The organism is Sphingobacterium sp. GQ94, from assembly GCF_059758715.1.
This window is the reverse complement of the sequence record NZ_JCAXEC010000002.1, coordinates 346,027-394,074: the sequence shown is the minus strand read 5'-3', so window position 1 is coordinate 394,074 and position 48,048 is coordinate 346,027. Positions and strand designations below refer to the sequence as shown.

The window sequence follows — 48,048 nt, the reverse complement described above, 5'->3', positions numbered from 1 at the left end:
TGTTCTTTTTTAAATAAAAATCGCCTTTATCTCTTTTTTTTTGTAAGCATCTAGCTGTTATTATCGTTTAATTTTTATAAAAAACAATGAAAACACAAATCATGAAGAGATTATTATTGTTAATTTTGGGTATAGTACCCAGTTTGACGACTTATTGTCAAGAAGAAAAATCTAGTTTAGAAATTTCTGGTTATGCTGATGCTTATTGGAAATTCGATTTTGCCGAAAAGGAAAACATTACTACGTATTTTGCAAATGATCAAAATTCAATTTCTTTAGGGATGTTAGGTTTAGGATTAAAAAAAACTACAGGGAAAGCTACTTTTGTGGGAGAGCTTGCTTTTGGTCCAAGAGGTCAATATCAAAGCATACCAAATGGAGATGGCACGATGGCCAATGGAGAAAATTCTTTTCACATCCAAAATTTATATGCCAGTTATAGCTTTACCGAGGCCCTCAGTGTCACAGCCGGATACATGGGAACTTTTATAGGTTATGAAGTTATTTCCCCTGTTGCCAATTTTCATTATTCAACCTCTTATTTATTTGGAGCAGGACCATTCCAAAACGCAGGACTTAAGGCAAGCTATAATTTTTCAGATAAAGTGTCCTTGATGGTGGGGTTATTTAATGACTGGAATACATATAAAGACTTTAATGGTGTATCGCATATAGGGGCTCAATTGAAACTCGTTCCAATACAAGGTTTAACGACCTACATAAACTTTTTATCAGGTTCTTCGGTTGGAGGAGATGAGAATTACAGTTCAGGAACATTGTTAGATTTAGTTGCTACTTATGATCTTTCAAGCAAAATAAACTTAGCACTAAATGCAGCTGATTATACGTCTAGTTCTGAAGGAGGATATTCCGGGGTCGCTTTATACCCTCGTTACAACATCAATGAAAATATTGCTTTAGGGTTGAGAGGTGAATATTTTAAATTAAAAGAAATTGATGAGTTAGAGAATTCCGAGTTTACATCCTTCACGATGTCAGCAAGGATTAAACATAAGGGACTTTCGTTGATCCCCGAAATTCGACTTGATCAAGATAATCAATCTAGTTTCCTGAAAAAAGACGGCATAAGCCCATCCAAGGTAGCATCACAGGCCTCTGTGGCATTAGTATATCAGTTCTAAACGAGTTTCAAATCAATAAACGTATTTTATTTACGTTTATTGATTTCTAAATAGTTTTATCTTCAATCGTCAAATTGACCTATTATTTTAAATATCATATCATTTTCAAATCCTTTAGACTGTAAATACCTAATTAGCTTAGCCTTTTCATTTATATTTAGTAGTGAAATTGGTTTATTTACCTTCTTAAAGATAGTCTGTTTAATCTTTTCTTCATATTCCTCTAAATCAATTTCGCGTAAAGCGATTTGAATAAGCGGTTTTGATATCCTTTTCAACTTCAGTTGTTGTATTATTTTTATTTTTCCCCAACCTTTTATTCTAAATTTTCCTATAACATATGCTTTTGCGAATCTTTCTTCATTTAAAAAATTTTCTTCCACCAAAGTTGAAATTATATTCTCTACCTCTAACTGATGTAAGCCCCATAAATATAATTTGTCTCGGACTTCCTGCTGAGACCTATCTTGGTAAGCACAATAGCTTTCTGCCTTTAGTTTGGCTTGATGAGCTGTTAATATTTTTTCTTTTTTTTTATCGTCGTACATGCTATATAAACTACAATGATATCATCTAATAAATTAGTAGTTGTTTTCAATCAATAAAATTAAGGTTTCTTTTGTCAAATGGAGAACAGAAAATGAAGCCTAAATATACATATAGCACCTACGATTCTAATGCGGAACAATTCGGGATTAAAAGTACGATAAACATGAATCCTTTAAAGAAGGGTGTATCAAAATTGTCCAAATTATGATAAACTTTTAAAAAAAATGATGAACTTCGTTTCATAATTTATTGATGATGTATACGATCGAATTTATCTGCGAAATTCTAGATATAAAACCTTTAAAATCGAATAATACGAACCAAAATATTAGCGAATTAGTGTATGATAGCCGTAAGGTAAATCAACCAGATCAAAGTTTGTTTTTTGCTCTTAAGAATTTACGTGACGGTCATGACTTCCTTATGGACGCTTATAATAAAGGGATTCGTAGTTTTGTTGTCTCAAGGGATGTTCAATTTTTGAAAGATAAAATGGATATCAATCTTTTAGTTGTTAATAATGTATTAGCTACCTTACAGCAACTTGCAAGTTACCATCGCAGTCAATTTAAAAATCCCGTAATAGGAATCACAGGAAGTAATGGTAAATCTATTGTTAAAGCATGGTTGAGCCAGTTAATTTCTCCTGAGAAGAACGTATACCAAAGTCCAAAAAGCTACAACTCTCAATTGGGTGTTGCCTTATCATTGTGGAATTTGAATTCACAATATGATATTGCGTTAATAGAAGCGGGGATTAGTGAACCTGGAGAAATGGTTCGTTTGCAGAGAATGATTAAACCTACTATAGGTGTCTTAACAAACATTGGAATAGCCCACGCTCAATATTTTAAGACTAAACAAGATAAGCTTAAAGAAAAATTGATACTGTTTAATCAATCAGAGATCGTAATTTCTGGCTCCGATTACCTTCAAAATTCTGAACAGTTAGCTTTCCCTAATATTTTGAAATGGGGTAAAGGCGATCACAATGAAATTCAAATATTATCCTTTGAGAAATTAAATCAATTTACCAAAATACATCTTCGTCTAGGTGATATAAACAGTTTCTGTATTGTACCATTCATAGATAAGGCTTCTCTAGAGAACATTATTACATGTATTTCAGTCATGTATTATTTAGGTTATAAAATTCAAGTCATACTAGAAAGAGTCCAAAACTTAAAGGCGCTTGAAATGCGTCTTCAGTTAAAGAAGGGGGTAAACCATTGCTCAATTATTGATGATTCTTATTCAAATGATTTAGGTTCATTAAAAATATCGTTAGATTTTCTTCAACAACAAAATCAACATTCAAAAAAAACCTTGGTACTATCGGACATGGAAGGTTTGAGAATGGACCAGAAGATTCAAAAGAAATTGGTTGATCTGTTAAACTCGCAATCATTGTTCCGATTAATTTGGGTAGGAGAGTCTTACAATTGGCTGAAAGATATAGGTATACCAAAAATCATTACTTTTGAGTCTACAGATAAATTAATCTCAAATTTGACTGAATTAAGCTTCGAATCTGAGAGTGTATTGATTAAAGGAGCTCGTATTTATCAGTTCGAAAAACTGGTCCAAGTGTTGACTTTAAAATCTCACGGAACCACGCTGGAAATTAATATGAATGCATTATCAAACAACTTAATGATTTATCGATCTTTAATACCATCTGGAGTTAAAATCATGGCGATGGTGAAAGCATTTTCATATGGAAGCGGTAGTTATGAGGTCGCCAACTTATTACAATTCAACAAAGTTGATTATCTCACTGTGGCATTTGCAGATGAAGGAGTTGAATTGCGTTCAGCTGGTATTACCTTACCCATCATGGTCTTATGTCCGGATAATGATACTTTTGAATCATTAGTTCAATACAACCTAGAACCGGAAGTTTATAGTATGAGATTTTTGGAAGATTTTATTGGATTTTTAGGTCAAAAAAAACTTAAGAATTATAAGATTCATCTCAAATTAGATACTGGGATGCATAGGCTTGGTTTTTTTGAAAATGAAATTGATCTATTAATCAACCGATTGAAAAATCAACAAGAGGTCAAAATACAATCCTTTTTCACCCATTTGGTTGCATCTGGGGACATTAAAAAGGATAATTTCACTAAATATCAAATAAGTACTTATAAAAGATGTGCCGATAAACTGGAAAGAAATTTAGGATATAATTTTATTAAACATGTGGCTAATACTTCTGCAATAGCCCGTCATCCAGAAGCTCATTTTGATATGGTCCGTCTTGGTATAGGACTCTACGGCGTTAATATAGACAAAAATGTAACAAATCTTGAACTGGTGAGTAACCTAAAAACAACGGTTACACAAATCAAAAATCTTTCTAAAAATGAGACCATAGGTTATGATCAAGCAGGAGTTTTAACTCGTGATAGTAAAATAGCTACTGTAAAAATTGGATATGCGGATGGGTATAATCGTAGGTTTGGTAATTCAATAGGAAAAATGAAAATTAATAACCAACTTGTACCTACAATCGGTAATATTTGCATGGATATGTGCATGTTGGATGTCACTGACATAGATGTACAAGAGGGAGACCAGGTAATTGTTTTTCCTGATATTATGGAAGCAGCAAAGCAAATTGGAACGATTCCTTATGAGTTGTTAGTAAATATTTCAAGTCGAGTAAAAAGGATTTATTATTTCGAATAAAATGATTAGAAAAGTTTTTCAACAGTTCTTCTATTACCTAATCAAAGGTACGTTGGTGGTCGCACCTGTTGCTGGTGCAATATTTGTTATTGTTTGGTTGGTCGCAACATTAGACGGAGCATTAAATATTACAGAACATTTTTTGCAAGATGAAAGCGGGCATCCATTGTATATTCCTGGTATAGGCATATTATCGGTTTTATTACTTCTGGCATTAATTGGTTTTATTTTTACAACATTTGTGACAGCCCCTATTCGAAGTTGGTTAAACAGAACAATCAATAAAATACCTTTGTTTAATACGTTGTATTCCTCCATAAAGGATTTTACTGAAGCTTTTGTCGGAGATGCAAAAAAATTCAACGAACCAGTTTTGGTTGAAGTTAATGAATATGGCCTAAAAAAAGTCGGATTCTTAACCCAGAAGGACTTATCATTAATGGGTTTGCCAGGGGAGGTGGTAGTCTATTTTCCATATTCTTATTCTGTTGCTGGTCAGGTTGTCGTGATTTCCTCTGAAAAAGTACACAAGTTAAACCTATCGGCTACCGATGCCATGAAATTAGTTGTTTCTGGGGGAGTTAGTGGACTAGAAGCCAAAAAATAGTATGGCAATTTTTAAAAATAAACAGAAAGAACTAATAAAGGAATTAAAACGGGACTTGTTGTTTGCAAAATATAAAAGTTCATTTGAAAATGCACAGCTAGATCCCCAGTTGGGCCTTAAGTACTATATGCTTCCCGAAATTAAAGATACACAATCGGTAAGCTTTTTTAATTTTCAAAAATTAATCCTCAAGATCAATATCAATGAAATCTGGACACTTGAAAATGAGGTGAATATAATTACTAAATATATTGATTTATGGCATTTATTAGATTCTAAATCATCAACGGTAAAATTTGAAATTAAATCTATTAATAAAGAAGTAATAATTCATCCATTAGTTCTTTTACCGCTAATACAGAACGCTTTTCAGCACGGATATAATAGTATGGAAAATTACCCCATTAAAATTAAATTAGAGGTCACTGAATGCAATATAGCACTTACCGTTAGCAACCATGTAAATCATTATTTAGAAAATCAGGCACAAACCAGGATTATGGATAATTTAAAGGGAAGATTAATGTACCACTATCCTGATACGCATCAAATTTTGACCAATAGTAATAGTATACTTTTTAAGGTTAATCTGATACTTTCGGTAAAATCTACGGACTAAAAAAGGAGTTACCTTATTGGGGACAACTCCGTTTAATTAAATTAATTGGATAATTTATCTACTACAATCTGCGCTCCAGCTTTTCTGATCAGAAGTGTAAAGTATATGCAGAGTAGATTCTGAAATTGTAATTGTACCTAAAGAGCCATCTCCAAAGAAAATAGTATTATTATCACCTTTTTCCATTTTAATATTATTCAAATCAGGGATATCATTGTCAAATTTAAATGAATAGTTATCTCCACCTACTTTGGTAACGATTACTTTTCCAGGTCCCTGCTGAACACTGTTTGAGTTATCTGAAAAGTCAGAATATCCAATTTCGCCAGTGTAAGTTCCAACAAATAAATCATTATCTACCGGATCATCATCTTTAGAACATGCGGTTATTGTAAATAAAACCACAAATAATAGACTTAATAGTTTCATCGCGTTTTTCATAGCTTAATATTTATTTCTAATTGTTTACTACACTATGTATTACCAAATGAGATGCCAATCTGGTTGTAACAGAGTAGTTACATGACTAGTTTAACATAAGTTAACGTCCTTCTTAATAAAATAAATATCAACCTTCGAGTTATTTATGGAATAGAGGCTTTATAGACAATAAAGCAATTGAGAAATTAGTTCAATGATTAAAATCAAACCATGAGCTTAAGATTAATGATTTGGAATTTCAGTTTTAGACTTCAAATAGGTATAAATTTCGATTTGAGATCTAATTAATTCTTCATTATTCTGTACATAATTATTGCTTTGCGTATTATTCAGAATTCTAGCTTTAACATTGTCTTTAAGCTGTATAATGAGCATATCTTTAAGTTCATTTTTGAGTTTTTTATTGGTAATTTTTACAGCAACTTCTATGCGATAATCTAGATTTCTAGTCATCAGGTCCGCCGAAGATATATAAATTGTTTCATGACCAGTATTATAGAAATAGAATACTCTTGCATGTTCTAAGTATTCATCGACAATACTTATCGCGTTTATTGGTTGTAGAAACTTATTTTGATTTACTGCACAATAAATTCCCCGTACGATCAAATCTATTTTAACTCCAGCGTTGGCGGCGTCATAAAGTTTTTTAATTATCTCCTTATCACTTAAAGCATTAATTTTTAAAATTATTCTTGCTTGATTTCCGGCAATTGCCTCACCGATTTCTTGATCAATTAATGAACATATATTTTGCCTCATGTCGGTAGGGCAGCACATAAGGCTTTTATTATTTGTAATACTTTCATTTAGGGGAATTTTTGGCTTTTGTAACGCTTTAAAGACTTTATTAATGTCGGCCATGATTCCTTTATCACTTGTCATTAGGCAATAATCAGCATAAAGTTTAGCAGTTTGTTCATTGATATTCCCTGTGCTGATAAAACCGTATTGTATTGTTTTATTATCAACTCTTTTTTTTATGATGCATATTTTTGCATGCACCTTTGTTTCATTAAAACCAGTTAACACTTTAATTCCCTCAGCCTCAAATCTTTCTTTCCAATCCAAATTATGTTCTTCATCAAACCTAGCTCTTAATTCGAGCATGACAGTAACAATTTTTCCGTTTCGAGCTGCATTAACAAGTGCATTTGCAATCTTAGAATTCTTAGCCATCCGATAGATGGTTATCTTTATGGTTTGAACCTCGTCATCCATTGCGGCTTCTCTAAGAAGGTCGATAACAGGTCTAAATTCATGGTAAGGAAACGATAATAAAATATCTTTCTTTAGAATAACATTTGTAACACGTTGATCTCCAGAAAAACTTGGGTGTTCAAATGAATTTCTTTCAATTGGTTTATGATATGTCTTAAAGACGTCGGGGAAATCCATGAAATGTTTGAAATTATGGATTTTCTGTCCTGGAATTATACTATCTTTTTTTCCAATTTTAAGCTTTTGAATCAATAATCCTAATAATTCTGGATTCATCTCTCGGTCAAAGACAAAACGAGTAGGTTTTCCTTTCCTGCGATCTTTAACCGCCTTGCTAATTTTTTCTACTATAGTTGTATTAACATCATTATCTAGATCAAATTCAGCATCTTTGGTAATTTTAAATGTATGAGCTTTGAACTCATCAAATTCAAAATAAGAGAAAATATATGATAAATTAACTTTTATGATATCTTCTATTAATATTATATGTTTTTCATTTTTTGGAGAAGGAAGGATGGTAAATCTGCTTAACTGGCTTGATGGTAATTCAATAATTGCGAATTTGATATCATTTTCCTGGTTCTTTTTATACATAGCAATACCCAGGTAAAGGCTTTTGTCACGCAGATAAGGCATAGGTTTATGTGGGTCTAATAAGAGAGGAATAATGCTACTCTCAACCTCTTGATCAAAATATTCCTGGACAAATTTTAGTTGATCTTGCGTTAAATCCTCGGCGAATTTTATTAAAATCTTTTGGTTGGCCATTTCTTTTTGTACCAATTCCCATGCATTATCAAATTGTTCCTGTTGCTGTATGACAATATCTGTAATCTGATCCAAAATTAAGCTTGGACTTTCGTAGTAAAATCCTTTAGTTTCTTTACTGTCTAGTTGTGTCGCTCTTTTGAGTGCGGCGACTCTTACTCTAAAGAACTCGTCTAAATTATTCGAAAAAATACCTAAGAACTTAATTCGCATAGGTAGAGGGACCGTTGGATCAATTGCCTCTTGTAAGACCCTGCTATTAAAGCTTAACCAACTTATATCTCTAGGGATAAATTTATTTGCCATTTTCTAATACATATAACCCAAAAGTCAATCTTTTTCTAAGCAAACCCAATCTTATGGATTGATGGTCGAAATGATTTATTTATTAGATCCTCTTCGTTTTAAGATATTTATAGCCTTGTATTTAGAAACATCATAATGAGGTTCCTGAATACTCATTTTTTTAGGAAATGGTTCTTTTGAATCAAAAAAGAAAATTTTGGTAACACTCGCATAATCATTAACGGGAAACATATCGGCACACTGATCGAATGCCGCATTGACAGGGTCTTCTACAGTGACGGCATAAATCCTAACGATTCCACCTTTATTTTGTTCGTTTCTCACAAACGCAACCTCTTTAAAGCCACCCGGTAATTCCTCAATAGATTTTTGATTAAATGTCTCATACAGGAAATATCCTACGATTAAAACTAGTGGAATTAGTAAGAACCACTTTTTGTTTTTTTTCATATGTATATTTATGAAATATTAATAGCCAACAATTTAAAAAACTCTTTTAAAATTGCTTGATGACCTGGCCACGCTGGAGAAGTAACTAGATTCCCATCTAATACCGCTTGATCTGCAGGGACATCTTTCCATGTTCCACCAGCTAGCTCAATATCGGGACCGACTGCTACATAAGCTGTTAAAATCCTGTCTTGCAATACTTTTGCTGTGGTTAGCACTTGTATCCCATGACATATAGCTGCAACTGGCTTGTTTTTATCAAAAAAATATTTTGTGATTTCGATCACACGTTTATTTAACCGGATATACTCTGCAGATCTACCTCCTGCAATATAAAGCCCATCATATTCTTCTGGATTTACTTGGTCAAAGTCCTTATTAATAGCAAAATTATGACCACGTAATTCTTTATAAGTTTGGTCTCCTGTAAAATCATGAACTGCAGTTGGTACCACATCACCTTTCTTGCGATCTGGTGCGATTGCATCTACTTGAATTCCCACTGCGCCCATTGCTTGAAAAGGAACCATTGCTTCATAATCTTCTACGTAATCTCCAACGAGTAATAATACTTTCTTTGTCATGTATATCTATTTATATATGGATGTTTATATTAATCTAAGTTTCATTTCCCTTTTTGTTTTGCGAATTTTTGCTTCAAGTTCACTCCTATAGAGTGATGTTATGATTCCTTTTCCTTCTACAAAATTTTTAGTAAATTCTGGCAATGCAAATGTTCCTAAAATATCTGCCCCACCTTTTAACATTTTTTCTTCAGCCTGTAATAAAATTGATCTGGATTCATCTATAGTATCGCTTGTTGTCAGTAAGAAAACAGCTTTTTTAGTAAATAGTTTTTCCTCGTTTACAGGTATTATCCAATCGATATTATCTTCAAATGAAATTAAGATCAAATTAGCCCAATCTAATTGATCCACAAAATTTACAACTGGGATAGAAGAATCGATCTTATCAAAACTAGCTCTTGAAATAAGAGGTAGTTCAAACTCGTTTAAATCTAAGATTTTTATTTTATCATCAACTTCTTTATAATATTTAGAAACACTTTGAATGATTTTCCTGTTAATAGAATTCGATTTAAAACTACCTGCAATTGCTAGAATATTCATAGACTTAAATTTACGAATTCAAAGCGAGAAGTGGATATTATGTTTATATAAACTTTTTCCGAAAGTTCAAATTTTATAATTTACTTATCGTAATTGTCGTTTCTAATAGCCTGAAAATTTGTTAGAAAAAATTACTTGGCTTTTATTATAGCTTTTCCTTCTTTCCCGGGAGATCCGGAATAAATTTGTCCTTGAGGCAGACCTCTCAATCCAGGTGATGACATAGATATTCTGTCATAAATTTGACGAATTTCGCTATTCGGATTTACGCGTAAGCCGCCTGGTTGTACGTCGATAAATAGATAATGTTGAGATTTTTTATCTTTAGATTGAGGTACTACAGAAAGACTGTCATAGGTTATGTTTACATTTCCGCCATTGCCATTCGGGAATGTTTTGGTTCCGTTAAGGGCATCGATACCCCGTGCTAAAATAAAGAGTGATCCTAGTTTTTTGAAATTTACAGAGATATCAAAGTTGGTAGCATTGTTTTTACCGTCTTGCCCTACAATGACAACGTTATCACCGATTACTGCATAGCCTATTTCGATCTTTACATCTTTCTTTCCAAAAAAATCTAATTTAGATTTGTCGTTCATGATTAATGTATCAATCTTTAATACCAGGGAAGAATCTCTATTGTTAAATACCTTCTTTTTTTTCTTTTTAAGTTCCAGTTTTTCAATATGTTCAACATGTTGACTGAAACATACTGTTGAGCTAAAAAGAATGAATAAACTTAGTAAATATTTCATAATTATGTTCTTTAAGTTTAGTAAAGACAAATGAAAACATTAAAAGTTTAATTTTTAGAACCTAAATAATTAATTATTAATTGTGCCGTTTTTTGAGACGCACCGGGGGAGCCCATTTTTTCCCTTAGAATATCATAATTTTCTATTACACTTGCCCTATGTTCTTGATTATTAATCAGTTTGTCAACTTCATGAGCAATCTCTCTGGCATTACAATTTTTCTGAATAAGTTCAATTACAGATAGATAATTATTGATGAGGTTTACTAATGAAATCCATTGAATTTTGATTAAGGATCTGGCAAGCATTACAGAAATAGGATTGGCCTTATACACAACCACTTCAGGGACTCTTAGCAAGGCTGTTTCCAGGGTTGCTGTTCCACTAGTGACTACTGCAGCAATGGAGTTGTTAAGTAAGTCATAGGTTTGGTCAAACACGACCGGAAATTTATCTTGGTCAAAATAATTTTCATAATATTCTAAGTCAAAATTTGGAGCACCAGCAATAATAAATTGATGTCCAGGAAAATATCCTTGAAGTTTAATCATTTCAGGGAGAATATTTTCAATTTCCATTTTTCTACTTCCAGGAAGCAATGCAATAATAGGTCGTTGATCAAATCCGTTATTCTCTTTAAAATGTTCATTAAATTTATAACTCGAAATGGCATCTAATAATGGATTTCCTACATAATCAACTTCGAATTGAAACTGTTTATAAAAATCCACTTCAAAAGGTAGAATACAAAACATATGGTCAACGACCTTCTTAATTTTATACACTCTCTTTTGATTCCAAGCCCAAATTTTTGGTGAAATGTAATAGCAAACTTTTATCCCTAACTTCTTTGCAAATGAAGCAATTTTTAAATTAAATCCAGGAAAATCAATTAAAATAACAGTATCCGGCTTTTCTTTGAGGATATCTTGTTTTACTTTGTTGAGATTTTTATATATGCTTCTAAGGTTTCTAATAACTTCGATAAAGCCCATAAAGGCCATTTCAGAAGTGTGAATTAAGACCGGTTGACCTGCAGCTTTTTGCATCAAATCCCCTCCAACAACTCTGAATTCTGATTGTTGGTCCTTTTCCTTTAAAGAACTTATGAGATTTGCTCCGTGCAAATCTCCTGAAGATTCACCTGCAATAATATAATACTTCATTACCGAAAACTAATATTTATGATTCTATAATCTTAATTGTAAGATGCATTTAACCTTAATTTTACATAATTTTTTTTTTAAAATTAGATTCCGAGTTCAATTTGAAAAACACTACCCCATGAACTTTTATTGGTTTGATTGTTAAAATAACCATTTTTAAAAGTATATGATCCGTTAATTTGGAATTTCAATCGATGTGCTTTTATATATCGTGTTAATCCCAACTCAATGACTTCTGTCTGAGCTTCAAATTTTCTGATATCCTGGTGTGGCATAACATAAGTATATCGAGCCGCTATTTCATATCCGTGGTTCATTAAATAGGATGTTTGTTGATTAATACCCCATCCTTTAAATCCAAAAGTTTCCTCAGGGTCATCTGCCACAGTCATATTCAACGGATTATCTATGTCTCTACGCATGTATTCCGCTTGGTATGCAAACCCCATATATTTGAAGATTGCATCAGCAAAACTGGTTTTTAATGTAAAAGGATTTTGAACATATCTTCCTAATTGTCCTCCCTCTCTAATGGTATTATCATTGTAGCTATATCCACCGCCAATTGATAATTTAGGAGTAGGTTCTCTTTCTAAATCTCCTTCTGAATAATCTCCGGCATTGATAAAATCTCCAAGTGGTAAAAATTCGATTCTACCGGTATACGATAGACCTCCATCGGTCGAATTAGCCGGTCTACCTTCACCAGTAGAAATTGCCGCCTTAACATTAATGGGTATATTGCCCATTTTTTTACTTAAGTTAAAAGAGATTCCAAAGTCTCGATCCATCGTAAAATGACCATTAACAAGGGAACGATCAGCAAATTGTAAAGAACCTGAGGAGTTCACGCGTTGACGATTTCCTGGTAATTTATTTTGACCAAGAGACACATAAAAATCGTCTGTGAAATTGTAAAAAACTACAGCATCTCTAATAATGTTAGGAATACCTGTGTCGTCAAAATCTTGATCACTTCTTGTGAAAGCTAATTGGACCGAGTACGAAATTTTGGGTGTATAGATATAACCATCCATTCGCATCCGTAAGCGTCTAATTCTAGCGTCAAACTTACCGTTATCAATTTCATCTAGTCTATTGTTATATCCAATTCTATTTTGCATTCGAAATCGAAAATTTGCATAGAACAAAGAGTCATCCGATTTGTATTGAATTCCTTTAAAATTCAATATCGTGGCACGGTCATCTCGCTCTTGGGCAAAACCAATGGGAATGATACAAAAAAGTCCAAAAAGAGTTATAAAAAATTTAATATGTACGTTCATTTGGTGTAATTTAGATTGCTGGTTCTTGTTGGCTTAAACAATGAAAACTTCCTAATCCCCAAATAATATCTACAGAGTTTATTCCAATTACTTTTCTATCTGGAAAACATCTTTGTATAATACTAATTGCTTTTTCGTCATTGGCATCATCGAATGTTGGAACGACAACAACTTTATTCGCTATGTAGAAATTGGCGTAAGAAGCTGGTAGTCGTTGGTCTTCATGTATAACTGCAGAGGGCATAGGCAGTTCAATAACTTTTAAAGGGGTTCCATCCAGTAGAGTCATCTTTTTTAATGCCTCTAAATTTTCATTTAAAATATGATAATTAGCATCATTTGGGTCTTCTTCAACAACGGTTAACACGGTATCATGGCTAACAAACCTTGTGATGTCATCTATATGTCCATCGGTATCATCTCCAACGATTCCCTCCCTTAGCCATAAAACTTGTTCCTGACCATAATAATCCAACAAATACTTTTCGATTTCTTGTTTGGATAAATGTGGATTACGATTGTTATTTAATAGACAGGCTGAAGTGGTTAAAACAGTTCCTCGTCCGTTAAATTCTACCGATCCGCCTTCCATTACAATAGGAGGGTTAAACAATTGCAATTGAAATTCTTTAGCAATGAGCGTTGGTATCACATCATCCAAGTCATACGGCGGGTATTTTCCTCCCCAAGCGTTATACCCCCAATCAATTACAGCCTTTTTTTTAGTCTGATTATTGATCACAAAGGCAGGACCGTGATCTCGGCACCAGGCATCATTGGTTGGGTTATTGTAAAAACTTATATTCTCTAAATTTGCCCCACTTTCGATCAAATATTTTAGGGCAAATGTTTTCATTTGATCGTTTGCTACATTTATACGTACTTTTTGGTCTACGGAAACGTGCTTTATAAACTCAGAATAAGGCGTGTATATAGTGTCCATTTTCCCAGGCCAGGATTCCTCTTTATGGGGCCAACTAAGCCATAGAGCTTCTTGTTTTTCCCATTCTGCAGGGAAATAAAACCCCTGTGCTTTAGGTGTATCTTTTAAGCTGTAGTATTTTGAATTTATTAATGTCATTGAGAAATAAGCATAAAAAACCATACTCCATAAAAGTACAGTTTGAATAGGTTATATTTTAAAAATTAATTTTCGTCTATAAATCTTTTCGTGATTGGAGAGTAAGAATCTATTCTTCTGTCTCGAAGAAATGGCCAATGTTTTCGAATATAATCTGATTGCTTTAAATCTAATTCAACAACCTCAACCTCTTCAACTTCGTGGGATGCTAGATACAGTAATTTACCTTGGGCATCAGCGACAAAACTACCTCCCCAAAATTTCATGGCACCGTCTTGTTCATAGCCAACACGATTAACAGAAACAACAGGTACGCCATTTGCCACAGCATGAGAACGTTGGATTGTTTGCCAAGCATTGTATTGATCGGAATTGGTTTGTTCATCTTGATCGGTTGCCCATCCAATAGCTGTTGGATAAAACATAATTTCAGCACCCATTAATGTCGTAATTCTTGATGCTTCTGGATACCACTGGTCCCAACAAATTAATACACCGATTTTACCAAATTTTGTATTGAAAACTTTATATCCTAAATCGCCTGGTGTGAAGTAAAACTTTTCATAAAATCCTGGATCATCTGGAATATGCATTTTGCGGTACTTACCAAGATAGGATCCGTCAGCATCTAAAACAGCTGTTGTATTGTGGTATAATCCATGCGTTCTTTTTTCAAAAAGGGAAGCAACGATTACAATACCCAATTCTTTAGCAACCTCAGAAAGAGTTTCTGTGGATGGTCCGGGGATTGCTTCGGCCAAATCGAAATTTTCGTAATCTTCAACATCACAAAAATACAGGGAAGTAAAAAGTTCTTGCAAACAAACAATTTGGGCGCCTTTCCCAGCAGCCTCACGAATCTTCTCAATCGCTTTGTTCAGGTTTGCATGCTTGTTTTTAACACAGGACATTTGGACTAATCCAACTTTAACTTTGTTCATCTCAGAAATTATATGTTATCAAAACAAAGATACTATTATTTCGCAAAAGTGTCGTTGGAGACAAAAATTGGATTTTTTAAAAAACTGCATTTCATCTTATTTTTCATATGTTTTACGTTTAAAACTGATGTAAGATGAAATTCGTTTTTTTAAATTTTTGTTGAGAACATGAACCTCCTAGATTGTATTTAAACGTAAGACATTAACATTTTTTATTAAATATACCTGTTTTGTAAAGGAAAATATATATCCTAAATTAGCATATGCGAAAAATCATTCATATAGATATGGATGCCTTCTATGCTTCAGTTGAACAAAGAGATTTCCCTGACTTCAAGGGGAAGGCATTGGCTGTAGGTGGTTCACCAGATGGGAGAGGGGTTGTGGCTACCGCGAGCTATGAGGCTCGCAAATTTGGTGTTAAATCAGCCATGTCTTCTAGGATGGCTTTGCAATTATGCCCTCATATCATTTTTACAAGTCCGCGATTTGATGTTTACAAAGAAGTTTCTAATCACATCCGTGCAATATTTAAAAGATATACAGATTTAATTGAACCACTATCCTTGGATGAAGCTTATCTGGACGTTACAGAAGATAAATTACAAATTGGTTCCGCAATTGAAATAGCCAAACAAATAAAACAGGCTATATCCGATGAATTGAATCTTACCGCTTCGGCGGGAATTTCTGTTAACAAATTTGTTGCTAAAATTGCATCTGATTTCCAAAAGCCAAATGGATTAACTTTTATTGGTCCTTCAAAAATAATCAACTTTTTAGAAAGCTTACCAATCGAAAAATTCTTTGGTGTCGGAAAAGTTACTGCTAAAAAAATGAACCAAATGGGGATACATTTTGGCATCGACCTGAAACGATTTTCAGAACATGAAATGATTCAACATTTTGGAAAAACTGGGAAATTCTTTTTTCATATAGTCCGTGGTGAGGATGACAGACCGGTTAGAAATAACAGAGTGTCCAAATCTGTTGGTGTTGAGGATACGTTTAGCGCTGACTTAATTTTAATAGAAGATATGCAAATGGAGCTTAAATTACTCTGTGAAAAACTATCCAAGCGTCTTCGGACCAGTAATAAATTAGCGAGAACACTTGTTCTAAAAATCAAATTTTCAGATTTTTCCATACTTAGTCGAAGTAAAACACAAAACCAATATTTTAATAATACAGAAGATCTTTATTGTGTAGTAATTGAGGTCCTCGGTAAGTTGGATTTACAAGATAAGCGAGTAAGATTGCTTGGTGTAACGGCCACCAATTTTTATGATTTCGATTTAGATAGTGAGCAAAAAAAACAATTACGCCTTTTCTAATTGAAATGGATTTAGATGTTGAACTTTATCGGGGTTTAATCGAGCATAATTTTCTACCAATCTATTCATATAAAAGTTATTAATAACCAGTTGATCTTGTTGAACTAAATCATCTATTTCGGTTGCTGAATTATCATTGTCTATAAAGCCAATTGCATATACTTTATTCTCCTTATAATAAATAAAACTTTTTTCATTTGAGTTCCTCCCTTTTTCAACAATGACAAATGACCTCTTATGCTTATAAATAGAATCAATTGCAGCCTGAGCATGTTGATTATAATGGTTCACTTCTGGAAAATTAAAATCTTCATTTTGATGTTTATATTCTTTTGATTGCTTATTGGTGATTAGAAAACTACATAATCTAAAATCAAGAGAATTGTCCTGAATAAACTGCATCAAAAATTGAGTAGACTCAAGTACTGAATTAAAATAATATATAGGTTTTATGTTCTTTTTAAGTTGGCATACAGCTAGTCGGATATATCCTCTTTGATCTTCAAATGATATTAACCCATATTTTGGTTCGAATTTTTTTAATGCACTGTTATAAATAGGCCAGAGTCTCTTAATAAAATTGCATTCCATTAACAAGGCCATTAACTCTGTACCCGTTTCAAAATAACTGATATCACAAATTTCATTAATAAAATTTTGCCTTCGTTGATCTCCTTTATTCCCGGTGAGATGGGCGATGACTCTTTTCTTTAAATCTTTTGCTTTACCAACGTAAATAACCTTATCGGAGGTGCTTTTAAACAAATATACTCCAGTAGAATTCGGTAATTTTTCAATGAGTGTAGACGGAACATTTGTTGGTAATCTTTGCTCCTTTGTTTTTGCTAATTCAAGACTTTGGTTAAATAATTCTATATCTTGTTCCATCATCCTTTTGAGCAATTCGAGAGTTGCTTTAGCATCCCCATAAGCTCTGTGCCTATCCGTAATGTTTATACCCAAGAAATGACATAATTTCCCAAGACTATATGATGGTAAGTTCTTGAAAAACTTTCTTGATAGCCGTACAGTACATAATCTTTGCGATTTCCAGTCGAAACCAGCCCTTTTCAATCCTTCAAGGATGAATGAATAATCAAAATGTACATTGTGGGCTACAAATATTCTACCCTGTAGCAGTTGATGTACCTGATTAGCAATATCTGAAAATTTAGGGGCATTATTAACCATTTCATTGGTAATACCAGTAAGTGCTTGGATATGTAAAGGAATTTGTTGTTCAGGTTTCACCAGGGTTTTGTACTCCTGTGTTATACCTTGGCCATCAAAAATAATAATGGCTATTTCGGTTATATTGCTGGCTTCTGCATTACCGCCTGTGGTTTCTATATCGACTATGGCAAATTCAGGACTATTCATTAAACAAAAATAGAACTAATTATTTGATTGCTAAAATAATTAGTTCTATTTCTATAAGATTTTTAGTCAGCTCAGAAAATTGAGATTAATTTATAAGAGCTCAATTCCTTTGGATAGTAATTCTTCTTTTTTATTCGGATCCCAAATACTTACTTGAACTTGTCCAATATGTTGTAATTTCAACATAAACATACAAATTCGTGATTGTCCAATTCCACCTCCTATAGATTCAGGTAATTGATCACTTAATAGCATTTGGTGGAAAGTGAGATTCTGACGATCTAGGCTCTTACGGATCTCCAATTGTGAAAGTAAAGCTTTTTTATCTACACGAATTCCCATTGAGGATAGTTCAAAAGCTGTCTCTAATAATGGATTCCAAACTAAAATATCTCCATTTAACCCTCTATAGCCTAAAGAATTTTCGGTACTCCAATCATCATAATCTGCTGCACGACCATCATGTGAGAACCCATTTGAAAGTTCAGCGCCAATGCCATAGATAAAGACAGCCCCAAATTCCTTTGCAATTGCATTTTCTCGTTCTTTTGGCGTAAAATTTGGATATTTCATCAATAATTCTTCTGAAGATATAAAGTGTATTTCAGCAGGTAAAACGGCCTCGACCGATGGATACTGTTCAGAGACAGCTTGTTCGGTCCCGTATATTACAGAATAGATATCATTTACAATCTTTTTTAGGTAGTCTAAATTGCGCTCCTGAGCAGTAATGCATTTTTCCCAATCCCATTGATCGACATAGATCGAATGAATTGGAGAATAGTCCTCATCAGGTCTTAATGCACGCATATCAGTTAAGATGCCCTCGCCAGGTTCCATATCCAATTCTTTGAGACGAATACGTTTCCATTTCGCCAAAGAATGAACCACAACGGCACGTTGATCTGACAGAGATTTTATGGGAAAGGATACAGGACGTTCTATTCCATTTAAATCATCATTTATACCTGTGCCATCCAATACCACTATAGGAGAGGATACAGGTGTTAAGTGCAACACTTGTTTCAAGCGAGTTGCAAATGTTTCCTTTACAAACGTAATCGCTTGTTCTCTTTTTAAAATATGTCGTCCCATTAAATTTTACAACAAAATATATATTTTGTGATTTTATTAAGAAAAATCACGAATTCACAATCGAGTACAAAAATAGTAAAATGTTAATGATTTGAAGGTTTTATTAAGAAAATAATCTTAAAATTCGGTGTGTTTAATGAATTTGATCAATGCTTGTCTCTAATGCCTTTAAAATTGCACTCCCTTTTGTTAAACATTCAGCATACTCAAAATCTGCTTGAGCTTCGATTGTAATTGCACTTCCCGTATGGAAGGAGAGGTAGTTTCTACTTTTATTATAGAGTAAAGTCCTGATTACTACATTGAAGTCAAAATTTCCATTAGGAGCAAAATAACCAATTGCGCCGGAATATATCCCTCTTCTTGAGCTTTCATACTGCTCACAAAGTCGCATAGCAGATAATTTAGGAGCTCCTGTCATCGATCCAGCCGGAAAGGTATTTTTTATCACTTGAGTATCCGTCAAATTTTTGTCTTTTTGGCAACATACGGTAGAAATCATTTGATGTACGTGTTTGAATGTATAGACCCCTAGTTTTTCCCGAACTTCCACCGTTCCAGGTACTGCACTACGTGTTAGGTCGTTTCGGACAAGGTCCACAATCATTACGTTTTCTGAAATTTCCTTTATATTTTGTGATAAATGCCGTTTAAACAACTCATCCTCTTTTTGATTTAAACCTCTGGGTGCTGTTCCTTTAATCGGTTGAGAAATTAAGGTATTGCCTCTTTTTGCTAAGAATCGCTCCGGTGAAGCGCTTAATATATACTTGTCTTTTACTTTAAAAAATGAAGAAAATGGAGTAGGAGATAGTTCATTTAATGTTTCAAATAAATCTTCCGGATTGGTTATTTGGGCCGAATCATCATAGAATTCTTGACATAAATTAGCCTCATAAATATCCCCCAGCTTAATGTGTTCAATGAGTTTATTGAAGGCCTTGGTATACATATCTTTAGTCATTCGACTCTTTATATTTCCTGTATACTTGTTTTTGGCCCAAGAATCTGAAGTGTTTAGAATCGATTGATAAATATCGTGTGGATTGTCAGCTGAGATTTGAAGGTTCTCCGGGGTAAATTCTAAAAGAATTTCTGGAAGAAAAAAATAAGCGGCTGGAAACCCCAATAGATTTGGGTGCTGGCTTTGCAAATCCTCAATTTCGTTCTTTAAATCATAACTTAAAAATCCCGGTATCCATTGATCGGGATACTGGGATTTAAATTTTTCGATATCATGGAAAACATCACCGTTTTTTAAAGAGCCAAATTCATCCTTAGCACCAATGGCTAAAACAGCAGATAAGCTAGAATATTGATCTTGAAATCCATTTGATTGAAACAAGCATACATTGTCAAAATCTTTTGACCAGTTTAATGCTTTATGCAAGAAATCCTTACTATCAATCTCAAATATGGCTTTTGCCATGGCTGTTTATAATACTATAGTCTGAGTACGGTCAGGTCCTACTGAAAGATATTTAATAGGAACATTTAACTCTTTTTCTAAAAATGAGATATAATTCGCCAGTGCAACAGGAATTTCTTCTTTACTACGAATTCCAGTCAAATCTTGATTCCATCCGGTTATCTCCTGAAGAATTGGTTCAGGTTTATTGGTGATGATCTCATAAGGCATGTAATCTATTTTTTCTCCTAAATAATTATAATGAGTACAAACATAAATCTTCTCAAATGTATCCAATACATCCGCTTTCATCATGATTAATTCAGTTACTCCGTTAATCATGATCGCATATTTTAGTGCTGGAAGATCAATCCAGCCGGTACGACGAGCACGTCCTGTTGTGGCGCCAAACTCATGACCTAATTGACGTAGCTGCTCACCAACCTCATCTTCTAGTTCTGTAGGAAAAGGACCACTTCCAACTCTTGTCGCATAAGCCTTAAAAATACCATAGACTTCTCCAACTTTATTTGGGGCAATCCCTAATCCTGTACATGCACCTGCTGTGGTTGTATTTGAGGAAGTAACAAAAGGATATGAACCAAAATCAACATCCAATAAGGTTCCTTGAGCACCTTCCGCAAGAACGCGCTTTCCGTCTTTTAGGTATTGGTTGACTAAATGTTCAGAATCTACATGCGGAATAGATTTTAGGAATTCTATAGCATCCAAAAAGGCCTTTTCTTTTTCAGTGAAATCTGGAATTTCACCATAATGAGAAAGCATAGAAAGATGCTTTTGTTTTAATTTTTCATAACGCTCGTTAAAATCAGACAGTGTTGTATCACCAACCCGCAACCCATTTCGGCCAGTTTTGTCCATATAAGTTGGGCCTATTCCTTTCAGAGTAGATCCGATTTTACCTGCACCCATATTAGTTTCAGAAGCTGCATCTAACAATTGGTGAGTTGGTAAAATTAAATGGGCTTTACGAGCAATAACCAACTTTCCTTTTCCAACAGGATCAAATCCAGCTGATTTCAGGTTATCAAGCTCCCTTTTTAAAATAATTGGATCAATTACAACACCATTACCAATCAGGTTTAACGTATCTTCATTAAAGATACCAGAAGGGATTGTGTTTAAAACAAATTTCTTGTTATCAAACTCCAATGTATGACCTGCGTTCGGCCCACCTTGAAAGCGAGCAATTAAATCATATTTAGGACAAAAAACATCAACGATTTTTCCTTTTCCTTCATCGCCCCATTGCAAACCCAAAAGCACATCAACTTGCATATTATTTATTGAATTTTATTAGTTAAAATTTAATTTGTCTATTACCGAATGAAAATAAATGTTCGGAAAAAGGAATGACGTATGCCCTTTTCCGAACAAAGGTATATATTAATTTATCGAATGTTAAATTAATTTGAAATTACTGCTTCTTGAGAGGAAACATCCGAATTGAGTTTGCTTTTTCTGCAATCAGCGCAAATACCATATAAATTCAAGGAATGATGTTTAATGTCAAAATTCAATAAGTCACCAATCATCGATTGAATTTGATGTATACGAGGATCACAAAATTCGACAACCTTATTACACTCTATACAAATCACGTGGTCATGTTGCTTGTAGCCATAGGATTTTTCGAATTGTGCCATGTTCCGGCCAAATTGATGCTTTGTTACCAAATCACAAGAAACCAATAATTCTAATGTATTGTAAACTGTCGCACGGCTAACGCGGTATTTTTTATTCTTCATGTGTATATACAATGATTCCACGTCAAAGTGATCTGACCGAGAGTATATCTCTTCCAGGATTGCATACCGTTCTGGTGTTTTTCTCAGATTTTTGTTTTCTAAATACGCTTCAAAAATCTTCTTAACAGTTTCGTAATTTTCTCCCTGTTTCATGTGAATTATAGTGATTAAAGATTCAAATTTACCAATTTAGTATCGGATTCACTTCATTATTATGTCAGCATCTTGTAAGTCTTTAGTTTTCCGATTCATAGCGAGTTACACCGGTAATACCAGGGATTTGTTTCATATGAAGGATTAACTTATCAAGTTGTTCTGTATCATTTATAAATACCATTATATCTCCTTCGAAAATTCCTTCATTGCTTGAAATAGACAACGAGCGAATATTCACATTGAAATCATGAGAAATAACAGTAGTTATTTTATTGACCAATCCAACATCATCGATCCCAACAATTTTTAATCCTGTTAAAAAGGACAAATTGCTTGGTGAGGATGCCCATTTCGCTTTCAAAATTCTGTAACCATAATTTGCCATTAATTTAGAGGCATTTGGACAACTCGTACGATGAATTTTTATACCGTCATTTACTGTTAAAAATCCAAAAATATCGTCCCCAGGAATTGGGTTACAACACGGTGCAAGCGTGTAGTCGATTTTTTGAAAGTCGTCGCCAATTAGAATGGTATCATCCTTTTTATTGATTTTCTCAACTAACCCATTAATATGAGCTTGAAACTGATTTTGATTTGCATCTTCAGATCGTACATTTGCAACAAATTCTCTTAAATTTTTAATATCTAGAGTTCCTTTGGCAACATTATAAAATAAATCCTGGGAGCTGGGATATTTAAAGAAATTCGAAATTTTGTTAATATTATCTGTGTTATAGGTGATTTTAAGCGATTTTAGCTTTCGTTCAAGAATCTCCTTTCCATCCTCAGCAATTCGTCGTTTTTCTTCCTTTAGTGAAGATTTTATTTTGGACTTGGCCTTTGCCGTAACGACAAAATTTAGCCAATCTTCTTTAGGTGTTTGTTTGCTGGAGGTTATAATCTCGACCTGATCTCCATTTGATAAAGCATGACTTAAGGGTACAAGTTTATGGTTCACTTTAGCGCCAATACAAGTTGCCCCAATATCCGAATGAATTTCAAAAGCAAAGTCTAACGCAGTCGCACCATTAGGCAGTTGAACTAATGTCCCTTTTGGCGTGAAAATATATATTTCATCAGAGAACAAATTCATTTTGAAATCGTCAATGAAATCCATCGCGTTAGATTCAGGGTTACTTAAAATATCCCTAACCTTCTGAATCCACTGGTCAAGACCATTATCAGAATTAGATTCCTTGTATTTCCAGTGGGCTGCAAATCCTTTTTCTGCAATTTCATTCATGCGTCTAGTTCGAATCTGGACTTCCACCCACTGTCCTCTTGGTCCCATCACTGTAGTATGTAATGATTCATAGCCATTCGCTTTTGGTGAAGATATCCAATCACGCAATCTGTCCGGATTTGGCCTGTATAAATCTGTGACTATAGAATACACTTTCCAGCATTCGGTTTTTTCTTTTTCATCATCAGTATCAATGATTATTCGAATGGCAAATAAATCATATACCTCTTCAAAAGGAATCGATTTTTTTCGCATCTTATTCCAAATTGAGTGAATAGATTTAGGCCTTCCTAAAACCGAGGCGTGTATCCCTTCCTCTGTCAATATTTCTTGAATCGGACCAACAAAGCCCTTTACAAACTTTTCCCTTTCCGCCTTTTTTTCATTTAATTTTTTAGCGATAAATTTATACGTATCAGGATCTGTAAATTTCATAGATAAATCTTCCAGTTCTGATTTGATCGCGTATAATCCCAATCTATGGGCTAGGGGGGCGTAGAGATAAATGGTTTCGGAGGCAATTTTTAATTGCTTATGGCGGGCCATAAATTCCATTGTCCTCATGTTATGAAGCCTATCAGCCAGTTTGATCAAAATGACGCGAACGTCATCGGCAAGTGTCAATAACATTTTACGGAAATTCTCAGCTTGCATGGAACTATTAGGATCAAAAATTCCAGAGATTTTTGTTAATCCGTCGATAATTCTGACCACCTTTTTTCCAAATTGCTCTTCAATCTCTTGAAGGGTAACACTGGTGTCTTCAACAACATCATGAAGCAACGCACAAACAATCGAGGTCGTTCCGAGTCCAATTTCTTCTGCGGCGATCTGAGCTACAGCAATAGGGTGATAAATGTAAGGTTCTCCAGATTTCCGACGCATGTCTTTATGACTCTCTAAAGCAAGATCAAAAGCCATTCTTATCTGTTGTTTATCACCTTTCTGTAGAGTGGGTTTACAAGCTCTTAATAGAGCGCGGTATCTTTTACGGATTTCCTTATTTTCAGCCTCAATATCAATCACATATTCTTCCATAAAACTTCCTGATTGTTGCTATGTAAATTACATTTTTATTTGCTATATTTATTGAGCAAAAAAATATATTGATTTTTATATTATTAGTGAAGTATAAATATAAGGAACATTTTTGATAAATAATCGAAAGAGAATAATAATTTGAGGATGTGTGGCGCTAAAATAAAGTGGGTTTTTTACTTATTTTTCGTGTTTACGAATCCAATTTTTGTGAAGGGTCAAACCTTAATAAAACCACAATATGGAGGAGGTAAACCTGAGGTTGTAGAACATTATGCAACAAGCACTTTGGACAATGGTGAAGTGGTTCCATGGTTTCCAATTGAAGAAGTAGTAATTCGTGCTGTGCGACCTTGGAAAAGTGAGACCGAGCGGCAAGAATATCTACGTTTAAAACGGAACGTTATTCGTGTTCTTCCTTATGCCATATATGCACAAAGAAGATATGATCAATTGGATAGAGATTTAGCATTAGTGAATAACCATAGAGAGGAAAAACGTCTAATTAAAGCTTGTGAAGAGGAAATTAAAGATAAAATTACCTCTGAGGTGAAAAATCTTAGTGTTTCACAAGGAAAAATTCTTATTAAATTAATTGAACGTCAAACTGGAAGTACCAGCTATGAATTAGTAAAAGATTTAAAAGGCGGAATTTCAGCTTTTGTTTACCAAGGTGTCGCTAAAATTTTTGGTCATGATTTGAAAAGCACCTATGATCCTAGGGAAGAATTTGTAATTGAAAATATTATCAGGGAATACGAACGTATTCGTCCAATGCCTAACCCCTAATCGCTTACAGGTAAAAGTAGCTACCCAAAGCACATGCAGATAGGTTAAGCTTTTACATTTTATAATCGATTTCAGGTTTATTTATAGAGGTCCTTACAAGTACATGTCATGATATGCGCATCATATGTAATGCCTCCCAATGGTCTAAAAGTGCGTTTGGTTTTCTTATCCAATTTATACGCATAGGCAACTTTTGTAAATGCGCGTACAAGCATTTGGGAAGAAAGATCAAACTCACCTATGTAGGAGTGGTAAAGTTGGTAATGGAGTTCGAATTTATTGAAAATACGCTTTTCCCATGCGACTTCAGAAATCGCATCGCAGCAAGGTGTGTTTCCAGAAGCAAGGCTGCTTGTTGAGCTGTTGGAAGCAATTTTACTTTCAATACCAATTTCACAATACGAATATACAAGTTAATTATATGTCTAAAAATAATAGCTAATTAAACTAAAAAATATAGTAATATTTCAATTTTAAAATTAGGGGGTAGCTGCTTTCCCTCCCACACACCCTTAGGCGATGAGTCGGTTTCCGCAGCATTTTTATGAATAAAACAGTTTATGATTTTGAAGCATTAGAATTTAGTGGACAAAAAAGGTCGCTTCGAGATTTTGAAGGTAAAGTGATCCTTATTGTTAATACAGCTAGTAAATGCTTTTTCACAAAGCAGTACAAAACATTAGAAAATTTATATAAAAAATATAAGGATTTAGGCTTCGAAATATTAGCATTCCCGTCCAATGATTTTCGCAATCAAGAACCCTTAACTGGTCGAAATCTGGAAACGTTTTGCCGTATAAATCAACAAGTGACCTTTCCTGTTTTTAAACGCATACATGTCATTGGCGAATTTAAGGATCCTCTTTATCAATATCTAACCAATAGCCAAGAAAATGGGAAAATTGATTCATCCCCAATGTGGAATTTTCACAAATATTTGATCAATAAACGCGGTGAAGTTGTTGACTATTTTTATTCCACCACCTCGCCAATGTCAAAGAAAATTCATAATAGGATAGAAGAACTACTAACCAAACCCATTTAATATCAATTTTTGTACTTTTAGAAAAAAAAACATGAAATTAGATCTATTGGTATTGACTGTTCATCCTGACGATGCTGAATTAGGGGCATCTGGCGTAATTGCGAAGTATGTAGCATTAGGAAAAAAAGTAGGGATCATTGATCTTACTCAAGGTGAATTAGGCACACGTGGATCTGCACAAACTAGGCACCAAGAAGCTCAAAAAGCAGCGCAAATATTAGGGGTGGCGGTTCGCGATAATCTAAAACTTCGAGATGGTTTTTTTCAAAATATAGAAGAATCTCAATTAATTATAATTCAAGCAATTCGTAAATATCAACCTGAAATTGTTATTACTAACGCTCTGCAGGACAGACATCCTGATCATGGACGAGCCAGTAAACTTGTTTATGATTCCTTATTTTTATCTGGTCTGAGAAAGATTGAGACCTATATTGATGGGGAATTACAAGAACCATTTAGACCAAGACTGCAATTGCAGCTTATTCAAGATCAATATATAAGTCCTGATATTGTTATAGATATAACTGATTATTGGGATATTAAAGAGCAATCCATTTTAGCCTATACTTCTCAGTTTAATGTTGAATCGAAGGATGATGAGCCAGAAACTTATATATCTAATCCAGATTTCATGAATTCAACACGTGCAAGAGCTATTGAGTTTGGTAGATCGATTCAAGTTAAGTATGCTGAAGGATTTACATGCAGAAAAATATTGGGAGTCAAGGATTTATTTGAATTAATTTAAATTATAATAGCTAATTACCGTTGAATTATTGTTTTTTAAAATAAGCACGAATTTCTTGTTCATCTTTTTTGATCTGTTTTTGCAATAAATCCAAGTTTTCAAACCATTGATCATGACGAATAAAGCTTAGGAATTTCATTCTTATGGTTTTATTATACAAATCTTCATCAAAGTCTAAAAAGTTAACTTCGATTTTTCGACTCATACCATCAACAGTCGGCCTAGTTCCAATATAACACATGCCTTTTGCAATACGCTCCGGTTTTGGCTTTGAATATTCTCCTGTACTTGTACTTATGGAGTTAGAATATACCTCAGCTTCGACTGCATAAATTCCATACGCTGGAATTAGTTTATGTGTTTCTCGAACTTGTAGGTTTGCGGTTGGAAAACCGATTTCTCTTCCAATTTGATCTCCGCGAATAACAGTACCTGTAAGTTCAAACGGGTAACCTAAATATTTATTGGCTGTATCAATGTCCCCTTTTATCAAGGATTCTCTAACACGAGTAGAGGAGACCGCGACATCCTCAATATCTTGTTCTGGTATTTCTTCTACAGAATAATCAAAAATTTCAGCATTATGGATTAAATCTTTAATAGTGCCTCCACGATTTTTACCAAAATGATGGTCATATCCAATCACAATTTTCTTGCAACCAATTTTATTGACCAGGACATTTGAAATATATTCTTCAGGGGACTGATTTGAAAAATCTCTTGTAAATGGGGTAATAATAAGATGATCAATTCCAGCCAAAGCTAATCGCTCTATCTTTTCTTCAATGTCATTAATCAAGCGTAATGAATCATCATCTGGATTGATTATAAGCCGGGGATGAGGATAGAAGGTTAATAAAACTGTTTCTCCTGTATTATCCTTAGCTAATTCAGTTAGTTTGTTTAAAATCTTTTGATGTCCAACATGAACTCCGTCAAAGGTTCCAATGGTAACAATAGCATTTTCCAGAGATTGGAATTCATCTAGATTTCTATATATTTTCATTAATAATTTTCTAAAGCCGTGAATTAAATTTGTTGATTTTTTAGTGCTCTAACACGCTCTATTAATTCTGGAAGGTTCCATGCATCTTCAACTTTAAAATCTCCACTTTTAGTCCTTCTTAAACTAGAGAGGTGACCACCGACCCCTAAAGCCTGACCAAAATCATTTGCTATCGAACGAATGTAGGTGCCTTTGCTGCATTTAATTCGAAAATAAACCAAAGGCATTTCAACCTTTTCTATCTCAAACTCCATGATATTCACCGCCCTTGATTTGAGTTCAACCTCTTCACCTCTTCGTGCTTTTTCATACACTCTCTCACCATTTATTTTTATGGCTGAATGGGCTGGAGGAAACTGAAATTGTTCACCTATAAATAATTGTGCAGTGGCATATATTTGCTCTTCTTTGAGTTTCGAAACATCAAAGCGCTGGTCAACTTCAGTTTCAAGATCATAAGATGGGGTAGTAGCTCCTAAAGTTATAGTTCCAATATACTCTTTATCCTGGGCTTGATAACTATCAATTTGTTTGGTCATTTTGCCCGTACATATGATTAGTAATCCAGTTGCAAGCGGATCTAATGTCCCAGCATGGCCAACTTTGACTTTCATGGGTTTAATGCTATTTCTTAATTTACCAACTACATCGAAACTAGTCCAGGTAAGTGGTTTATCTATTAATAATAATTCACCCTCAGCAAATGAAAATGAATGCTGATCGTGATCATTTTGTTTGTTTTCCATTAAACTATGTTAATTATCAAAGATCTTAAATGTATCGAGTTAATAGCGACCAGAACCTCTGAAATTTTCTGCAAAAATAATAAAAAGATGTGAGATATCACTTTTGAAAAAAATGACACAAATTAATACAGGATTATAAGGAATAATTGGACGGAAGCAGATACGAATTGCCTTAGCTTGTAATCTATTTAAGCCTGATTGATTACAATAAGAAAAAGATCAATAAGGCAATTCCGATAACAATTCTATACCATCCCCAAAATTTGAAACCATATTTAGTCAATACACGAATAAAAGTCTTAACCGCTATTAAGGCAACGACAAATGCAACGATATTTCCAAGAATAAATACAATTATATTTTCATTTGAGGATAAAATCATTTCGTACCCCTTTTGAGCTTGATCAGTTCCTTCTCCCCATGTTTTTATAAAGATAGAATAAACTGTCACAGCCAACATAGTTGGTACCGCCAAAAAAAAGGAGAATTCTGCAGATGATTTTCTATCTAATCCTTGAGTAAGACCTCCGATGATGGAGGCTGCCGATCTAGATGTTCCGGGCATCATTGCCAAACATTGCCAAAATCCAATTATTAATGCTTTCTTAACGGGAATTTCTTTCTCATCTGTAATTTTTGGATTCTTGAACCATTTGTCGACAAACAATAAAACAACCCCACCTAATACTAAAACGATAGAAATTGCAATTTGATTACCCAAAACAGCTTCTATTTTATCATCAAGTAATTTCCCAAAAAATAATGCAGGTATAACTGCGATGGCTAGTTTATAATAAAATTTTAGGTTTTTAAAATCAAAAAATTTCTTCCAATATAATACCACAATAGAAAGAATAGCACCGAATTGGATGGATACTTGGAACATTTTAAGATATTCACTTTCTTGCATCCCTAATAAGGCTGCTGCAAAACCCATATGGGCAGTGGACGAAATTGGTATATACTCCGTTAATCCTTCAACAATTGCCAGGATAATCGCTTCTAAATAACTCATTAATACTTTACGCTTTGTTTTTAGGTTTATATAAAATGGCTACAAATCCTAAAGCAAAACCTAAGATTACAATAATTGGTGCTAATGTAATTTTAGTAAAACTATAAATATCTTCAGTACCCATCATCAGTAAAAAACCAACTACAACAACAAGAATACTTGCAATAAAAATTTGGTAATTTATTTTTTTAAATACGAATTGGCCCTTTGTAATCTGGGATGGAGTTTGTTTATTTTTTTTAACTGTTTGGCTCATTTTTGTCTATTTAAAAATTTGATTAACGGTATAAACTTGCTGATTTAGCGCGTAAATATTTCGTAACGGCAAAATAAGTACTTGCTCCAGAGATTAGTATTCCCAAAGCAAGAACAATAACAAAGATCATGGCAAATTCAAACCAATCCCTTAAAAATACCAATTCAGGAATTTCTCTTTGGGCTACCTGAAGAGTGAGGATTAACAATAATATGGCAATCAAGGAACCTATCAATCCGTGTGCTATACCGTAAAGGATATAAGGTTTACGAATAAAACTCTTTGTAGCTCCGATTAATTGCATACTTTTTATTAAAAAACGTTGCGAATAAATAGCCAAACGGATGGTGTTGTTAATTAGGGCTACAGCAATAATTAATAATATTATAGTAAAAGTCAGTATTATAATACCAATAACGCGGATATTTTTATTGACCATATCAATTAGCGATTCCTGATAAATAACTTCTTTAATTCGACTATTCTTTCCTATTTTATCTATGAAACTCTGAATACTATCGGTATTTGCATATTGTTCCTTCATGTAAATATCAATTGAAGGTAACAATGGGTTATGTCCCAGATAATTTACAAAGTCTTCTCCTAAATCTTCTTTCAAGTTTTTTGCTGCAAGCTCTTTACTCACATATTCAGAGCGTAAAACATAAGGGTCTTTCTCCAAATCTTTCTGCAAGGAAAGAACATCTCCTTCATTCACATTGTCGTTCACAATTACGTTAAGCACAATATTTTCCTTAACATAACGAGAAAGATTTTTAGCATGTACTAAGATTAGACCTAATAACCCCGTCATTAACAATACCAGTGCGACACTGATTACTGTTGATACATATACGGATTTAGTTTTTTTTCTTGGTGAGCCTTGTTCGATCACTGACATATAATAATATCTAATAGATTTGATGCGAAAGTAAGGAATTTGGATGATTCATCGAAATTTTCACTCTCCTAATTTCTAACAACGAATATCAGAAAATATTGCATAGAATAAAAAACTTTTCTACTTAATTTCCCGTAAAATAGCTATTTTCGCAATTCTAAAGTACAATTCTTTTACATATAATGGAGTATACTCATCAATCTATCGAGCAGAAGTGGCAAAAATTCTGGGCTGAACACCAAACGTTCAAAACCTCTGAATCAACTGAAAAACCAAAATATTATGTTTTGGATATGTTTCCTTACCCTTCAGGTGCAGGTTTGCATGTAGGTCATCCACTGGGATATATTGCTTCTGATATTTATTCGCGTTACAAACGTCTCAAGGGATTCAATGTTTTGCATCCGATGGGTTATGATTCGTTTGGTCTTCCTGCAGAACAATATGCAATTCAAACCGGACAACATCCTGCAATAACAACACAGACCAATATAGAGCGGTATAGAGAACAATTGGATAATATTGGTTTTTCATTCGATTGGTCACGTGAGGTACGCACCTCTGAGCCTACTTATTATAAATGGACTCAATGGATATTTATGCAGTTGTTTGATGCTTGGTACAATAAATTATCTGATAAAGCGGAACCAATTTCCACCTTGATTCAACATTTTGAAAAATTTGGATCAGATGGAATTCAGGCAGAAGCTGATGAAGAAATTTCAAACATCAGCCCCTCGGAATGGAAATCGTTTTCGGAAGAAGAAAAACAAAGGGAACTCCTAAAGTATAGACTAGCTTATCTTCGAGAAAGCACTGTAAATTGGTGTCCTGAATTGGGAACTGTTTTGGCCAATGATGAAGTAATCGGTGGCGTTTCTGAACGGGGTGGTTTTCCTGTTGAACAGAAAAAAATGATGCAGTGGTCTATGAGAATCACCGCCTATGCTGATCGTTTGCTCAATGGATTGAGTACGATAGACTGGCCTGAACCCTTAGTTGAGATGCAAAGGAATTGGATTGGTAAATCTGTGGGGGCTAGCGTCAAATTTCCAGTTCCATACCTTGGTACCACAATCGATGTTTTCACTACCCGGCTTGACACGATTTATGGTGTAAGTTTTATTGTTTTGGCTCCTGAGCATGAGCTAGTTACTGCTTTAACTACTACATCTCAAAAACCTGATGTAGAGATGTATATAGATAAAACTTCTAAAAAATCTGAATTGGACAGATTGGCGGATACCAAAACCGTATCAGGGGTATTTACGGGGTCTTTCGCAAAACATCCATTAACTGGAGAAGATGTTCAAATCTGGATAGCAGACTATGTTCTAGCGGGATATGGTACAGGAGCTGTCATGGCAGTTCCATCCGGAGATCAACGCGATTATTTGTTTGCAAAAAAATTCAGTTTACCAATTGTTGTTATTTCAGATTCACAAAATATAACAGAAGCTGCTGACCCAAATAAAGACGGTAAATACATTAATTCAGGAATCATTAATGGCTTAACATACCAGCAAGCATTACCTGTTTTAGTAGAAAAATTAGAAGAATTAAAATTAGGGAAAGCAAAAATCAACTTCCGAATGCGGGATGCTATTTTCGGACGCCAACGGTATTGGGGAGAGCCAGTTCCTGTTTATTTTAAAAACGGTTTGCCTTATTTAATTAGACCAGAGGAATTGCCATTATTATTACCTGAAGTTGATAAATATTTACCTACCGAAACCGGAGAACCTCCCTTGGGTAGAGCTGAAAATTGGAAATATCATAATCAATACGAATATGAATTAAGTACTATGCCCGGCTGGGCTGGTTCGTCGTGGTATTGGTTCCGTTATATGGATCCCTTGAATCAGGAAAGTTTTGTTTCAAAAGATGCTGTTAAATATTGGCAGGCTGTCGATTTATACATTGGTGGTTCTGAGCATGCTACAGGTCACTTATTGTATTCACGCTTCTGGAATAAATTTTTGAAAGACTTAGGTTATCATGATCAGGAGGAGCCCTTCAAAAAGTTAATCAATCAAGGAATGATTCAAGGAAGATCAAACTTTGTTTATAGAGTAATTGACGATCAAGGCAAGGGCACTAATCAATTTGTTTCTTTGGGATTAAAAAAGGATTACAATACAGTTCCTTTACATGTCGATGTCAATATAGTTCAAAATGATGTTTTAGACCTTGAGAAATTCAAATTATTTAGATCTGATTATGCCGATGCACAATTTATTTTGGAAAACGGGAAATATATTTGTGGAACAGAGGTTGAAAAAATGTCAAAATCTAAATTTAATGTTGTCAATCCAGATGACATCATTAGCCAATATGGCGCTGACACACTTCGTCTATACGAAATGTTTCTTGGGCCATTGGAACAAGCAAAACCTTGGAATACAAATGGGATAGAGGGTGTATACAAGTTTCTGAAAAAAGTTTGGCGTTTATTCCATAACTCAGAAGGTGAGTTTCAGGTATCACAAGAAGAACCGACTAAAGCAGAATTCAAAGCGTTACATAAAATTATCAAAAAAGTTGAAGACGACATTGAGCGTTTTTCATTTAACACCTCGGTCTCGGCTTTTATGATTTGTGTCAACGAATTAACCGAATTAAAAACAAATAAACGTGTTATACTGGAGGATTTGATTATATGTTTAGCTCCTTATGCTCCGCATATCTCAGAAGAATTATGGGCAAAATTGGGCAATCAACCCGGTTCAATCTCGTATGCTAATTATCCTGTATTTAATGCAGATTATTTGGTTGAAAGCGAATTTGCGTATCCGGTTTCTCTAAATGGTAAGATGAAGATGAACCTATCTTTGCCTTTAGATCTTGACCAACAAGCTATTGAGACTATTCTAAAGGAGAATCAAGATATACAAAGAATTTTGGACTCAAAATTAATTAAAAAGGTAATTTACGTAAAGGGCAAGATTATCAATATAGTTGTTTAATCCAATCTCAACAACAAGAGGGACATATCAAATATATCCCTCTTGTTGTTAGAAATAGATAATATCCAAAGCGAACTTATTTCAATAACATTGCTTCTTTATGGAGCAAAATTTGTTTATAACTCAATGGTAAGTTTTTTAATATATGTTCATGAAAGGGTGACGGGATAAGGACTTTAATAGTGAATTTTTCCATCGGGATAAAAAATAAAATCCCATGTTCAACAAATTTTTCGTCAGTAATTAATGTGTATTTCTCTGCTTTATCATTAATTCGATTTAAAGATTCTAGCTTTTTAATTATTTGCAACATACTGCTATTTTTCTTCGTGAAATACTAAAATCGGTACTTTAGAGTGGAAAGCAAGGTTATTACTCGTACTGCTTTTAAATAACCTGTCGAAAAAATTTCGATTTCTTTTTACCACGGCTAATATATCTACATTATTTTCCAAAAGGTAATTAATGATCGTATTTTCTACACTTTCGACCTCATCTAAAAGGATATAATTTATTGGGTCTTCCGAAAACTCTTTTTGCCACAATTCGCTTTGGTATAGCACATCTGCAACTTTATCCCTATTCAAAATATGTAAGCAGTCTATTTTAGCATTTACAGCCTTAGCCATAACCATCATTTCATTTAATGCTGATTTGTCTTTTTCTCGAAATAATGTTGTGAAAACAACCTTTTTAATTCCTTGAAACTTGGCATGTGGTGGTACAGCTAAAACTGGTTTTTGAATTGATCTAATGACATTTACTGTATTTGTGCCAATAACTTTAGACAAGAAGCCAGATTCACCATGGGTACCCATTACTACCAAATGAATATTTTCCTTTTCTACAATGTTCTTCACAACAGTTGCCACTGGTCCCTCTTCAAATAAGAATATTAAATCAACTTCAGATAGCCCTTCTGAATTAGCAATATCACGTAATAACTGTGTCTTTTTTTTAAACAATTCAAATTGATTAAGTTCAATAGTTTTATAAACATCCGATAAAATTTGAGGTTGTCCACCATGCGCTGCCGATAATACCGGTTCCTGGTAGCTATACAATACATACACTATACCATCAATGGATTTAGCTATATTTAAAGCATATGAGAAAGCATTAGTAGCAATCTCCGAAAAATCTGTGGGAAATAAGATAGCTCTCATGTTTATCAATTTTGTGTTTGTTAAATTTACTCAATTTTCAGATAAACACTTTATGATATTTATCATTATTTTAAACAGATTGTAGCATAAAAAGGTTTTAAATCGTATATAAATTTATAATAAGACATGGGAGTTAAAAATATGATTAAATATTTAATAAATCCGTAGGATATCTAAGGAATATGCATATTTGGTAATCATTAGACATCAGTGGGGATTTTTAAAAAAATACTGAATAACCAGGTGCCATTGAGCTTAAGAGCCTCTTTGGAGGAATGTGCTGTGCTCAATTCAGAAAAAAGTAAGGCATACATCTATAAAAAGTTTTATGGTTACATCATGGCAATTGTTATTCGATATATGAAGCATGAGATGGAGGCAGAGGAAATAGCAAATGAGTGTTTTATAAAAATCTTTAATAAGGTGTCCACATTTAATTTGCAAGACGATCCTATCATTTTGGAAAAAACATTTAAAGCTTGGATCGGCCGTATTGCTGTAAATACGTCAATAGATGCTTTAAGAACCCGGAAGCAAATGTATATGCTTGATGATTTAAACAATAGTGAAATGATGCATTATTCAGTTGAAAATGATAGTCAATTGGAATACAACGAAATATTAAATTTGATCCATCAGTTACCAGATATTCAACGCGCTATTTTCAACCTGTATGAAATTGAGGGCTATTCACATGAGGAAATTGGCAAACAGTTGAATATACCGGAAAGTACCTCTAGAACTTACCTTACACGAGCCAAACAGAAACTTCGTAAGTTATATATTAGTCTCATGAATTTAGAAAACATTCAATCCTGATTCGCACAGAAAATGGAAAGTAAAAATAAAAAAGAAATCGTAGAGCATATCGTTGATCAGCTGAAATCGATCGATGATCTTCCTTATCGAGAAGGAGCTTGGGAAAATTTTAAAGTTCAGCAAGTACCGTCTACCATTAAGAAAAAATACCCTTTTTATTGGGTAGCGAGTGTTGCTGCAATTTTGGTGGCCGGAATCTTCCTATTAGAATATCTACCCAATAGCGAAACACAAAACGATAGTTCTTTATCGAATAATCAAGTTCAACAGAAAAAAAATGAAGCAATTATTGATTATGAGAAAAAAGATAATCCAGTTAATGGATCAATTTTTCAAAATGATGGACTTACCGATGGCTTAAATGAATTTAATTCCCAGTCTAAGTACAGTTCAGCTAACACAAAACAAATAGCGAGACTTAATGTAGAAAATTCGACTTCTCAAAACATTATTCTTAATGAGTTAATTCCTACAACGGAATTAAAAAGAGTAGATATATTGAATAAGAAACTTAGTATTAAAATTGATGATCAAGAGAATCATGTAGTTACAGATGATCCAAAGAATCAGATATTAGCTTATCAGGGAAATAGAAACGATGTATCTTATGGCAAAAATGAGCTGACGCTTAAAGAGCGTAAATTCAATTTTAATGAACGATTTGATTTAGGAGCCTTTATTTCTCCGAGTACGACAAATGAAAATTTTAACCTTGGTGCTGGTTTGCTCCTTTCTTATAATATTAATAAAAACTTAAGTCTTCGAACTGGTTTAGCCTTTAATCGCTATGAAGTTGGCTCTATGAAAGACCCAATCCTCAATTCTGAAACTCAGGTTTATGCTAGTAATGAATCTGTTGAAAGGATTTCTGCTGATGGGTTGACACAATTCAGTATGAATAAGGCTTTAGTTATTCCCAACATCAACGCAATCACCGGAAATGTTCAGGCTTTTGAAGTACCTCTTGAATTGACGTTAAAATTCAGCAAAGGACTGTATGCGTCTTCTGGATTAGTTTATGCCATCGTATTAGATCAAAATAGATATGCTCATTATATAGAAAATGCAAATTCTAAACTGTTTACGGAGGGGTTACCTGAAAATGAATCGGAGATGCAGTCAGCGATTAAACAAGTCTCGAAATCTCTAAAAACAGATGAAGAAAATGTCAAAACTAATGGTTTCGGCGGTTTTGTAAATTTCTCCCTAGGAAAACAGATGAGGGTTAAGAAATCATTTTCTGTTTCAGTTGAGCCTTTCTTAAAATTACCAGTAGGCAACTTTAAGACAGCTGATATGAATTACACCAATGGGGGAATTCGGATAATTACTAATTTTTAATCCTTGTTTTAAATCTGATCAATTCGAATATATGCCATACCTGCAGCAATGGCTCCTTGCACACCAGGGTCACCATCCTCAAAGACTAAACAATCTTTAGGGTCTAATCCGATGTTTTTAGCTGCTAATAAAAATGGCTCAGGGGAAGGCTTACCGTTTGGTGTGTCTCCGGCACAAACTAAAGTTTCAAATTTTCCAGTAATGCCAATAACCTGTAACGTAATATTTAAGGTAGATCTGCTTCCACCAGAGACGATACCTATTTTGTGGGTTGATTGAGATTCCATTAGAATCGCCCTGACGTAATCAATTGCCTTCGTATCCTGAATATAGCGCTCAATGAAAATTGTAGATTTCCGTTTCGAAAAAACGTTTAAATCAAATTCTACTTCATATCTTTTAGTTATCTCCTTTGCCACGGCAATTGTAGGCCATCCAGCTGTTTCATCAATTAGATCAGGGTTTAAATCAATACCGTATTCCAAAGCTGTAGCGACATATGCCGCTTTGTGAGCATGAATATTATCGGCCAAAGTGCCATCTACATCAAATAAAAGACCCTTAAAAGAAGAGGATAGGGATTTCAATTTGATGTACTTTTTATAAGATGATTCTGTCATGGTACAAAAATAAGAAAGTCTCCTAAAATCGGAGGCTTTCAGGATTATATCTTTGGCGATTTACGTCTCTTCAATTCTTTAATAATTAGACTTAATTCACGACCAGTTTGTCCTCCAACTGATGTGTTTTCCTGCGCTCTACGAAATAAATAGGGCATTACTGCTTTAACTGGACCATAAGGCATGTATTTGGCAACATTATATCCAGCGGCAGCAAGATTAAAAGAAAGGTTATCTGACATACCTAACAATTGTGCAAAAAATACGTTCGAGTGATTTAATGGTATATTTCTTTTTTGCAATTCTTCAGATAAAATACGACAGCTTTCTTCATTATGTGTACCGGCCATCAAGCCGATTTGATCAATATGGTCTAGACAAAAATGAATGGCTTGATTATAATCTAAATCGCAATTTATCTTGGTTGATTGAATAGGGGACTTATAGTTATTTTCAGCGGCCCGCTCGCGTTCTATTTCCATGTAAGCGCCGCGTACAATTTTGGCCCCAAGATGAAAGTTTTGTGTTTTAGCATAAGCAAAATCAGCTTTTAAAGAGGCCAATTTGTCACTTCTATAGAGTTGATAAGTGTTGTAAACAATGGGTTTTTGAACATTGTACTTTTCCATCATGTCTCTGGCAATATCATCTATTGTGTCTTGAATCCAGGAATGCTCAGCGTCTATAAGCACACGAATGTCAGATTCAAAGCACGCTTTGCATATTTCATTACATCTATTTAATAACCGATCATATTCTTGCTCCTCCTGGAGACTTAAAGCTTCTTTTGCATCAATCTTGGCTAAAAGATCAAAACGTCCTAAACCAGTAGGTTTGAATACGCAAAAAGAAATGAGTGGGTTGTCTTTTGCACTCTTTACTGTTTTTAATACTTCATGAAAAGTTGAATCAAAGCTTGTTTCTGAATCCTCACCTTCTACCGAATAATCAAGAATGGTAGTGACTTTACCTTTACCCAATTCTGCTATAGAATGTTGACAATCCTCAATACTTACTCCTCCACAAAATTGTTTGTAAATGGTATTTCTAATGATTCCTTGAATTGGAAGTCCAATTTTTAAAGAAAAATTTGTGATTGGTGTGCCAATTTTAATCAGGGAATTACTGGAGACCATTTTAAATAACCAATACGCTTTATTAAGATCACTATCACTTTTACTTTTAAATGCGATTTCTGTATTATTAAAGTCAAGCTTTAAAGGTGATGCTATTTCCATATTTTATTTTTTACGGTGGCAAAATTAAAGAATTATTATAAATAATTTCTAATATTTAGCTGCAAATAGTTGGTAATAGTCTATTTTTGTGGTATGCAAACGTTTACATTAAGTGGAGAGTACATTCAACTCATTCAATTATTAAAGGCTATGAACTGGGTCGAACATGGCGCTATGGCACAATTCGTTGTACAAGAAGGGTTAGTGAAATACAACGGTCAAGTAGACTACCGAAAAAGACTAAAGGTCAGAGTAGGAGATTTGATAGAGTTCGATGGAAACAAGGTTCAGGTCATATAAAATCAAAATGCTTTCGAAAAAAAAAGTATATCTTTATCATGAAATAGGATTATGAAAAAAAATATTGATAGTTTAGGATACCAAGTCATATTTGATGATGAATTAAGTGAGTTGCAGTCATTCCTTATAGACCATGACTACACCCAACTTTTAATTTTAGTAGATAGAAATACGAACGATCATTGCCTTCCGGTTCTTCAAACAGCTATTCCAGATATCGTTGATTATGACATCATAGAAGTTGATCCAGGAGAGGAGAATAAGAATATTGATTATTGTATTGGTGTCTGGAAAACAATGTTAGATTTTGGTGCAGATCGCAAAGCATTGATGTTAAATTTGGGTGGTGGTGTAATCACTGACTTAGGCGGGTTTGCTGCCTCAACATATAAGAGAGGTATAGATTTCATTAATGTTCCGACAACTTTGCTTTCTCAAGTTGACGCGTCAGTGGGTGGAAAGACAGGAATAGATTTAGATAACGTAAAAAATATTATAGGTACATTTTCTCAACCAAAGGCCGTTTTTATTTCTAATTTATTTTTAGAAACGCTCGATGATCGTCAAATTCGATCTGGATTCGCCGAAGTTATAAAACATGGATTAATACGGGATAAAGGGTTATTCCAAACATGTCAAGAGATTAATCTGCCGACAATTCCTGAAAATCTAGTATTTGATTCCATTATTATAAAAAATGAAGTTGTACTGGAAGACCCAAAAGAAGATGGTCTGCGGAAAACCTTAAATTTTGGTCATACCATAGGTCATGCTATTGAAGGTTACTCTTTGCTCCATGATAAATCTCCTTTACTACATGGTGAAGCAATTGCAATAGGAATGATTTGTGAATCATATATTTCGTGGAAAGTCAACAATTTTGATGAAACAGAGCTAAGAACGGTAATAGAATACATACGTTCTATCTATCCTGATTACCACCTTAATCCGATAATTTATCCTGAATTAATTGATTTAATGAAGAATGATAAAAAAAATGAGGATAACAAGCTTGGATTTGCATTATTAAAAAAGATTGGGCAATGTGATTATAATAAATTTGTGGAAGAGCAAATGATCATTGAAAGTCTAGATTATTATAATTCTATTATAAATTAAGGCTCAAAACTTTCACAGGAGATCGTCCGTTCAATTATGATACAATTAACCTGAAGAGAACTTCAGGTTTTATTTTTGTATGAAAGCTCAATAACTTACCTACCATTACGTTAACTGAATTTAAAGAGAGAGATTTATAATCTTTCTCTTTTTTTGTAAACAAAATGTTGCGAAAGGTATTGTTTTTATATAAAAAATTTTTAAATTAGTTTCTGTTGTAACTAAATACTTGATAAAACCACTTCTTTTTTAAACTAACCTAGTCAATGTCTATTGATTAGTTTTTTTTCCCTCATTAAAATAAGTGTTTAAAGTACACTTTGAGTAATTTGGAAGCAACCAATAACATTATAAACTAAAAACTAAAAACTTATGAACCAACTTTACCTTATTTTCCGGTTTAAACCCAAGTAGGTATTTTTAAATCTATTGAAAAAAAATGTTTTATAAAGTAATGTTCCTCGCATTGCTAAGGGAATTATTTTTTCAAAATTAACCATAAACAACATTTAAATTATTTGTGGTTATAATTTGTTCATTAGATTAAATCATTAAATTTTAAACAAACTAACTAATTAAATTATTATGGGAAGATCATTCAAATTAAATGGCAATCCAAACGTTCCCAAAAGATTGTTAAGAAACAGTCTTCTGATCTCAATGGGTCTACTTACACTAAGTAGTACTTCTGCATCCGAAGGATCAATCTGGAATAAAATTTCAGTTCATCCATTGTATGCTGTTCAGAATCCTGTTAAAGGAAAAGTCGTAAATCAATCCAATCAACAACCAATTTCTGGGGCAACGATTAAAATTGCTGGTAAAACATCTAGTACTTCAACGGATTCTGAAGGAAATTTTGAAATAGACGCCAGTCCAAATGATATTTTGGAAATTTCGTTTGTCGGTTTTACGGGAGCCAAATACACGGTAACCTCTACCAGTCAGGAGATAAAAATTTCCTTAACAGAGGATAGTAGTAACCTGGATGAAATCGTGGTGACTGGTTATGGAAGTCAGAAAAAGAAAGATTTAACCGGTTCTGTTGCAGTTGTAAACGTAAATGAATTAAAGTCTCAACCAGCAGGTAGTGCTGTCGAGGCCTTGCAGGGTCGCGCCACTGGAGTTCAGATTGTCAATGATGGAGCACCAGGATCTACCCCACAAATTCGTATTCGTGGTTACAGTACAATTAATAATAATGAACCATTGTATGTAATTGATGGTGTTCCTTTTGAAGGAAAACTGAGCTGGTTAAATCAAAACGATATTGAAACCATGCAAGTATTAAAGGACGCATCATCAGCCTCCATTTATGGAGCTAGAGCCAATAATGGAGTAGTAATTATTACAACAAAATCCGGTAAGACTGGAAGGACTAATATTAACTTAGATGCATACGCTGGCGTTGGAGTACCCAATAAAAATTCTTTTCCAAATATGCTGACTCCTCAGCAAATATTAGATATTGACAATGAATTTAATGGAACTAACTTACAATTACCAGACTATCTGTTAGCTGGGTCTAAAACCAATCATGAAGTTACTCCTGCAGATGCTGATATGAGCAAATACAATTATTTTGCAAAAGATCGAGCTTCCTTTTATCAAATTACCAAAGCAAATAAAAATGGAACCGACTGGTTTGATGCTTTATCTCAGAATGCTCCAATTCAATCTTATCAATTGAGTGCAAATGGTGGAACAGAAACTGCTAAATATGCATTTTCAGGTGGATATCTTGATCAAGTAGGAAGTTTGATACATAGTGGTTTTAAAAGATATAATGTTCGTACGAATACTCAATTTAACGCTTTTAATGACAAACTTCGTTTTGGAGAAAACTTACAATACAGTTATGTCGAGGGTTTTGGTATGGGTGTTAATCCAAACACTGCCGGGGGGTATCAAGGCGAAGGTTCCGTATTAGGTTTTGCCTATAGAATTCAAAATATCATCCCTGTTTATGATGAAGGGGGGAATTTTGCAGGCTCGTTTGGTAAGGATTTAGGGAATGGTCAAAATCCGGTGGCTATGGCTTATCGGGCAAAAGATAACATGAACAGAACTAATTTCTTTTTTGGAAATGCCTTTGCGGAATATGACATCATATCTGGTCTGACCTTACGTACTAATTTTGGTATGCGTTATGAAAATTATTCAGGACAAAGCTATACTTATCCAAATCCCGAATTTTCAGAGGGAAGTTTCAATAATGGAATGAATGAATATTTTGGATATACAACAGAATGGACCTGGACAAACACTTTAAATTACAAACCAAATTTAGGTGAAGATCATAGTCTTAATATTATGGTTGGTACGGAAGCTATCAAAAATAGAAATAGAAACATAAGTGGTAGCAGAAATGGGTATTTTATTATGAATAGTTTAGATTATTTATACCTAAGTTCAGGAAGTACAAATTTTAATAATACCGGAGGTGGTTCTATTGGTAGCATGTTCTCCTTAATGGGAAAAGCTGATTATGCGTATAAGGATAAATATTTATTGAGTGTAATAGCACGTAGGGATGGATCATCTAACTTTGGATCGAATCATTTATACGGATTATTTCCAGGAATAAGTGGTGCATGGCGTATTTCTAAGGAAGATTTTGCACAAGATGCAACCTGGTTGACTGACCTAAAAATTCGTGCTGGATATGGAGTAACAGGAAATCAAAGAATTCCTGGATTTCAATATTTAAACCGTTATTCTGCTTCTTTGACTAGCTCTTCTTACCCAATTGGGGGAAGTGTTGTCAATGGTATCTGGCAGAGCTCCTATGCAAACCCTGACATTAAATGGGAACAAGTTAAATCTCTTAATATTGGATTAGACTTTTCCGTATTGGACGGTGACTTCGATGGATCTGTTGACTGGTTTAATAAGAGAACCACAGACATGTTATTCTTAGTTCCATTGCCAGCTGCAGCTGCAGGTAGGGCCGCCTCTCCAATCCAAAACATAGGGGACATGAGTAATAAAGGGTTCGAATTTTCGCTAGGATATCATTATGGATACCGACAAGAAAAACCGTTTACTTTGGATCTTTCAGCAAATTTTTCTCGCTATGTGAATAAGGTGATAGAGCTTTCACCATCCATTACCCAAGTGAATTATGGAAATTTTAGAAGTATGGAGACTTCTATTCTGAAAAAAGGAGAAGCAGTTGGTGCATTCTATGGGTATCAAACAGTAGGAATTTATCAGAATGCAGAGGATGTACAAAATTCGCCTTCTTATGTAGATGCAAGACCTGGAGGCTTGAAATATGCAGATATCAATGGGAATGGTGAAATCGATCCAGGTGATCGAACCATTATCGGTAACCCACATCCAGATTTTGTCTATTCTTTTAATATTAATGCTGCATATAAAAATTTTGATTTACTTTTATATTTCTATGGTTCACAAGGAAATGACCTATATGAGGCAACGCGTTACTTTACTGATTTTGGCGTGTTTAAAGGGCAAAAAAGTGATCGTATATTGAATGCTTGGAGTACCTCAAATCCTGGAAGCGAAATTCCTTCGCTACCTAATCCGAATGATAAAACAAGTGCTTTAGAATACGCTACTTCTACTTATTACGTTCAGGATGGTAGTTTCTTGAAATTAAAAAACCTACAATTGGGTTATAACCTTCCAACTACTGAAATTTTTGGATCAAAAACAGCATTCAACAAAATGCGTGTTTATTTAGGGGTAACGAACTTATTTACGATAACTAAATACGAGGGTTTAGATCCGGAAGTATCGGCAACACCTTCGACCTATTCGGCATTAGGTGTTGATTTTGGGGTCTATCCTCAAGCCCGTCAATATACTATTGGAGTAAGTTTAGGATTTTAATAAAAATATTAATTCGATTAATTATGAAACGAAATAAATTAATGATTCTTTTAGGTGCCGGCTTACTCTTGGTAAGCTCGTGTGGCGAGGAATTTTTACAGAAGCTACCTCAAGGAGAGCTTTCGGATTCGCAAGTAGGGAACAAGGAAGGCGTTGAGAGTGCCTTAATCGGTGCTTATAGTATAATAAATGGTAACGTGAATGGAACTTGGGGAAATTATGCCTCCGCACCAAGTCAATGGATATTTGGCGAACTCCCATCAGACAATGCACACAAGGGTTCTGAATTAACCGACCAGACACCGATGAATATGATTGAAACTTATAATGTTATAAGTACCAACGATAACTTAAGTACACAATGGCAGGTTTATTATGAAGGTGTCCTTCGTTGCAATAATACAATGAAATTATTGGCCGCAGATCAATCGGGTTCAAAGGAAATTACCCCTGAGCGTGCATTAGAAATTCAGGCAGAGGCCAGAATGTTGAGGGCTCATTATTATTTTTATTTATGGCGCGTATTTAAAAATCTGCCATACATAGATGAAACAATGACCACTGAGCAAGCTGCTACTGTGAAAAACGATACAGATGTACTTCCAAAAATTGAAGATGATTTAAAATTTGCTATTGAGAACTTACCTTCGACAAAAATTAATAATGAATATGGTAGAATGAGCAAAGATGCTGCAAAAGCATATCTAGGTAAAATATACTTGTATAAAAAGCAGTTCGCACAAGCATTACCGTTATTCAAAGAAGTTATCGCAGGGAAAGATTTAGTGAACATGCCTTTTTGGAATAATTTCGACATAACTAAAGAAAATGGTCCAGAGGGCTTAGTGGTTTCAAAACATGCTATTAATTCTAATGGATCGGCTGATAATTCTAATGTGGGCGATATGTTATCTGGACTTTATGGCAGTTCACCTGTAGGGTGTTGTGGCTTCTACCAACCGACTATAGATTTGGTAAATGCGTATAAAGTAGATGTAAATGGGCTACCTCTGTTAAATAACAAGTATAGAGAAACCCCTTATTTATCCGACTTAAAAAACCCTACAAATTCCTATACCTTAAACACTAATTTATCATTCGATCCGAGATTGGATTATACTGTTGGTCGTAGAGGTGTTATGTATTTAGACTATGGTGAAATGCCGGGAAATGCTTGGATTCGTGATGCAAGTTATGCTGGACCATTTGTTGGCATAAAAACCATGATTCCAAGGGCTTTATTTCCGACAGAAGCAGCACCTGGGGAAAATTATCTAACAGGGTTAGATGTGAACATTATTCGCTTAGCGGATGTATACCTGATGGCTGCCGAATGTGAGGTTGAAGCCAACAACTTAAGTGGTGCATTAACACTTGTCAATGCCGTTCGTTTGCGTGCGGCCAAATTAGCACCTAAAAAAACAGCCTCTGGCGTCAATGCTGCTAAATATAAGGTGAGTCCATATCCATCTTTCCCTAGTCAGGAGTATGCTCGTAACGCAGTGCGATTTGAAAGACGATTGGAGCTGGCAATGGAGGGGCATAGATTTTTCGACTTGGTACGTTGGGGAATTGCAAAACAAACTTTAGAGAGTTATTCAGGTTTTGAAGGTCAATATTTAAGTGCCTACAAATCACTTGTATTTCCTCAAAGTAGTGAATATTGGCCCATTCCTCAAGTTGAAATTGACCGTAGTGATGGTGCTCTTACACAAAAATAAAAAGACTATTTTACCATAATAATAAAGGGTTAATCGCATGATTGGCCCTTTATCATTTTTTAAAATTAATGGGCGGTCATTGTATTATTTCTCAAGTATTGTTATGTTTACACTATGAGAAGCTTAGTCATCCTTTTGGGTTTAATGACCCACTTAATATCAAATGCTCAAATCAACCAAGACCTAAACCACCAATTACAGAAATCAAACGTATTAAATCAGCATTATTACGGGTTTAGCCTTTATGATCTAAATGAACATAAATTTATTTTTGATTATAATCAAGATAAACATTTTACTCCAGCATCAAATACCAAAGTATTTACCTTATTTGCTTCTCTAAAATTAATTGGAGACTCAATTCCAGGACTAATTTATGTTGAAAGAGGGGATTCACTGATATTTTGGGGTACAGGTGATCCAACATTTTTACATTCCAAATTGGATAATGGTAAAGTTTTTAACTTCTTAAAGAGTAGCGGAAAAAAACTTTTTTACGCAAAAAATAGTACTCAAGAACCCTTTTATAGAGATGGTTGGTCGATAGAAGATTATGAATTCTATTATCAACCTGAAATATCCGTTTTTCCAATTTATGGAAATGTGGTTCAATTTAAAGAGGAGAATAACAGTTTAAAATTAATCCCTTCGTATTTTAGTAAAGAGTTGATTTTGTTGAACGACACTTTAACGCGATATCGAATTCATCGCCATTTAGAAACCAATAAGTTTGAAATTAATACATTTCCTTTACCAAAAAATTACGTGAATGAAAAACCCTTTAGGACAAGCGATTCTTTATTAGTTCATTTATTAAAAGATACGCTTAAAAGGGAGGTAGAGTTAATTCACTATGTCTTGCCAAATGATACCAAGACTGTATATTCTACAGATACGAAACAAATATTACGGGAGATGATGTTACCTAGTGATAATTTCTTAGCCGAGCAACTAAATATGGTTGCCTCCTTTATAAAATACCGGGCATTTCAAACAATAGACTTAAGAAAGTACATGAAGGAAACCTATTATTCTAAAATGTCTGATTCAATTGAACTTCGAGATGGAAGTGGATTATCTACGTATAATAAGGTAACTCCTAGAAGTATGATTGAGCTGTTGTTGTTGGTACAAGATGAAGTAAGGGATGAGCATATTAAACTAAGACTGTTTCCCGCAGGTGGACTGGAAGGAACATTAAAAAATGTTTATCCCACCCCAAATGGAAAACCATTTGTGTGGGCTAAAACTGGAACGATTAATAGCGTGCATGCCCAAAGTGGATTTATAATTAGTAAAAAGGGAAATCGTTATGCATATTCTTTTTTAAATAATAATTATTTAGGAGGAGCCTCGCCGGTTAGGAAAGAAATGGTTAGAGTTGTAAGTTATATTTACGAGAATTATTAAATTAAATTCGTTTTAGCAGGTTTTATTCTTATAAATGAAAATCTTTAAAAAAAATGATAAACGGTTAATTAGATCATGGTCCATGTTTGATTGGTCGAATTCGGCTTATAATCTAGTGATTAATTCGACTATTTTTCCAGTATATTATACCACTATCACGCATAATCCGGCAACTGGTGATTCCGTCTCGTTCTTCGGATTTAATTTCGTCAATACAGCCCTTACAAATTTTACCCTATCCGTGGTTTACTTGTTTATGGCGTTTGCTCTCCCTTTCCTCTCGGCGTACGCAGATGCTGCAGGAAAAAGGAAGTTCTTTATGAAGTTATTTACATACATTGGGGCAATTGCCTGTATGGGAATGTTTTATTTCAAAATTGAAACATTAGAAATCGGAAT

General features: G+C 34.1%; 42 protein-coding genes (1 of these 42 only partly in view). 17 read left to right on the top strand and 25 right to left on the bottom strand.

Going from position 1 to position 48,048, the window contains the following annotated elements:
* Window positions 1-101 precede the first annotated feature (101 nt).
* A complete protein-coding gene (locus AC6CHH_RS03435) occupies window positions 102-1,142 on the top strand; it encodes an outer membrane beta-barrel protein (RefSeq protein WP_498279753.1) in 1,041 nt (346 codons plus the stop codon).
* A gap of 62 nt (window positions 1,143-1,204) precedes the next feature.
* On the opposite strand, the gene AC6CHH_RS03430 is transcribed toward AC6CHH_RS03435, so the two are convergent.
* Entirely contained in the window at window positions 1,205-1,690 is a 486-nt protein-coding gene (locus AC6CHH_RS03430; protein WP_498279751.1) for a regulatory protein RecX, read from the bottom strand.
* 253 nt (window positions 1,691-1,943) lie between these two features.
* On the opposite strand from AC6CHH_RS03430, the gene AC6CHH_RS03425 reads away from it, so the two are divergent.
* The 3 genes from AC6CHH_RS03425 to AC6CHH_RS03415 are packed head-to-tail and all read left to right on the top strand — an operon-like array spanning window position 1,944 to window position 5,608.
* A complete protein-coding gene (locus tag AC6CHH_RS03425; RefSeq protein ID WP_498279749.1) occupies window positions 1,944-4,382 on the top strand; it encodes a bifunctional UDP-N-acetylmuramoyl-tripeptide:D-alanyl-D-alanine ligase/alanine racemase in 2,439 nt (812 codons plus the stop codon).
* A gap of 1 nt (window position 4,383) precedes the next feature.
* Window positions 4,384-4,989 carry a DUF502 domain-containing protein gene (locus AC6CHH_RS03420; RefSeq protein ID WP_498279747.1) on the top strand — a complete coding sequence of 202 codons (606 nt, stop codon included), beginning with the start codon at window positions 4,384-4,386 and terminating at the stop codon, window positions 4,987-4,989.
* Between the two features lies 1 nt (window position 4,990).
* Window positions 4,991-5,608 (top strand): LytS family sensor histidine kinase, encoded by a 618-nt coding sequence (locus tag AC6CHH_RS03415; RefSeq protein WP_498279745.1) that lies wholly within the window; start codon window positions 4,991-4,993, stop codon window positions 5,606-5,608.
* A 54-nt stretch (window positions 5,609-5,662) separates the two neighbouring features.
* On the opposite strand, the gene AC6CHH_RS03410 is transcribed toward AC6CHH_RS03415, so the two are convergent.
* From AC6CHH_RS03410 to AC6CHH_RS03365, 10 genes are all read right to left on the bottom strand, one after another.
* Window positions 5,663-6,049, bottom strand: a complete 387-nt coding sequence (locus AC6CHH_RS03410; protein WP_498279743.1) for a hypothetical protein — start codon at window positions 6,047-6,049, stop codon at window positions 5,663-5,665.
* Between the two features lie 222 nt (window positions 6,050-6,271).
* Window positions 6,272-8,347: a polyphosphate kinase 1 gene (gene ppk1 / locus AC6CHH_RS03405; protein WP_498279741.1), complete on the bottom strand. Its 2,076-nt coding sequence runs from the start codon at window positions 8,345-8,347 to the stop codon at window positions 6,272-6,274.
* A 75-nt stretch (window positions 8,348-8,422) separates the two neighbouring features.
* Window positions 8,423-8,797, bottom strand: a complete 375-nt coding sequence (locus AC6CHH_RS03400) for a hypothetical protein (RefSeq protein WP_498279739.1) — start codon at window positions 8,795-8,797, stop codon at window positions 8,423-8,425.
* A gap of 8 nt (window positions 8,798-8,805) precedes the next feature.
* Window positions 8,806-9,381, bottom strand: coding sequence for a DJ-1/PfpI family protein (locus tag AC6CHH_RS03395; protein ID WP_498279737.1), 576 nt, complete (start codon window positions 9,379-9,381; stop codon window positions 8,806-8,808).
* A gap of 24 nt (window positions 9,382-9,405) precedes the next feature.
* Window positions 9,406-9,927, bottom strand: coding sequence for an NADPH-dependent FMN reductase (locus AC6CHH_RS03390; protein WP_498279735.1), 522 nt, complete (start codon window positions 9,925-9,927; stop codon window positions 9,406-9,408).
* A gap of 131 nt (window positions 9,928-10,058) precedes the next feature.
* Entirely contained in the window at window positions 10,059-10,682 is a 624-nt protein-coding gene (locus AC6CHH_RS03385) for a hypothetical protein (protein WP_498279733.1), read from the bottom strand.
* 47 nt (window positions 10,683-10,729) lie between these two features.
* Window positions 10,730-11,848 (bottom strand): lipid-A-disaccharide synthase, encoded by a 1,119-nt coding sequence (gene lpxB, locus AC6CHH_RS03380; RefSeq protein WP_498279731.1) that lies wholly within the window; start codon window positions 11,846-11,848, stop codon window positions 10,730-10,732.
* A gap of 83 nt (window positions 11,849-11,931) precedes the next feature.
* Entirely contained in the window at window positions 11,932-13,134 is a 1,203-nt protein-coding gene (locus AC6CHH_RS03375; RefSeq protein ID WP_498279729.1) for a porin, read from the bottom strand.
* Between the two features lie 10 nt (window positions 13,135-13,144).
* Window positions 13,145-14,215, bottom strand: coding sequence for an agmatine deiminase family protein (locus tag AC6CHH_RS03370; protein ID WP_498279727.1), 1,071 nt, complete (start codon window positions 14,213-14,215; stop codon window positions 13,145-13,147).
* A 65-nt stretch (window positions 14,216-14,280) separates the two neighbouring features.
* Complete coding sequence (locus AC6CHH_RS03365) at window positions 14,281-15,156, bottom strand: carbon-nitrogen hydrolase (protein WP_498279725.1); 876 nt, start codon at window positions 15,154-15,156, stop codon at window positions 14,281-14,283.
* 263 nt (window positions 15,157-15,419) lie between these two features.
* Here AC6CHH_RS03365 and dinB point away from each other — a divergent pair, with 263 nt between their 5' ends.
* A complete protein-coding gene (gene dinB, locus AC6CHH_RS03360) occupies window positions 15,420-16,490 on the top strand; it encodes a DNA polymerase IV (protein WP_498279723.1) in 1,071 nt (356 codons plus the stop codon).
* On the opposite strand, the gene AC6CHH_RS03355 is transcribed toward dinB, so the two are convergent.
* From AC6CHH_RS03355 to AC6CHH_RS03330, 6 genes are all read right to left on the bottom strand, one after another.
* A complete protein-coding gene (locus AC6CHH_RS03355; protein ID WP_498279721.1) occupies window positions 16,476-17,870 on the bottom strand; it encodes an exonuclease domain-containing protein in 1,395 nt (464 codons plus the stop codon). The genes dinB and AC6CHH_RS03355 overlap by 15 nt on opposite strands.
* 90 nt (window positions 17,871-17,960) lie before the next feature.
* Complete coding sequence (gene asnA, locus AC6CHH_RS03350) at window positions 17,961-18,965, bottom strand: aspartate--ammonia ligase (protein ID WP_498279719.1); 1,005 nt, start codon at window positions 18,963-18,965, stop codon at window positions 17,961-17,963.
* A 133-nt stretch (window positions 18,966-19,098) separates the two neighbouring features.
* Window positions 19,099-20,394: an anthranilate synthase component I family protein gene (locus tag AC6CHH_RS03345; RefSeq protein WP_498279717.1), complete on the bottom strand. Its 1,296-nt coding sequence runs from the start codon at window positions 20,392-20,394 to the stop codon at window positions 19,099-19,101.
* A 6-nt stretch (window positions 20,395-20,400) separates the two neighbouring features.
* Complete coding sequence (locus tag AC6CHH_RS03340) at window positions 20,401-21,672, bottom strand: adenylosuccinate synthase (RefSeq protein ID WP_498279715.1); 1,272 nt, start codon at window positions 21,670-21,672, stop codon at window positions 20,401-20,403.
* 128 nt (window positions 21,673-21,800) lie between these two features.
* Window positions 21,801-22,295 carry a Fur family transcriptional regulator gene (locus tag AC6CHH_RS03335; protein ID WP_498279713.1) on the bottom strand — a complete coding sequence of 165 codons (495 nt, stop codon included), beginning with the start codon at window positions 22,293-22,295 and terminating at the stop codon, window positions 21,801-21,803.
* An 82-nt stretch (window positions 22,296-22,377) separates the two neighbouring features.
* Entirely contained in the window at window positions 22,378-24,582 is a 2,205-nt protein-coding gene (locus tag AC6CHH_RS03330) for a RelA/SpoT family protein (RefSeq protein ID WP_498279711.1), read from the bottom strand.
* 210 nt (window positions 24,583-24,792) lie between these two features.
* On the opposite strand from AC6CHH_RS03330, the gene AC6CHH_RS03325 reads away from it, so the two are divergent.
* The 3 genes from AC6CHH_RS03325 to bshB1 all read left to right on the top strand — a co-directional run bounded on the left by AC6CHH_RS03325 (window position 24,793) and on the right by bshB1 (window position 27,167).
* Window positions 24,793-25,371 carry a DUF4294 domain-containing protein gene (locus AC6CHH_RS03325; RefSeq protein WP_498279709.1) on the top strand — a complete coding sequence of 193 codons (579 nt, stop codon included), beginning with the start codon at window positions 24,793-24,795 and terminating at the stop codon, window positions 25,369-25,371.
* 544 nt (window positions 25,372-25,915) lie between these two features.
* On the top strand, window positions 25,916-26,416 hold the full coding sequence (locus tag AC6CHH_RS03320) for a glutathione peroxidase (RefSeq protein WP_498279707.1): 501 nt from the start codon (window positions 25,916-25,918) through the stop codon (window positions 26,414-26,416).
* Window positions 26,417-26,447: 31 nt separating this feature from the next.
* The gene (gene bshB1, locus AC6CHH_RS03315; RefSeq protein WP_498279705.1) at window positions 26,448-27,167 is read left to right on the top strand and encodes a bacillithiol biosynthesis deacetylase BshB1; all 720 of its coding nucleotides are present in this window, start codon (window positions 26,448-26,450) and stop codon (window positions 27,165-27,167) included.
* Window positions 27,168-27,192: 25 nt separating this feature from the next.
* On the opposite strand, the gene AC6CHH_RS03310 is transcribed toward bshB1, so the two are convergent.
* The 5 genes from AC6CHH_RS03310 to AC6CHH_RS03290 form a co-directional block, all read right to left on the bottom strand.
* Window positions 27,193-28,173, bottom strand: a complete 981-nt coding sequence (locus AC6CHH_RS03310) for a bifunctional riboflavin kinase/FAD synthetase (protein ID WP_498279703.1) — start codon at window positions 28,171-28,173, stop codon at window positions 27,193-27,195.
* A 23-nt stretch (window positions 28,174-28,196) separates the two neighbouring features.
* Window positions 28,197-28,919: a tRNA pseudouridine(55) synthase TruB gene (gene truB, locus AC6CHH_RS03305; protein WP_498279701.1), complete on the bottom strand. Its 723-nt coding sequence runs from the start codon at window positions 28,917-28,919 to the stop codon at window positions 28,197-28,199.
* A gap of 202 nt (window positions 28,920-29,121) precedes the next feature.
* On the bottom strand, window positions 29,122-29,934 hold the full coding sequence (locus AC6CHH_RS03300) for an undecaprenyl-diphosphate phosphatase (protein WP_498279699.1): 813 nt from the start codon (window positions 29,932-29,934) through the stop codon (window positions 29,122-29,124).
* A gap of 7 nt (window positions 29,935-29,941) precedes the next feature.
* Complete coding sequence (locus AC6CHH_RS03295) at window positions 29,942-30,190, bottom strand: DUF3098 domain-containing protein (protein ID WP_498279697.1); 249 nt, start codon at window positions 30,188-30,190, stop codon at window positions 29,942-29,944.
* Window positions 30,191-30,212: 22 nt separating this feature from the next.
* Window positions 30,213-31,091, bottom strand: coding sequence for a cell division protein FtsX (locus AC6CHH_RS03290; RefSeq protein ID WP_498279695.1), 879 nt, complete (start codon window positions 31,089-31,091; stop codon window positions 30,213-30,215).
* A gap of 182 nt (window positions 31,092-31,273) precedes the next feature.
* On the opposite strand from AC6CHH_RS03290, the gene leuS reads away from it, so the two are divergent.
* Entirely contained in the window at window positions 31,274-34,057 is a 2,784-nt protein-coding gene (gene leuS / locus AC6CHH_RS03285) for a leucine--tRNA ligase (RefSeq protein ID WP_498279693.1), read from the top strand.
* Between the two features lie 317 nt (window positions 34,058-34,374).
* Here the strand turns inward: leuS and AC6CHH_RS03280 are convergent, their stop codons facing one another.
* Window positions 34,375-35,223, bottom strand: a complete 849-nt coding sequence (locus tag AC6CHH_RS03280; RefSeq protein WP_498279691.1) for a universal stress protein — start codon at window positions 35,221-35,223, stop codon at window positions 34,375-34,377.
* Between the two features lie 243 nt (window positions 35,224-35,466).
* Between AC6CHH_RS03280 and AC6CHH_RS03275 the strand changes: the two genes are divergently transcribed.
* Complete coding sequence (locus AC6CHH_RS03275) at window positions 35,467-36,042, top strand: RNA polymerase sigma factor (protein WP_498279762.1); 576 nt, start codon at window positions 35,467-35,469, stop codon at window positions 36,040-36,042.
* A 12-nt stretch (window positions 36,043-36,054) separates the two neighbouring features.
* Entirely contained in the window at window positions 36,055-37,383 is a 1,329-nt protein-coding gene (locus tag AC6CHH_RS03270) for a hypothetical protein (RefSeq protein WP_498279689.1), read from the top strand.
* Window positions 37,384-37,391: 8 nt separating this feature from the next.
* Here AC6CHH_RS03270 and AC6CHH_RS03265 read toward each other — a convergent pair whose 3' ends face one another.
* The gene (locus AC6CHH_RS03265) at window positions 37,392-38,003 is read right to left on the bottom strand and encodes an HAD family hydrolase (protein WP_498279687.1); all 612 of its coding nucleotides are present in this window, start codon (window positions 38,001-38,003) and stop codon (window positions 37,392-37,394) included.
* A gap of 44 nt (window positions 38,004-38,047) precedes the next feature.
* Window positions 38,048-39,241 (bottom strand): proline dehydrogenase family protein, encoded by a 1,194-nt coding sequence (locus AC6CHH_RS03260; protein WP_498279685.1) that lies wholly within the window; start codon window positions 39,239-39,241, stop codon window positions 38,048-38,050.
* Between the two features lie 93 nt (window positions 39,242-39,334).
* Here AC6CHH_RS03260 and AC6CHH_RS03255 point away from each other — a divergent pair, with 93 nt between their 5' ends.
* From AC6CHH_RS03255 to AC6CHH_RS03230, 6 genes are all read left to right on the top strand, one after another.
* Window positions 39,335-39,541, top strand: coding sequence for an RNA-binding S4 domain-containing protein (locus AC6CHH_RS03255; protein ID WP_498279683.1), 207 nt, complete (start codon window positions 39,335-39,337; stop codon window positions 39,539-39,541).
* 51 nt (window positions 39,542-39,592) lie between these two features.
* Window positions 39,593-40,660, top strand: coding sequence for a 3-dehydroquinate synthase (gene aroB / locus AC6CHH_RS03250; RefSeq protein WP_498279681.1), 1,068 nt, complete (start codon window positions 39,593-39,595; stop codon window positions 40,658-40,660).
* 585 nt (window positions 40,661-41,245) lie between these two features.
* Entirely contained in the window at window positions 41,246-44,518 is a 3,273-nt protein-coding gene (locus AC6CHH_RS03245; RefSeq protein ID WP_498279679.1) for a SusC/RagA family TonB-linked outer membrane protein, read from the top strand.
* Window positions 44,519-44,541: 23 nt separating this feature from the next.
* Window positions 44,542-46,239: a RagB/SusD family nutrient uptake outer membrane protein gene (locus tag AC6CHH_RS03240; RefSeq protein ID WP_498279677.1), complete on the top strand. Its 1,698-nt coding sequence runs from the start codon at window positions 44,542-44,544 to the stop codon at window positions 46,237-46,239.
* 114 nt (window positions 46,240-46,353) lie between these two features.
* Window positions 46,354-47,649: a D-alanyl-D-alanine carboxypeptidase gene (locus AC6CHH_RS03235; RefSeq protein WP_498279675.1), complete on the top strand. Its 1,296-nt coding sequence runs from the start codon at window positions 46,354-46,356 to the stop codon at window positions 47,647-47,649.
* A gap of 34 nt (window positions 47,650-47,683) precedes the next feature.
* On the top strand, window positions 47,684-48,048 hold the 5' portion of the coding sequence (locus tag AC6CHH_RS03230; RefSeq protein WP_498279673.1) for an MFS transporter. The gene runs 958 nt beyond the window's last position; only the first 365 of its 1,323 coding nucleotides appear in the window; the start codon lies at window positions 47,684-47,686; the stop codon falls past the right edge of the window.

Excerpts from the sequence above, each read along its gene's own strand:
- dinB (WP_498279723.1), top strand. The coding sequence starts at position 15,420 with ATGCGAAAAATCATTCATATAGATATGGATGCCTTCTATGCTTCAGTT.
- AC6CHH_RS03400 (WP_498279739.1), bottom strand. The coding sequence starts at position 8,797 with ATGAAAAAAAACAAAAAGTGGTTCTTACTAATTCCACTAGTTTTAATC.
- AC6CHH_RS03335 (WP_498279713.1), bottom strand. The coding sequence starts at position 22,295 with ATGAAACAGGGAGAAAATTACGAAACTGTTAAGAAGATTTTTGAAGCG.
- AC6CHH_RS03370 (WP_498279727.1), bottom strand. The coding sequence starts at position 14,215 with ATGACATTAATAAATTCAAAATACTACAGCTTAAAAGATACACCTAAA.
- AC6CHH_RS03270 (WP_498279689.1), top strand. The coding sequence starts at position 36,055 with ATGGAAAGTAAAAATAAAAAAGAAATCGTAGAGCATATCGTTGATCAG.
- AC6CHH_RS03255 (WP_498279683.1), top strand. The coding sequence starts at position 39,335 with ATGCAAACGTTTACATTAAGTGGAGAGTACATTCAACTCATTCAATTA.
- AC6CHH_RS03390 (WP_498279735.1), bottom strand. The coding sequence starts at position 9,927 with ATGAATATTCTAGCAATTGCAGGTAGTTTTAAATCGAATTCTATTAAC.
- AC6CHH_RS03395 (WP_498279737.1), bottom strand. The coding sequence starts at position 9,381 with ATGACAAAGAAAGTATTATTACTCGTTGGAGATTACGTAGAAGATTAT.
- AC6CHH_RS03385 (WP_498279733.1), bottom strand. The coding sequence starts at position 10,682 with ATGAAATATTTACTAAGTTTATTCATTCTTTTTAGCTCAACAGTATGT.
- AC6CHH_RS03355 (WP_498279721.1), bottom strand. The coding sequence starts at position 17,870 with ATGAATAGTCCTGAATTTGCCATAGTCGATATAGAAACCACAGGCGGT.
- AC6CHH_RS03375 (WP_498279729.1), bottom strand. The coding sequence starts at position 13,134 with ATGAACGTACATATTAAATTTTTTATAACTCTTTTTGGACTTTTTTGT.
- AC6CHH_RS03415 (WP_498279745.1), top strand. The coding sequence starts at position 4,991 with ATGGCAATTTTTAAAAATAAACAGAAAGAACTAATAAAGGAATTAAAA.
- AC6CHH_RS03330 (WP_498279711.1), bottom strand. The coding sequence starts at position 24,582 with ATGGAAGAATATGTGATTGATATTGAGGCTGAAAATAAGGAAATCCGT.
- AC6CHH_RS03345 (WP_498279717.1), bottom strand. The coding sequence starts at position 20,394 with ATGGCAAAAGCCATATTTGAGATTGATAGTAAGGATTTCTTGCATAAA.
- AC6CHH_RS03430 (WP_498279751.1), bottom strand. The coding sequence starts at position 1,690 with ATGTACGACGATAAAAAAAAAGAAAAAATATTAACAGCTCATCAAGCC.
- AC6CHH_RS03260 (WP_498279685.1), bottom strand. The coding sequence starts at position 39,241 with ATGGAAATAGCATCACCTTTAAAGCTTGACTTTAATAATACAGAAATC.
- leuS (WP_498279693.1), top strand. The coding sequence starts at position 31,274 with ATGGAGTATACTCATCAATCTATCGAGCAGAAGTGGCAAAAATTCTGG.
- AC6CHH_RS03295 (WP_498279697.1), bottom strand. The coding sequence starts at position 30,190 with ATGAGCCAAACAGTTAAAAAAAATAAACAAACTCCATCCCAGATTACA.
- AC6CHH_RS03320 (WP_498279707.1), top strand. The coding sequence starts at position 25,916 with ATGAATAAAACAGTTTATGATTTTGAAGCATTAGAATTTAGTGGACAA.
- asnA (WP_498279719.1), bottom strand. The coding sequence starts at position 18,965 with ATGGGACGACATATTTTAAAAAGAGAACAAGCGATTACGTTTGTAAAG.
- AC6CHH_RS03425 (WP_498279749.1), top strand. The coding sequence starts at position 1,944 with ATGATGTATACGATCGAATTTATCTGCGAAATTCTAGATATAAAACCT.
- aroB (WP_498279681.1), top strand. The coding sequence starts at position 39,593 with ATGAAAAAAAATATTGATAGTTTAGGATACCAAGTCATATTTGATGAT.
- AC6CHH_RS03245 (WP_498279679.1), top strand. The coding sequence starts at position 41,246 with ATGGGAAGATCATTCAAATTAAATGGCAATCCAAACGTTCCCAAAAGA.
- AC6CHH_RS03290 (WP_498279695.1), bottom strand. The coding sequence starts at position 31,091 with ATGTCAGTGATCGAACAAGGCTCACCAAGAAAAAAAACTAAATCCGTA.
- AC6CHH_RS03410 (WP_498279743.1), bottom strand. The coding sequence starts at position 6,049 with ATGAAAAACGCGATGAAACTATTAAGTCTATTATTTGTGGTTTTATTT.
- truB (WP_498279701.1), bottom strand. The coding sequence starts at position 28,919 with ATGGAAAACAAACAAAATGATCACGATCAGCATTCATTTTCATTTGCT.
- bshB1 (WP_498279705.1), top strand. The coding sequence starts at position 26,448 with ATGAAATTAGATCTATTGGTATTGACTGTTCATCCTGACGATGCTGAA.
- AC6CHH_RS03300 (WP_498279699.1), bottom strand. The coding sequence starts at position 29,934 with ATGAGTTATTTAGAAGCGATTATCCTGGCAATTGTTGAAGGATTAACG.
- AC6CHH_RS03235 (WP_498279675.1), top strand. The coding sequence starts at position 46,354 with ATGAGAAGCTTAGTCATCCTTTTGGGTTTAATGACCCACTTAATATCA.
- lpxB (WP_498279731.1), bottom strand. The coding sequence starts at position 11,848 with ATGAAGTATTATATTATTGCAGGTGAATCTTCAGGAGATTTGCACGGA.
- AC6CHH_RS03365 (WP_498279725.1), bottom strand. The coding sequence starts at position 15,156 with ATGAACAAAGTTAAAGTTGGATTAGTCCAAATGTCCTGTGTTAAAAAC.
- ppk1 (WP_498279741.1), bottom strand. The coding sequence starts at position 8,347 with ATGGCAAATAAATTTATCCCTAGAGATATAAGTTGGTTAAGCTTTAAT.
- AC6CHH_RS03265 (WP_498279687.1), bottom strand. The coding sequence starts at position 38,003 with ATGACAGAATCATCTTATAAAAAGTACATCAAATTGAAATCCCTATCC.
- AC6CHH_RS03420 (WP_498279747.1), top strand. The coding sequence starts at position 4,384 with ATGATTAGAAAAGTTTTTCAACAGTTCTTCTATTACCTAATCAAAGGT.
- AC6CHH_RS03280 (WP_498279691.1), bottom strand. The coding sequence starts at position 35,223 with ATGAGAGCTATCTTATTTCCCACAGATTTTTCGGAGATTGCTACTAAT.
- AC6CHH_RS03240 (WP_498279677.1), top strand. The coding sequence starts at position 44,542 with ATGAAACGAAATAAATTAATGATTCTTTTAGGTGCCGGCTTACTCTTG.
- AC6CHH_RS03435 (WP_498279753.1), top strand. The coding sequence starts at position 102 with ATGAAGAGATTATTATTGTTAATTTTGGGTATAGTACCCAGTTTGACG.
- AC6CHH_RS03310 (WP_498279703.1), bottom strand. The coding sequence starts at position 28,173 with ATGAAAATATATAGAAATCTAGATGAATTCCAATCTCTGGAAAATGCT.
- AC6CHH_RS03340 (WP_498279715.1), bottom strand. The coding sequence starts at position 21,672 with ATGCAAGTTGATGTGCTTTTGGGTTTGCAATGGGGCGATGAAGGAAAA.